Below are 57,671 nucleotides of genomic sequence, written 5' to 3'. Positions count from 1 at the left end.
CCGATCGCTTCATCCAGATGTGTGGCGGCCTCGCCGAGCGCGAAATGGAAGCCCAGGTCCTGGACTCCATGGACCTTGAGCGTGAGCGCGGGATCACCATCAAGGCGCACAGCGTTACCCTGTATTACAAGGCTCGCGACGGTATCAACTACCAGCTGAACTTCATTGATACCCCCGGCCACGTTGACTTCACCTATGAGGTGAGCCGTTCGCTGGCTGCCTGTGAAGGTGCGTTGCTGGTGGTCGATGCCGGTCAGGGCGTTGAAGCACAGTCGGTTGCCAACTGCTACACGGCGATCGAGCAGGGCCTGGAAGTGATGCCGGTGCTGAACAAGATCGACCTGCCACAKGCCGATCCGGACCGTGTTAAAGAAGAAATCGAAAAAATCATCGGCATCGACGCTACCGATGCAGTCGAGTGCTCTGCCAAGACCGGTCTGGGCGTCGACGAAGTACTCGAACGCCTGGTCGCCACCATTCCTGCGCCAACCGGTAACTACGAAGATCCGCTGCAAGCGTTGATCATCGACTCCTGGTTCGACAACTACCTGGGCGTTGTTTCCCTGGTACGCGTGCGCCACGGTCGTGTGAAGAAGGGCGACAAGATCCTGGTCAAATCCACCGGCAAGATCCACCTGGTGGACAGCGTCGGTGTATTCAACCCGAAACACACCCCTACCGTTGACCTGAAGGCCGGTGAAGTGGGCTTCATCATCGCCAGCATCAAGGACATTCACGGTGCACCGGTCGGTGACACCCTGACCTTGAGCTCGACGCCGGACGTTGATGTACTACCAGGCTTCAAACGCATTCAGCCGCAGGTTTACGCCGGTCTGTTCCCGGTCAGCTCCGACGACTTCGAAGATTTCCGTGAGGCCCTGCAAAAGCTCACGCTCAACGACTCGTCCCTGCAGTACACCCCGGAAAGCTCCGACGCCCTGGGCTTCGGCTTCCGTTGCGGGTTCCTCGGCATGCTGCACATGGAAATCATCCAGGAGCGCCTGGAGCGCGAGTACAACCTGGACCTGATCACCACGGCGCCGACGGTAATCTTCGAGCTGCTGCTCAAGACCGGCGAGACGATCTACGTCGATAACCCGTCGAAGCTGCCGGATCTGTCTTCCATCGAAGACATGCGCGAGCCGATCGTGCGCGCCAATATCCTTGTGCCACAAGAGCACCTGGGCAACGTCATTACCCTGTGCATCGAAAAACGCGGTGTGCAGGTCGACATGCTGTTCCTCGGCTCCCAGGTACAAGTGACCTACGACCTGCCGATGAACGAAGTGGTGCTGGACTTCTTCGATCGCCTGAAATCCACCAGTCGCGGCTATGCTTCGCTGGACTACCATTTCGATCGTTACCAATCGGCTAGTCTGGTGAAACTGGACGTGCTGATCAACGGTGACAAGGTCGACGCCCTGGCGCTGATCGTGCACCGCGACAATTCGCACTACAAAGGTCGCCAGTTGACCGAGAAAATGAAGGAACTGATTCCGCGGCAGATGTTCGACGTGGCAATCCAGGCCGCCATTGGCGGGCAGATTGTGGCGCGGACAACCGTCAAGGCGCTCAGAAAGAACGTATTGGCCAAATGCTACGGTGGTGACGTCAGCCGTAAGAAGAAGCTGCTGGAAAAGCAAAAGGCCGGTAAAAAACGCATGAAGCAAGTCGGCAACGTGGAAATTCCACAGGAAGCCTTCCTTGCAGTGCTCAGGTTGGATAGTTAGGTCCTATGTCACTAAATTTCCCGCTGTTGCTGGTCATCGCCGTATTCGTCTGCGGTCTTTTGGCGTTGCTCGATCTGTTGTTCCTGGCGCCACGGCGCCGGTCTGCCATCAATGCCTATCAGGGCAGTGTGAGCCAGCTTGATGGGGCAGTGGTCGAGAAACTGAGCAAGGAACCGCTGCTGGTTGAATACGGCAAGTCGTTCTTCCCGGTGTTGTTCATCGTGCTGGTGCTGCGTTCGTTCCTGGTGGAACCGTTCCAGATTCCTTCAGGTTCGATGAAGCCAACCCTGGATGTCGGCRACTTCATCCTGGTGAGCAAGTTTTCCTACGGGATCCGCTTGCCGGTGATCGACAAGAAAGTCATCGAAGTCGGTGATCCGCAGCGCGGCGATGTGATGGTGTTCCGCTACCCGAGCGACCCGAACGTCAACTACATCAAGCGTGTAGTTGGTTTGCCGGGCGACACGGTTCGCTACACCGCCGACAAGCGCCTGTTCGTCAACGGTCAATCGATTGCCGAGCAACTGGTCGGCGCCGAGCCGGGCACGCTGGGCAGCGCTGAGCTCTACAAGGAAAAACTCGGTGCGGCCGAGCACATGATCCGCAAGGAAATGAGCCGCTACCGCGCCATGCCGGACCATTCGTGGACCGTGCCGGCCGGGCACTACTTCATGATGGGCGATAACCGCGACAACTCGAACGACAGTCGCTACTGGGATGATCCAAGCATTCCCAAGGATCTGCTGGGCATGGTTCCCGACAAGAATATCGTCGGCAAGGCCTTCGCGGTCTGGATGAGCTGGCCGGAACCCAAACTCAGCCACCTGCCGAATTTCTCGCGGGTTGGCCTGATCAAGTAATCAGACACGGCGCTGTTGAACACAGCGCCGAATGCATTTCTGGAACCGGCACAATGGGCGCCAGACGCATGAAAACAATGATATTCAGGATGTTATTTTTGAACACAGCGTTAATTGTCCCAAGCCTGCGCCGCCTCACGGCGATGGCGGTGGAATCCAGCCACGAACTCAGCGTGGGTAAACCGTGAGCGTCTCCTTAAGCCGTCTAGAGCGTCAGCTCGGCTACACCTTCAAGGATCAGGAGCTGATGGTCCTGGCCCTGACTCACCGCAGCTTTGCCGGGCGTAACAACGAACGCCTGGAATTCCTCGGTGACGCCATCCTCAACTTCGTCGCTGGCGAGGCGCTGTTCGAGCGCTTCCCGCTGGCCCGCGAAGGCCAGTTGTCGCGTTTGCGCGCGCGCCTGGTCAAAGGTGAGACCCTGGCCGTTCTGGCCCGTGGTTTCGATTTGGGCGAATACCTGCGCCTGGGTTCGGGCGAGCTGAAAAGCGGCGGTTTCCGTCGCGAGTCGATTCTGGCCGATGCACTGGAAGCGCTGATCGGTGCGATCTACCTCGATGCCGGTATGGAAATGGCCCGTGAGCGTGTGCTCGCCTGGCTGGCCGGCGAGTTCGAAGGTTTGACGCTGGTCGACACCAACAAAGATCCAAAGACCCGCCTGCAAGAGTTCCTGCAGTCCCGGGGTTGTGAGCTGCCGCGTTACGAAGTGGTGGATATCCAGGGTGAGCCGCATTGCCGGACGTTCTTCGTCGAATGCGAAATCATCTTACTGAATGAAAAAAGCCGAGGTCAGGGTGTGAGTCGTCGTATTGCCGAACAGGTAGCGGCCGCCGCAGCACTGATTGCCCTGGGTGTGGAGAATGGCAATGACTGATACAAATGCAACTCGCTGTGGCTATGTTGCCATCGTCGGCCGTCCGAACGTGGGCAAGTCCACGCTGCTGAACCACATCCTGGGTCAGAAGCTGGCGATCACCTCGCGCAAACCGCAAACCACTCGTCACAACATGCTCGGCATCAAGACCGAGGGCGACGTGCAGGCGATCTACGTCGATACCCCTGGCATGCACAAGGGCGGCGAAAAGGCTCTGAACCGCTACATGAACAAGACCGCTTCGGCGGCGTTGAAAGACGTCGACGTGGTGATCTTCGTGGTCGACCGCACCAAATGGACCGAAGAGGACCAGATGGTTCTCGAGCGCGTCCAGTACGTGACCGGCCCGCTGATCGTAGCGCTGAACAAGACCGATCGCATCGAAGACAAAGCCGAGCTGATGCCGCACCTGAGCTGGTTGCAGGAACAGTTGCCGAATGCGCAGATCATCCCGATTTCCGCGCAGCACGGGCACAACCTCGATGCACTGGAACGCGTGATTGCCGAGCACCTGCCGGAAAACGATCACTTCTTCCCGGAAGACCAGATCACCGACCGCAGCAGCCGCTTCCTCGCCGCCGAGCTGGTGCGCGAGAAAATCATGCGCCAGATGGGCGCCGAGCTGCCGTACCAGATCACCGTCGAAATCGAAGAGTTCAAGCAGCAGGGCAAGACCCTGCATATCCATGCCTTGATCCTCGTCGAGCGTGACGGCCAGAAGAAAATCATCATTGGCGACAAGGGCGAGCGCATCAAGCGTATCGGCACCGAAGCGCGCAAGGACATGGAGCTGCTGTTCGACTCCAAGATCATGCTCAACCTGTGGGTCAAGGTTAAGGGCGGCTGGTCCGATGACGAGCGTGCGTTGCGTTCGTTGGGTTATGGCGACTTGTAATACGTTTTCCGGATCAACAAAGATCCCCTGTGGGAGCGAGCTTGCTCGCGATAGCGGTCTGTCAGTCAACATTGATGTTGAATATCAGGCCCTCATCGCGAGCAAGCTCGCTCCCACATTGGTTTCAGGTTGTATGTAAAACTGCGCTCCTTCATTGAGACCTGCGATTTCCATGTCCCAACCCCTCGCCCAACCCGCCTACGTCCTCCACTCCCGCGCCTACCGCGAAACCAGCGCGTTGGTGGATTTCCTGACGCCGCAAGGCCGGCTGCGGGCGGTGTTGCGCAGTGCGCGGGGCAAGGCCGGGACCTTGGCGCGGCCATTCGTGCCGCTGGAAGTGGAGTTCCGGGGCAAGGGTGAGCTGAAGAATGTCGGGCGCATGGAAAGTGCCGGCGTTTCCACCTGGCTCAATGGCGAGGCGCTGTTCAGCGGTCTTTACCTCAATGAACTGCTGATTCGTCTGCTGCCCGCCGAAGATCCGCACCCCGCCGTGTTCGATCATTACGCCGCCACTTTGCTCGCCTTGGCCGAGGGCCGCGCGCTAGAGCCGTTGCTGCGTTCCTTCGAGTGGCGCCTGCTCGATGACCTCGGATACGGATTCTCACTGACCACGGATATCCACAGTGATGCCATCGCCCCCGACGGCCTCTATCGTTTGCAAGTGGATGCGGGGCTTGAACGTGTCTACCTGCTGCAACCCGGTCTGTTCAATGGCACTGAACTGCTGGCCATGGCCGAAGCCGACTGGAGCGCACCGGGTGCTTTATCGGCAGCCAAGCGCCTGATGCGCCAAGCGCTGGCCGTTCACTTGGGCGGTCGACCGTTGGTTTCCCGAGAGTTGTTTCGAAAGCCGTAAATTCCCCGTGTATGCTGTGCACCGAACTTTCTCTTCTTCTGGAGCGCTTTCCGTGACCACCAGCACCCGTATTCTTCTTGGCGTGAACATCGACCACGTTGCCACCCTGCGTCAGGCCCGGGGCACCCGTTACCCGGACCCGGTCAAGGCAGCACTGGACGCGGAAGAGGCGGGCGCTGACGGCATCACCGTGCACCTGCGCGAAGACCGTCGGCACATTCAGGAGCGCGACGTTCTGCTGCTCAAGGACGTGCTGCAAACCCGCATGAACTTCGAAATGGGCGTCACCGAAGAAATGATGCAGTTCGCCGAACGCATCCGCCCAGCGCACATTTGCCTGGTGCCGGAAACCCGTCAGGAACTGACCACCGAAGGTGGCCTGGACGTGGCAGGTCAGGAAGCGCGGATCAAGGCGGCGGTCGAGCGCCTGTCGAAGCTCGGCTCCGAGGTGTCGCTGTTCATCGATGCCGATGAGCGCCAGATCGAAGCCTCCCGCCGTGTCGGCGCGCCTGCCATCGAACTGCACACCGGGCGTTATGCCGATGCCGAGACGCCGACTGAAGTCGCCGAAGAACTCAAACGTGTGGCCGATGGCGTGGCCTTCGGCCTGGCCCAGGGCCTGATCGTCAATGCCGGCCATGGCCTGCACTATCACAACGTTGAAGCCGTGGCGGCGATCAAGGGTATCAACGAGCTGAACATCGGCCATGCGCTGGTGGCCCATGCGCTGTTCGTTGGCTTCAAGTCGGCTGTTTCGGAGATGAAGGCGCTGATTCTGGCGGCGGCTGCCAAGGCCTGAAGAACGACACGAAATCCTGTGGGAGCGAGCTTGCTCGCGATGAGGCCCTTTCAGCCACATAAATGGTGGCTGTCAGACCGCTATCGCGAGCAAGCTCGCTCCCACATTGGTATTTGGGCGGCCTTAAAGCGGTGCAGGCTCCTGCGCCGGCTTGGTCTTGTCGATCCCCGGAACAAGCAGTTTGCCCTCGGCGACCTGGTCGCCTTCAAGCTGCGGCTGCGTGACCCAGGTCAGGATGTCGTAGTAGCGACGGATGTTCGCCACGAAATGCACCGGTTCGCCGCCACGGGCGTAGCCGTAACGGGTTTTGCTGTACCACTTCTTTTCCGACAGGCGCGGCAGGATCTTCTTCACATCCAGCCATTTGTCCGGGTTCAGCCCTTCCTTGGCCGCCAGTTTGCGTGCGTCATCCAGGTGGCCGCTGCCGATGTTGTAGGCCGCCAGAGCAAACCAGGTACGGTCCGGTTCCTGAATCGAACCGTCGAGCTGGTCTTTCATGTAGGCCAGGTACTTGGCGCCGCCCATGATGCTCTGCCTGGGGTCCAGGCGGTTGGACACGCCCATGGCCTGCGCGGTGTTCTGGGTCAGCATCATCAGGCCGCGCACGCCGGTCTTGGACGTGACGGCCGGTTGCCACAACGACTCCTGGTATCCGATGGCCGCCAGCAGGCGCCAGTCGACTTTCTCTTTCTTGGCGTACGACTTGAAGTGCTGTTCGTACTTGGGCAGGCGTTGCTGCAAGTGTTGGGCAAACGTGGTGGCGCCCATGTAGCCGAGGACGTCGACATGCCCGTAGTAACGATCCTTGAGGCGTTGCAGGGTGCCGTTTTTCTTGACCTCGTCGAGGTACTCGTTGATTTCGTTGAGCAGGCTGTTGTCGTCGCCCGGCGCGACGGCCCAGCTCTGGTTGCTGGCGTCACCAAGGTCGAAGGCGACACGGATGTTGGTGAAGTACACCTGGTTCATCGCTACTTCGTTGGAGTCGACCAGGGTCAGGTCGATCTGTCCTTCGTCCACCATGCGCAGGAGATCGACGACCTCGACTGCGTCAGACTCTTCGTATTCGATGCCGGGAAATTTCTGTTTCAGCTGTGCCAGTTGTTCGGCATGGGTGCTGCCCTTGAGCACCATGATCTTCTTGCCCACCAGATCCTTTGCGTCGGTCGGCCGTGACTGGCCGTTGCGGTAGATGATCTGCGGGGTGACTTCCAGATAGGAGTGCGAGAAGCGCACCTGCTTCTTGCGCTCTTCGCTGCTGACCAGGCCGGCAGCCGCCAGTACCGGTCCATTGGGCTTGCCGACCTGGTTGAACAGGTCATCGAGGTTGTCGGCGGTCTCGATCTTGAGCTCGACCCCCAGATCGTCGGCGAAGCGCTTCACCAGCTCGTATTCGAAGCCGGTTTCACCGTTGCGATCCTGAAAGTAGGTGGCGGGGCTGTTTCGGGTAACCACCCGCAGCACACCATCCTCCTTTACGCGCTCGAGCGTGTTGGGTTTATCAACACAGCCACCGAGCATCAGGAAGAGTCCGGTTGCGATCAGCCATTTGGCGTACCGCGGACGCAAAGCCGTTGGGAAAAACATCTGCGCAGTATACGCAAAGGACCACGGGCGCCATATCTCGACAGTGAGGGGGTTGTCTGCTAGAGATCACAAAAACGGCTGAAACCCCCAAGAAATGGGCCTTGCCTGCATTTTTTCGCAGTAAAAATAAGCTGTTGTCACACACCCGGTTAACCTGACTTTAGAGGCAGAAACACAGATCGAGACCCGAGTGCAACCGTGCGTAGCGTTTCGGGTGCTGTCGCGGGCTGTTTAGGCTAGAATGCACGGCCTCAAAGCACACCCCTTCCCGAGGCTGTCCCGAAGATGTTGATCCTGCGCGGCGCTCCTGCCCTTTCTGCCTTTCGCCACAGCAAACTCCTTGAGCAACTGAGCCAGAAGGTTCCGGCTGTCAGTGGCCTGTATGCTGAATTCGCTCACTTCGCCGAAGTTACCGGCGTCCTGACCGGCGACGAACAGCAGGTGCTTGCGCGCCTTCTGAAGTACGGTCCAAGCGTTCCGGTACAAGAACCGACCGGTCGTCTGTTTCTGGTGCTGCCGCGTTTTGGCACCATCTCGCCATGGTCGAGCAAGGCCAGCGACATCGCTCGCAACTGTGGCCTGGCGAAAATCCAGCGCCTGGAGCGCGGCATCGCGTTCTATGTGGCCGGCCAGTTCAGCGACGCTGAAGCTCGGTTGATCGCCGACGGTCTGCACGACCGCATGACCCAGATCGTCCTGGGCAACCTCGAACAGGCCGCCGGTCTGTTCAGCCACGCCGAACCGAAACCCCTGACCGCCATCGACGTGCTGGGTGGCGGCCGCGCCGCGCTGGAAAAAGCCAACACCGAGCTGGGCCTGGCCCTGGCCGAAGACGAGATCGACTATCTGGTCAATGCCTTCGTCGGCTTGAAGCGCAACCCGCACGACATCGAACTGATGATGTTCGCCCAGGCGAACTCCGAGCACTGCCGTCACAAGATCTTCAACGCCAGTTGGGACATCGACGGCCAGAGCCAGGAAAAAAGCCTGTTCGGCATGATCAAGAACACCTACGTGATGCACAGCGAAGGTGTCCTGTCTGCTTATAAGGACAACGCTTCGGTGATCGTCGGCTCCGTGGCCGGTCGTTTCTTCCCGGACCCTGAGACCCGCCAGTACGGCGCGGTGCAGGAGCCGGTGCACATCCTGATGAAGGTTGAAACCCACAACCACCCGACCGCGATTGCCCCGTTCCCGGGCGCATCCACCGGTTCCGGCGGCGAGATCCGCGACGAAGGCGCGACCGGCCGTGGCGCCAAGCCAAAGGCTGGCCTGACCGGTTTCACCGTGTCCAACCTGCAGATCCCGGGCTTCGAACAGCCGTGGGAAGTGCCGTACGGCAAGCCTGAGCGCATCGTTACCGCGCTGGACATCATGATCGAAGGCCCGCTGGGCGGCGCTGCGTTCAACAACGAATTCGGTCGTCCGGCCCTGACCGGCTACTTCCGTACCTTCGAACAGTCGATCACCACCCCGCACGGTGACGAAGTTCGTGGTTACCACAAGCCGATCATGCTGGCTGGCGGTATGGGCAACATCCGTGAAGAACACGTCAAGAAAGGCGAGATCCTGGTCGGCTCCAAGCTGATCGTGCTCGGCGGCCCGGCGATGCTGATCGGCCTGGGCGGCGGCGCGGCTTCCTCCATGGCCACCGGCACCAGCTCGGCAGACCTGGACTTCGCTTCGGTACAGCGCGAAAACCCTGAGATGGAACGTCGCTGCCAGGAAGTCATCGACCGTTGCTGGCAACTGGGCGACAAGAACCCGATCAGCTTCATCCACGACGTGGGTGCGGGCGGTCTGTCCAACGCCTTCCCGGAGCTGGTCAACGACGGCGACCGTGGTGGCCGTTTCGAACTGCGCAACATTCCAAACGACGAGCCGGGCATGGCCCCGCACGAAATCTGGTCCAACGAATCCCAGGAACGTTACGTCCTGGCCGTCGGCCCGGCGGATTTCGAACGCTTCAAGGCGATCTGCGAACGTGAGCGTTGCCCGTTTGCCGTAGTCGGCGAAGCCACTGCCGAACCGCAGCTGACCGTCACCGACAGCCACTTCGGCAACAGCCCGGTGGACATGCCGCTGGAAGTGTTGCTGGGCAAAGCCCCGCGCATGCACCGTTCGGTGGTTCGTGAAAACGAACTGGGCGATGATTTCGATCCGTCGACCCTCGACATCGCCAACTGCGTCGAGCGCGTCCTGCATCACCCGGCCGTGGCGAGCAAGAGCTTCCTGATCACCATCGGCGACCGCACCATCACCGGCCTCGTGGCCCGTGACCAGATGGTCGGCCCGTGGCAGGTGCCGGTGGCCGACGTTGCCGTCACCGCCACCAGCTTCGACGTCTACACCGGTGAAGCCATGGCCATGGGCGAGCGTACTCCGCTGGCACTGCTGGACGCTCCGGCGTCGGGCCGCATGGCCATCGGCGAAACCCTGACCAACATCGCCGCTTCGCGCATCGGCAAGATCTCCGACATCAAGTTGTCGGCGAACTGGATGTCCGCTGCCGGTCACCCGGGTGAAGATGCACGCCTGTACGACACCGTGAAAGCGGTCGGCATGGAGCTGTGCCCTGAGCTGGGCATCACCATTCCGGTGGGCAAGGACTCGATGTCCATGGCCACGCGCTGGAACGATGAAGGCGTGGACAAGTCCGTGACTTCGCCGATGTCCCTGATCGTGACCGGTTTCGCGCCAGTGACTGACATCCGTCAGACCCTGACCCCGCAACTGCGCATGGACAAGGGCACCACCGACCTGATCCTGATCGACCTGGGCCGCGGCCAGAACCGCATGGGCGCCTCGATCCTCGCGCAGGTTCACGGCAAGCTCGGCAAGCAGGCTCCGGACGTCGATGACGCCGAAGACCTGAAAGCCTTCTTCGCCGTGATCCAGGGCCTCAACGCCGACGGCCACCTGCTCGCTTACCACGACCGTTCCGACGGTGGTCTGTTGACCAGCGTTGTCGAGATGGCGTTCGCCGGTCACTGCGGCCTGAGCCTGAACCTCGACGGTCTGGCGGAAACCTCCGCCGACATCGCCGCGATCCTGTTCAACGAAGAACTGGGCGCCGTGATCCAGGTTCGTCAGGACGCTACCCCGGACATCCTTGCGCAGTTCAGCGCTGCCGGCCTGGGTGACTGCGTGTCGGTGGTCGGTCAGCCGATGAACAACGGCGAGATCAGCATCACCTTCAACGGCGAAACCGTATTCGAAGGCCAGCGTCGTCTGCTACAGCGTCAGTGGGCCGAGACCAGCTACCAGATCCAGCGTCTGCGTGACAACGCCGACTGCGCCGAGCAAGAGTTCGACGTGCTGCTGGAAGAAGACAACCCGGGCCTGAGCGTCAAGCTGAGCTACGACATCAACCAGGACATCGCCGCGCCTTACATCAAGAAAGGCATTCGCCCACAGGTTGCCGTACTGCGTGAGCAGGGCGTCAACGGTCAGGTGGAAATGGCGGCTGCGTTCGACCGCGCCGGTTTCAACGCGATCGACGTGCACATGAGCGATATTCTGGCCGGCCGTGTCGACCTGAACGAGTTCAAGGGCATGGTCGCTTGCGGTGGCTTCTCGTACGGCGACGTACTGGGTGCCGGTGAAGGCTGGGCGAAATCCGCGCTGTTCAACAGCCGTGCCCGCGATGCGTTCCAGGGCTTCTTCGAACGCAACGACAGCTTCACCCTCGGCGTGTGCAACGGTTGCCAGATGATGTCCAACCTGCACGAGCTGATCCCGGGCAGCGAGTTCTGGCCGCACTTTGTGCGCAACCGTTCCGAGCAGTTCGAAGCCCGTGTTGCCATGGTGCAGATCCAGGAATCGAACTCGATCTTCCTGCAAGGCATGGCCGGTTCGCGCATGCCGATCGCCATCGCCCACGGCGAAGGTCATGCCGAGTTCGCCAGCGAAGAAGCACTGCTGGAAGCCGATCTGTCCGGTTGTGTGGCGATGCGTTTCGTCGACAACCACGGCAAGGTCACCGAAAGCTACCCGGCCAACCCGAACGGCTCGCCGCGCGGGATCACCGGTTTGACCAGCCGCGACGGTCGCGTAACGATCATGATGCCGCACCCGGAGCGTGTGTTCCGCGCCGTGCAGAACTCGTGGCGTTCGGATGACTGGAACGAAGATGCACCGCTGATGCGTATGTTCCGTAATGCTCGCGTGTGGGTTAACTGATAGCCGTGTACAAGCTCAGCTTTTTTGTTCCAGCCAGTCACGTCGAAGACGCGAAGAGTGCCGTATTCGCCGCCGGTGGCGGACGGATCGGTGCTTACGATCACTGCGCATGGCAGGTGTTGGGCCTGGGTCAGTTTCGCCCACTGGACGGCAGTCAGCCGTTCATTGGCGAGGCAGGGCAGGTCGAACAGGTCGAGGAATGGAAAGTCGAGCTGGTGGTGGCGGATGAGTTGATTCGCTCGGTGGTGGCGGCTTTGAAACAGAGTCATCCCTACGAGACGCCGGCTTATGAAGTGTGGCGGTTGGAGGATTTCTGATCTTCCTGGCTGCTGAAATGAGAAACCCGCTGAAAGAGATTTCAGCGGGTTTTTTGTTGGACGTGATAATAGGTGACTGGCGCCGATTACGGCGCTGGCGTCAGGGGAACGTCTGCCTTGAGTGCTTCGATCAGCATGTTTTGGTACTCGAAGTGTCGTGTCGACATGTCCCAGCGGTCGATAAAGAACAATCCGTTATCGTCCACCTGAATCGGTGTGGAAACAATTTCACCGCTGCGGGAACGGTGCAACAGGTTGGTCTCGGCAGCCGAGGGGCGTTCGATCAGGAAGTGCCCCGCCTGGCGTAATCTTGACCTGTCGACAGGTGCAAAGGGCGCGGGAACTCGTTGCCGGGCGTTGCTGACTTCCAGTTTGAAGTCACTGCGTATCGCCCTCCAGCCAGGCCCCGTGAGATCGGTTTCCCAGTACCCGAGGTGAATGCCTCTGGACAGTGACGGCGCGCAATCCCTGACATGCAGGCTGACCGTGCCCAGGATTTCGGCCAGTCCCGATGCGCCTTGGTAGTTATTAGTGTGGGCGCTGCCGATGAAGGCAATCCACTTATGGGGGCCGTGTGCCGCCTGGTCGGCCAGGATGACCCGGGAAGCGAAGTAGTTGAACATCTGGTTGCGGGCTTTTTCCGGATCAGGCAAGCCCTTGAGGTGATAGCTGGCGGTACAGTCCAGCGCCCTGATGCGGATGCCATATTTGTTGGCGGCCTGGATGACTTCCGAGTAGTTGTCAGAGCCATTGTAGAACGGCATATGTCCCCGATCCTGGGCTTTCAGGTAGGCCTTGAGGTTGTCGGGAAACCGCTGGGTTTGATGGAATACCTCCAGTTCAGCCTGGTGCAGGTCGGTGAGCAGGTGTTCGACGTAGAGCGTCTTGTAGCCCTGCTGCTTCAACTGCTTCATCTGCTTTATCAGAAATGCCTTGCCCGACTCTGCCGAGTGAGTCTCGCCAATCACCAACCCCGGCAGGCGGCTTTCGCTGATTTGTTTCAGGAACGACTCGGGCGTGGTGCTGGTGCTGATCGTTGGCAACGTTGGCCTGGCAGGCGGAACATAGTCGGCAAAGAAGCTCTTGGCATTGGTATTCAAGTTTCTGCGTAGCTTGATGAATTCAGAGAACGCTTCAGCTCGCGTTGGCTGGGACKGTGCGTAGCGAGAGTCCAGGCCGCGCGGTTGGTCGCTCATGCGGGCGATCTCATCTCTTAGCGACGGTGCAATATCGAAGTCGTTGAAATGGCCAGTGCTGACGACGGATGTAGAGGCAGCTGCCGAGATGGGTTCGGGTGTCTTGTACGGTGTTTGCAGGGTCATGTGGTAGTCACCTTTGGCGAGTGCATCACCTGGTATCTTGCCGGGGGTGTCTGACCAGATGCCCACCGGTTGATTCAAGCCGACGTCTTCGATGCGCAGCGCAACCGCATTGGTCAAGTCAGCCAGGCCAGGTGTCCCGTTGTATGTGGTCATGCGCGAGCGATCGACCAGGGCGATCCAGCGTTCGTGCGGTGCATCGGCCATGTCGGCTTCAATGACTTTGTGCGAGTAGTAGTTTCTCAGGCTGTTGGGCTGGGGCGTGGTCGGCGAGCTATCGCCCATGAGCAGGACATCGTCCAGTCGATAGGAGGTCGAGGCGTCCAGCGCCTTGATTTGCACGCCTTTTTCCCTGGCCTTGCGTACGAGGGCCAAGTAAGAGTACTCGGCGTCTTCTGCGATGCCGAAGGACCGGTCTATGGCCTTCAAATGTTCTTTGATGTGCCGCCATGATTTCCCTTGGTTGGACTTTTCAAGCTTGAACTTGAAAACATCCCCTGGCAGGAACTCCACATACAGGCGCTTGAAACCTTGCTCGACCAGGGCATTCATGTTGGTAATCAGTGCCTGCTTGCTGGCGATGGAGCCTGGCACGGCACCGATGACCAGGTTCCTGTTGCCGGCAAAGGCATCGTTGACGATCAGTCGGGCCAGCGGGGTACTGGCCTCTACGGCAGGCACGGTGGCGCGAGCGGGCAGCGTGTCGAGGTAGAGGAAGAAGTTGTCCGCGTCCTTGGTCAGGCGTTCGACCTGTTGCAGGTAAACCGTGCGTAACGAACGCAGTTCATTGGCGGCACTGCCCAGCACGGTGTCGACTAGACCTTGGTCAATATCGGCTGCCTGGCTGATCATGAGCGCCCGCATCTGCGGGTTCATGACCGGCTCAAGCCTGCTCCAGTACTTCTGTTGCATCCCATAGTCTTTTGACGGCCCGGGGGTTTCAGGCACTGCTTGGTATTTCGGCGCGCCGCCGGAAACCCCGGTGCGGGTCCAGATGCCCTCGGCGTTCGGTGCGGCCAGGCGCGTGGTCGAGACCCATTTGCCGCTGACCGGGTCGTGGCGATACAGCAAGTAGCGGCCGATCACATCCGGGGTCTTCGGCGCCCAGAGCACCTCGCCGTTGAACAACACCGGTTGCATGCCTGCAGGTGCCAAGGGGGCGGTTTCCAGCTGGCTGATCAGCTTCATCGCCCGGCCTTGCTCGGTGCTGGCAACTGCCAGGCGTGATGATTTGCCGATGGGTTTGAACAAGCGCAGGGCCGGACGCAGGTCGGTGAAGAGGGCGCCGGCGCTGTTGAACAGATACCCGGCGAAGTGCTCAAGGGCGGCCGAGGTTTCGCCCTGGTTGTACGCGTGCAGGGCGAGCATGCCGTCCTTGAAAGCCAGAAGCAGGCCAACACTCAGGCTCAGAACCGGGAAAGGCGCAGTGGCGATGGCGGCCACGAACTCCACRCACGTCCAGAGCATGCTGGTGATCATCTGAGTGCGGTTAGTGGTGGTGGCGGTCACTTCGTCGATCTTGCGTTGCAGCTTCATGTTGTACAGCAAACGGCGCAGGTCAAGCACCGGAGGCAGTGCCCGGGTCGAGTCGTAACGTGGGGGGCTGGGGGTGGTTTTATCCAGGTCCTCAGGCAGCCCTTGTTTGGCCGCCTCCAGAAATGCCTGGATCCGGCCCCGGGATTGAACATCGACACGCAGGGTGAGGTAGCGGATGAAGTCGGGGAGTTTTTTCAGCAGGTAATTGAACTGCCTGGCTTCGCGAAAGGCGATGCCGTCGGGGGCATGGGGCGTATAGAGCAGCACCGGGTTGTCAGCGTGGCTGAACAGGTAGGTGTCGATGACCCATTCGCCGTCGACCAGCAGGCGATGGATGGCGTAGTTGCCGCGAGTCTCCAGCGACGTGTCGCCCATACTGGCGATGCAGCGCTCAAGCCATTGCAGGTCAACTCCGGCGATGTGTCCTTGCAGGCGACACTCCAATGCGGCACTGAGCATCTGTCGTTGAGTAATGGCCAGCACCGCATTGCGCCTGAAAGTAAACGCCGGGCTGCCCGGGTCCAGCAACTCGGCCTTGACCTTGTCGACGTAGCGCTGGCCAATCCAGGCGCCGGTGACCGAGCGCGCGACGGCTTCTGGATTGGCGTTCAGGGTGCTCAGGTCAACGCCTTGCGGGCCCCTGTACCTTGCCGAGCGGGAGAATTTTTCGTCGAGAAAACCGACGCCATCGGCGTAGCCATCACGGTAGAGCTGGGTATACGTCATGGGCGCCGGTGTCCGGGTGCCGAGTGCGGAGGGTGAATAGGCCCATACGGTGTCCGGGTCGACATCGTTCTGACGGCGACCCAGCAGTTGGTTCAAGCGCTCCCTGGCCTTTTCATGCAGGTAGGCATCGAAGCTTTGGAAGCGGGCTTCGGACTGTGGAGGGTCGTTGTAGGTCTGCAAGCTGCCTTCTGCATCCCCGGCCAGGGTCGAGAGCCTTCGCCTGACATCAATGGTGGCTGAGCGATACCAACTCGGCGTATTGAATTCGTAGTTATCGATACGTGTGGCGAGTACATGATCAGCCATCGATTTCAGGCTCTGGCGATAGTTGCCAGCGTTGAACGTGATCTTGTTGTAATCCTGGGCGTGAAACTTCAGGCTCAGACCGCTCAAGAGGTGCTTCATCGAGTTGCGAAGGCGCAGTGGTACCTGGCGGATCAAGTAGTCGGTCATGGTGCCGGGTGGGGCCTTGAGGCCGTTGTCCAGGGTCCAGCCGAGGATGTGCTGCTGGCACGCAAGCTCGCTGTCGAATGCCTGGAACTGGTGCTCTTGTGGTGCCTCGGGGGTGCAGAGCAGCACGCGGTTGACCGTCCCCTTGGCATCGGTCTGGCGCATCATCCAGAGGTCCTGAAGTTGCGCACCGTGCAGCGACAGGACGCTGGCGCCCAGGGTGGCCGCGCTCAGTCGCGCATCGGTACCCTGGCGCAGGCGCTGGATCGCCTGGTAGTCGTCTTCGCGAATGTGGCCTTGCAGGAAGGCGGTGTAGGCCAGGGCGTTGATCCGCTGGTCGAGCATCTGCTCGATGGCGCTGCTGAACTCGGGCCGGGCGTGCAGTTCTCGTTGCACCTGTGCAAAGTCGAACCGAGGTTGCAGGGTCATCAACTGTTGCACGATCCACGCTGGGGTCAGGTCTTGGTACGCATCGGGCAAGGGCGCTCCGTTATACGTAAAGGTGGTCTTCGTCAGAAAGTCGCAGCCAGGCAGTTCGTCGCCGGTATGCAGGCCCCGCAAGGCCAGGTCGATCAGGTTGCGATTGTGTTCATAGTGGCCGACGCTGGGCACAAGCCGTTGGGTTTTGACCTGTAGGTGCTCCGGGTTCAGGTCGTGAATCTCCAGGTCATCGCTCAACCGCTCCAGCCATTGAAAACGGGCCAGGGCTTGGGGGTTCGCGGCGGGGCCCAACAGATCGAGCAGGTGTTGGCGTGCCCGGTTGTAACTGGCCAGATGTTCAGCCAGCGTGGCCCGGTGTGCCTCGCTGGCGCTGCGATACCAATCGGGTGCGCTGTAGCGCAGCAACCGTTCGAGCAGGCGTTGGGCGCGCAGTTCCAGACGGGCACCGAGGTCGGGCAGGGCGCTGCGGATCGCGCGGTCGAGGGCCGCGATCAATTGGGCAGGGTCGTGCTGCGGGTTGTCCACCAGGCTCAGGGCCCGGTCGATATCCTGGGTGCGCTTGGCGATCAGTGCACCGACGGTGTGTTCGAACAACGGCTGGTCGTCGATGGGTGATAGTTCCAGGGGCCAGATTCCGGCGGGGCTCAAGGCGTGGTAGCGCGTGGGCAACCTGTCGATGAACTCACTGCGCCCGCTGGCGTGCTCCATGTTTTGCCGCAAGTGGGTGTTGAGTTCGGCCAGGGTGTTGAACGATTCGATCCCTCGCGCAGGTGTGAACAGCAAGACTTGGCCGACGTCCTGCGCGCTCATCAGGTCGTTGACCACAACGCTGTTTTTTTCTGTGGCGACAAAGGCACCGGCCAGCTCGACCTGTTGCGCCTGGTAACTGAACTGCAAGGCGTACAGGCCTGGACGCAAGCTTGGGGGCAGCGCCACGCTTTCGAGCATCGTGCCTTCTTGTGGGTGCAGCAGGCGATCCTGGACGCCGAGCCTGGCCTCATGCTCCAGGGCGGTGAACCCGGCTTCGAAGGTCATGTAGGATTTGAGTGACCTGCCATCGATCTGCCCACGCAGGTCCATGTCCATCAGATGCGTGTTCAAGGTGCTCTTGAGAGTGGTGAGCAGAGTCTGGCCTTCCGAGGTTTTCAGGTCGTTGTTGGCTAATCCTTGATAGTTGGTTTTTGCCTTGCTCAGGAACTGTTCCCGGTAGCGCTTGAGGATGCCGTCCAGGCGTTCCAGGTAGCGTTGTTCGGCTGTGGGTTTATGGTCGGGCAGCAGTGGGGTTTGGGCGTTGAGCAGGTGATGGCCGATTTGGTTGAGGTAGCCTTTGATTTCCTCAAAAGACGGTGGGGGGGTGGGTGTGCTCATGGAAACGGTCTCAGTCGGTAGAAAGAGCCGGCAGCATGGCGAGGAAGAGGGAGGAGGTGGTGGTACATATGTATGCCACGATTTGGCGGGAGTATCGCGATACATGCTGGGAGCCTGCTCGCGATAACGGCCTGTCAATCACAGACTCGGGGTTGGTTTGAAGTGGTATTAGAGGTGGGGATTTTGAAGGCAAGGATCGCAGCCTGCGGCAGCTCCTACGGGATTGGTATCAACTCCGTAGGAGCTGCCGCAGGCTGCGATCTTTTTAATTTATTTTTTTCGGGCGACCAACGGTCGTGGGGGATTACGGGCGGATTTCGATCATCGTGCCGTCGGGCACCAGGTTCCAGACTTCGCGCATGTCCATGTTGCGCATGGCGATGCAGCCGTCAGTCCAGTCCAGGGTGTGGAACAGGTCTTCCGGGGTGTCTTCGCTGTCCGGGGTGCCGTGGATCATGATCATGCCGCCGGGCTCGACGCCTTCACGACGGGCGCGGGCCGAGTCGCTGATGTTCGGGTAGGAAACGTGCATCGCCAGGTTGAAGCGGTCGCTGACCTTGCGCCAGTCGACCCAGTAGAAACCTTCCGGGGTGCGCTTGTCGCCTTCCATCAGCTTGGGCCCCTTGGGACGCTTGCCCAGGGAAATGCGATAGGTCTTGAGCGGCTTGCCGTCATTGATCAATTGCAATTGATGGGAAGACTTGAGAATCAGGATCTTCTCGATGACCTTGCCGTCCAGGGTTTCCACGGCAGAAGCCTGGGACACCGTGACAAACGACAAACAGAACAGGGCAAGCAACCAGCGCATTGAAACGATTCCCCAGGAGGTGTCGCGACTATTTATGTATAGAAGTTTTTGCAGGAGCTGCCGCAGGCTCGTGCCGCGTTCGGGCGATCTTTCGGCGCCTTTGTGTGATGCCGAGATGACATCAGATAATGGCAGGCTGAGCAAGTGGCGGGATCGATTCAGACCGAACGGGATAGACCTCGGTCCGCCGGTCAGCGAAGAAGCATTCTAAGGTACGACCCACCGTGCGGAAAGCCAGCTCATCCCATGGAATGTCCGCTTCGTCGAATAGTTGCACTTCCAGGCTCTCGGGGCCGGCAGAGAAGTCCAGGTCCGCCAGTTCGGCCCGGAAGAACACATGCACCTGGCTGATGTGTGGCACGTCGATCAGGGTATAGATGCTCAGGTTGCGCACCCGGGCGCAGGCTTCCTCGGCGGTTTCGCGAATGGCTGCCTGCTCGATGGTTTCGCCGTTCTCCATGAAACCGGCGGGCAGGGTCCAGTAGCCGCGACGTGGCTCGATGGCCCGTCGGCACAGCAACACCCGGGTGCCCCAAGTCGCCACGCAGCCGGCGACGATGTTGGGGTTCTGGTAGTGAATGGCCTGACAGCTGTCGCAGACAAAACGCAGGCGCGAATCGCCTTCGGGAATGCGCTGGGTCACCGGGTTACCGCACTGGCTGCAAAATTTCATGCTGGGGTTCCTGAATGCTGCGCCTATCTTGGCGTGCGGCAGTGTCTGTCGGCAAGTTGTCGTTTCGCGACATGGGGCTGCTGCGGGGGTTGGGCGACCGCAGCGATTGGTGCATGATGCCGGGTAGGGCACAGATCGAGAACACTCATGCTGGACGAGCTACTGCATCGGGTTAGTAACCACACACCACGCACACTGGAGACCGACCGTCGTTTTCCCGAGGCCGCGGTGCTGGTGCCCATCACCCGCAGTGACGAGCCTGAGCTGGTGTTGACCCTGCGTGCCAGCGGCCTGTCGACCCATGGCGGCGAAGTTGCCTTTCCCGGCGGGCGTCGTGACCCTGAAGACCCGGACCTGATTTTCACCGCCCTGCGTGAAGCCGAAGAAGAGATCGGCCTGCCGCCGGGGCTGGTCGAGGTGATCGGCCCGCTCAGCCCGCTGATCAGCCTGCATGGCATCCAGGTCACGCCCTACGTCGGGGTGATCCCGGATTTTGTCGAATACCGGGCCAACGATGCCGAGATTGCCGCGGTGTTCAGCGTGCCCCTGGAGTTCTTCCGCAAAGACCCCCGCGAACATACCCATCGCATCGATTATCAGGGCCACAGCTGGTACGTGCCGAGCTATCGCTATGGTGAATACAAGATCTGGGGGCTGACGGCGATCATGATCGTCGAGTTGATCAACCTGCTGTATGACGCAAAAATCAGCCTGCATCAGCCTCCTAAAAGCTTTATCAATACCTGAAGCCATCGTTCGAATGGCCAAAAAGCCCGCCTGAGCCTTGAGGAAACACAGATGAAATACCGCCTGGGCGACGCCCGCGTCGAAACCCATCCACAGAGCTGGGTCGCACCCAATGCCGTGCTGGTGGGCAAGGTCAAGCTGGAAGAGGGCGCCAACGTCTGGTTCAACGCCGTRYTGCGTGGCGACAACGAGTTGATCCTGATCGGCAAGGACAGCAACGTCCAGGACGGCACCGTGATGCACACCGACATGGGCTACCCGCTGACCATCGGCACTGGCGTGACCATCGGCCATAACGCCATGCTCCACGGCTGCACCGTCGGCGACTACAGCCTGATCGGGATCAACGCGGTGATTCTCAATGGCGCGAAGATCGGCAAGAACTGCATCATCGGCGCCAACTCGCTGATCGGCGAAGGCAAGGAGATCCCCGATGGGTCGCTGGTCATGGGCTCACCGGGAAAGGTGGTGCGCGAACTGACCGAGCCGCAAATCAGGATGCTGGAGGCCAGCGCTGCTCACTACGTGCACAACTCGCAGCGTTATGCCCGCGATCTGGCCGAGCAGGAACAATGACCGCCACCGAACGCCCGGTGGCATCGCCCTGCGTGAGCATTTGTGCGCTGGACGACGATGATATCTGCACCGGTTGCCAACGCACGGTGGAGGAGATTACCCGCTGGAGCCGCATGGACAACGACGAGCGGCGCAAGGTGCTGGGGTTGTGTCATGAGCGGGCCAAGGCCAGTGGGTTGATCTGGATGCTCCCTTCCAAATCCGATAGCTGAATTCGCCCCGGAACAAGCTCGCTCCTACATGGGAATGCGGTCGACTGTGGGGGCGAGCCTGCTCGCGATGGACTCAAGAACACCGCGGGGAACCAGACTCCCCGCGTTATCGTTCACGCCCATCGCGAGCTGGCTCGCTCCTACAGTATCCTGTGCGTCAAATTGCCAGGTATTTCCCGCCCATGTTCTTCCTGATCGCCTACATCAGCAGCGTCGTGCTGATCAACTATGCCTTTTCCACCGCACCGGACCTGGACATCATCTGGTCGGCCTGGGGCGGGCTGGTGTTTGTGTTGCGCGACATGGTGCAAGCCCGTTTCGGGCATGGCACCCTCGTGGCGATGCTGGCGGCACTGGTGTTGTCCTATGTCACCTCTGATCCGTCCATCGCTCTGGCCAGCGCCACGGCCTTCGCGGTTTCCGAGTGCATCGACTGGCTGGTGTTCAGCATCACCAAACGTGCGCTGCATGATCGCCTGTGGATAAGTTCGGCCCTGAGTATTCCCCTCGATACCTTTATCTTTTTCGGCATGATCGATGCCCTGACGCCGGGGGTGATCCTCACCGCCCTGGGTTCGAAGTTCGCCGGGGTCACCGCCGTGTGGCTGATCATGGCCTGGCGCCTGCGCAAACAGGCTGTCGTCAGCTGAAGTTCATGTAAAATGCCGCGCTTTCTCCCCATGGGAAGCGCGCTTCCCTCGATGATCCGCTCCTTGAGGACCTTCAGATGACCCGTATCGGAACTCCATTGTCGCCCACCGCGACCCGCGTATTGATGTGTGGCTGTGGCGAGTTGGGCAAGGAAGTGGTGATCGAGCTGCAACGCCTGGGCGTTGAAGTGATTGCCGTGGACCGCTACGCCAATGCGCCGGCCATGCAGGTGGCGCACCGCAGCCACGTGATCAACATGCTCGATGGTGCTGCCTTGCGCGCCGTGATCGAAGCCGAGAAGCCGCACTTCATCGTGCCGGAAATCGAAGCCATCGCCACCGCTACCCTGGTGGAACTGGAGGCCGAAGGTTTCAACGTGATCCCGACTGCCCGCGCCGCGCAATTGACCATGAACCGCGAAGGCATCCGTCGCCTGGCCGCTGAAGAACTGGACCTGCCAACCTCGCCGTACCATTTCGCCGACACCTTCGAGGACTACAGCAAAGCCGTCGAAGACCTCGGTTTCCCGTGTGTGGTCAAGCCGGTCATGAGTTCCTCGGGCAAGGGCCAGAGCCTGTTGCGCAGCGTCGATGACGTGCAGAAAGCCTGGGACTACGCCCAGGAAGGTGGCCGTGCCGGTAAAGGTCGGGTGATCATCGAAGGCTTCATCGATTTCGACTACGAAATCACCCTGCTGACCGTGCGCCACGTCGGCGGCACCACCTTCTGCGCGCCGGTCGGCCACCGTCAGGAGAAGGGCGACTATCAGGAGTCCTGGCAGCCGCAAGCCATGAGCCCGATTGCCCTGGCTGAATCCGAACGTGTCGCCAAAGCCGTGACCGAAGCCCTGGGTGGCCGTGGTCTGTTCGGTGTCGAGCTGTTCATAAAAGGTGATCAGGTGTGGTTCAGCGAAGTCTCGCCGCGCCCGCACGACACCGGCCTGGTCACCCTGATCTCCCAGGACCTGTCGCAGTTCGCCCTGCACGCTCGGGCCATTCTCGGTCTGCCGATTCCGTTGATCCGTCAGTTCGGGCCTTCGGCCTCGGCGGTGATCCTGGTGGAAGGGCAGTCGACCCAGACCGCTTTCGCCAACCTGGGCGCTGCCCTGAGCGAACCGGATACCGCGCTGCGCCTGTTCGGCAAGCCTGAAGTCAACGGTCAACGCCGCATGGGCGTAGCCCTGGCCCGCGACGAATCGATCGAAACCGCCCGCGCCAAGGCGACCCGTGCTTCGCAGGCGGTTGTCGTAGAACTGTAAAAAACTCTCCGGCGGGCCTATACCTTTTATGGGCTCGCCGCAATTCACTGTAGGAGCGAGCCTGCTCGCGAAAGCGAATTCATAGTCGACATTGATGTTGACAGGCTTTGCGCTATCGCGAGCAGGCTCGCTCCTACAGGGGTTGTTGATCGACCGGCATCAGATTTACCCGCAAGACCCTTCATTAAAGCTCCAGGCCTGTACCCATGAACTCCCAAAGCATCATCGTCCCGAAAATCTCCACCCTGCCGGTCCACGAACCCCGGGCCCGGGCCGTCGTGCGCTGGCTGGTGCGCAAGAACATCATCGAGGAGGAGCTGACCACTTGCGGCCGCACCGGCAATCGCATGGCCCACGCCATCGCCGACGGTGCCCGCGCAGTGGTCCTGCACCCCGAAGCCCTGCCGTTCGGCGAGCCGATCAATGGCCTGGAGATCATCACCAAGCGCTGCATCTATACGCCAGCCAAGGGTTTCCTTGAAGAAGCGGGCTGCGCCGAGTGCCGCAAGGAAGTCGGTGAAGCCCTGTTCGAAAGCCTGGAAGACTGGATGCCGGGGCGCACCGACAACTTCACCTGCCCCGAATGCGGGCATGAAGACGACATCAACGGCTTCCTGTTCCTGCAGGAATGCGGCTTCTCCAACCTCGGTTTCATCTTCAATAACTGGGCCGAAGCCGGGTTCAAGCAGAGCTTTATCGATGAATTCGCCGATTGGCTCGATCAGCCGGTCAGCTGGGTGAAAGTCGAACTCTAAACGCCGTATGCCGATCAAAAGATCGCAGCCTGCGGCAGCTCCTACAGGGGCGATATGTTCCGTATATCTATAAGGTCGATAATAGATAGAGTTTTACATTGAACCCGAGGGGGTGTCTGACTATAATGGCGCGCTTCCATTTTCCCGCTCGGGAGCCCCCGCGATGCTGCGTATCAGCCAAGAAGCTCTGACATTCGACGACATTCTCCTAGTGCCCGGTTATTCCGAGGTGCTTCCTAACGAAGTCAGTCTCAAGACCCGCCTTACCCGTGGCATCGAGCTGAATATTCCACTGGTTTCCGCTGCCATGGACACCGTCACTGAAGCCCGTCTGGCAATCGCCATGGCTCAGGAAGGTGGTATCGGTATCATCCACAAGAACATGACCATCGAGCAGCAAGCGGCCGAAGTCCGCAAGGTCAAGCGTTACGAAGCCGGTGTGGTCAAGGACCCGATCACCATCGTCGCCGACGCCACCGTGCGCGAGTTGTTCGAACTGACCCGCATGCACAACATCTCCGGCGTTCCGGTGCTGCACAATGGCGACCTGGTCGGCATTGTCACCTCCCGTGACGTGCGTTTCGAGAACCGTCTGGAAGCCACTGTCCGTGAAGTGATGACGCCTAAAGAGCGTCTGGTCACGGTCAAGGAAGGCGCCGACAAGAACGATGTGCGTGAACTGCTGCACAAGCACCGCATCGAGCGCGTGCTGATCGTCGACGACAAGTTCGCCCTCAAGGGCATGATGACCGTCAACGACATCGAAAAAGCCAAGGCTTACCCGCTGGCCAGCAAGGACGATCAAGGTCGTCTGCGTGTTGGCGCAGCAGTCGGCACCGGTAAAGACACCGGTGACCGCGTTGCCGCGCTGGTCGCTGCTGGCGTTGACGTGGTGGTAGTCGACACCGCTCACGGTCACTCCAAGGGCGTGATCGACCGCGTTCGCTGGGTCAAGCAGAATTTCCCTGAAGTGCAGGTCATCGGCGGCAACATCGCCACCGGCGCTGCCGCCAAGGCCCTGGCCGAAGCTGGCGCTGACGCAGTCAAGGTCGGTATCGGCCCTGGCTCGATCTGCACCACCCGTATCGTCGCCGGTGTCGGCGTGCCGCAAATCAGTGCCATCGCCAACGTTGCTGCTGCCCTTGAAGGCACTGGCGTACCGTTGATCGCCGACGGCGGCATCCGTTTCTCCGGTGACCTGTCCAAGGCCATCGTAGCCGGTGCTTCCTGCGTGATGATGGGCTCGATGTTCGCCGGTACCGAAGAAGCGCCGGGCGAGATCGAACTGTTCCAGGGTCGCTCGTACAAGGCTTACCGCGGCATGGGTTCGCTGGGCGCCATGTCCCAGGCCCAGGGTTCCTCCGACCGCTACTTCCAGGACTCCTCGGCAGGCGCCGAGAAGCTGGTTCCGGAAGGTATCGAAGGGCGTGTTCCGTACAAGGGCACCCTGAGCGCCATCATCCATCAGCTGATGGGCGGCCTGCGTTCATCGATGGGCTACACCGGTAGCGCCGACATCGAAGAGATGCGCACCAAGCCTGAGTTCGTGCGGATCACCGGCGCCGGCATGGCCGAATCCCACGTTCACGACGTGCAGATCACCAAGGAAGCGCCAAACTACCGCGTAGGTTGAGCCTTCAAGCAACAAGCTAAGCAACCGGGGCTGTTTTATTCAGCCCCGAGTTGTTTCTGAATCACGACTGTTTCTGAATGACTTAGACGAGACTGAATCATGGCCCTCGATATTCACGCTCACCGCATCCTGATCCTCGACTTCGGTTCCCAGTACACCCAACTGATCGCCCGCCGCGTGCGTGAAATCGGCGTGTACTGCGAACTGCACCCGTTCGACATGGACGAAGATGCGATCCGCGAATTCGCTCCTAAAGGCGTCATCCTCGCCGGCGGCCCAGAGTCGGTTCACGAAGCCAACAGCCCGCGCTGCCCGCAAGCCGTTTTCGATCTGGGCGTGCCGGTCTTCGGTATCTGCTACGGCATGCAGACCATGGCCGAGCAACTGGGTGGCAAGGTTGAAGGTTCCGAGCTGCGTGAGTTCGGTTATGCCCGCGTAGACGTGGTCGGCAAGAGCCGCCTGCTCGATGGCATCGAAGACCACATCGACGCCGACGGCCTGTTCGGCCTCGACGTATGGATGAGCCACGGTGACAAGGTCACCCGCATGCCGGAAGACTTCCATATCCTGGCCAGCACCCCGAGCTGCCCGATCGCCGGCATGTTCAGCGACGAGCGTCGCTATTACGGCGTGCAGTTCCACCCGGAAGTGACCCACACCAAGCAGGGCGGTCGCATCCTGTCGCGCTTCATCCTCGACATCTGCGAGTGTGAAGCCCTGTGGACGCCGTCGAAGATCGCTGAAGACGCCATCGCCCAGGTTCGCGCCCAGGTCGGCACTGACAACGTCCTGCTTGGCCTGTCCGGCGGTGTGGACTCGTCCGTGGTTGCCGCGCTGCTGCACAAGGCCATTGGCGACCAGCTGACCTGCGTGTTCGTCGACAACGGCCTGCTGCGCCTGCACGAAGGCGAGCAAGTGATGGCCATGTTCGCCGAGAACATGGGCGTCAAGGTGATCCGCGCCAACGCTGAAGATCAGTTCCTCGACAACCTGGCCGGCGAAGCCGACCCGGAAAAGAAGCGCAAGATCATCGGTCGCACCTTCATCGACGTATTCGATGCCCAGTCGAACAAACTGGAAAACATCAAGTACCTCGCTCAGGGCACCATCTACCCGGACGTGATCGAGTCGGCTGGCGCGAAAAGCGGCAAGGCCCACGTGATCAAGTCGCACCACAACGTGGGCGGCCTGCCGGAAGAAATGAACCTCAAACTGGTTGAACCGCTGCGCGAGCTGTTCAAGGACGAAGTCCGTCGTCTGGGCCTGGAACTGGGCCTGCCGTACGACATGGTCTACCGTCACCCGTTCCCGGGCCCGGGCCTGGGCGTGCGGATCCTTGGTGAAGTGAAGAAGGAATACGCCGACCTGCTGCGTCGCGCCGACCACATCTTCATCGAAGAACTGCGCAAGGCCGACTGGTACCACAAGGTCAGCCAGGCGTTCGTGGTGTTTCAGCCGGTGAAATCGGTTGGCGTGGTTGGCGATGGCCGTCGTTACGCCTGGGTCGTGGCCCTGCGTGCCGTGGAAACCATCGACTTCATGACCGCGCGTTGGGCGCACCTGCCTTACGAACTGCTGGAAACCGTCAGCGGCCGCATCATCAACGAAATCGAAGGCATCTCCCGCGTCACTTATGACGTGTCGAGCAAGCCGCCGGCGACGATTGAGTGGGAGTGATCGTGATTGAGCTTGTGAACCCAGGCTCAAAACGATAGTGGCAAATGAAGCCCCCGATCGAGAGATCGGGGGCTTTTTGCATTTCAGAGAGCGGGTGCCGGGTTAGGCAGGCGACCTATGAAAACCATGCCGGTTCGTGTGAGCGCACGGGACAGTTCTACGATGTTTGCGTAAGGCACCCGATGGACGGCGGTCCATGACGGACGGACGATCAGATACTCACCGTCAACCGTACGCCCGACCGGCGTTCGGGCAATCTGGCCGTCTCTGCCGCGATGAACCAGCGTCCAGTCGTCATTCGACTTCTCAAAGGTGAACATGCCTTGGCGCAGCAACAGTCGGTTGAGTTCCTCGGACGTTCTTTCGAGCAGCGGCAGTGGCATCTGCAAACTCAGATCGGCGGATAAGGTATCGGAATCTCCGTTGAAGGGGGCATTTTGCGCAAGAGTAACGCGGTTCACTTCGATTCCTCGATCCAGCTCGATCAGCAAGTTGTTTTCAGGCAGCACTTCTTCGATGCGCAGACCGATACCACCGTGGATTTCGCTGATGCCCGGCATGCTCCGAAAGGTATTGGTGTTTTCCTGATCGGTCAGCACAACCCAATTGCCGGTCCCGTTGAGCGATTCGTTTGCCTCCATGATGGTATGGGTGAGATAGCTCTTGATGGCTTGCTCCTGGGTGTCAGGAAGTGCAAGGCCGGGGTAGCGGTAGCTCGCCAGACAATCCGTTGCCTGAACCCGAATCCCGTTGAGTCGGGCAGTCTTGACCACCTCAAGTGGTGTGTACTGCCCGGATGGATCGCTTTTCAGTTGTTGCAGGTACTTTTCGAGGTCATCGGACATCTCTCCGGTCCTGGCGAATTCATTCAAGTCCAGTTGACTGAAGTCGTTGAGCAAACGATGAAAATAGAGCGTTTTAACTCCTTGTCGGGAAAGGGCTGGCATGTTCTCGATGAGAAAACGCATGCTGGCAATGCGATCCTGACTCTCACCGATGACCAGGCCCGGTGCAGCGTTGAACACTTTCTCGATCAGTTCCGGGGCAGTGGTCGATGGCGTGACGACGGGGACGACCGGGCGTGCCGGTAAGGAAGCGAACAATCGGGTGCGGGAAAAGTAGTTGCGGGCGTCCAGTGACAGCTTGATCCGACGGGCATCGATGTATTCTTGATAGGGGGTTAGAAGCATCACACGCCCATTACCCTGCGGGATCATTTTGATATGGATTTCCGGTTTGCCCAGCGCCAGTCTCCTGACGCTGTATAGGTTCGGGGCATCGTACTGTGTGACGGGTTTACGCACGCTGACTGGCGGCGTGTTCTGTACCACCGCTTGCGACGTTCCCCTGAGGGTATTGCCGCCTCCTTTGAGGCCATATCGCTGCATCGTTTCCCACTCGCCTTCGGCATTCAAACGAACAGGAATCGAGCCAGCGAACGTTGATGGACGCTCCGGATCAATGATTGCCCAGTGCCCGGATCCGGTACCATCGCTTTGAAAGCGAACGTAATAGGGCATCTCGTCCAGCATGATGGCGGTCGAGGGTTCCGAGTCGAGTCGATAGATGCCCTGGAATTTTCCAGAACTTGATTCGGGTGTTAACCCTTCCAGCACTTCGTTGGCTTGCCAGTGCTGAGGGATGGTCGACCGCTGAAGTTCAGGCGCTACCTGGGCAAGTTCCTCGACCACCGAGGCAGCACCCTCTGCCTCGCCGGTTACCTCAGGCCATCCCATTGGCTGCATGCCTTTTTTGATCAATGCCTGTTTCAGTTCATCAAGGCTATTTACCGTCATGGTGTCGTAGGACGGCCTGAGCGGGGTATCCAGATTCATCCTGCCTTCAGATGTCATTCTGATCACACTGTCTGCCATTCGATTTTCGGCATCGCGGTAAACCACCAGCAGGCTACTTCTGTAACGCTGGAAGGTGAACATCCCGGGATCCGGCAGCAGCGCTCGCAAGTCCCGTGAACTGCGGTAGGCCCACGGCGTTTGCATTTGTACACGCCAGTCGGCTTTGATTCGCGCTACGACCCCGCCGAAATCACTGAGGCCGTCCACCACTTCAGAAACAGGGGAATCCGGATAGTCGTCATACTCCACCGCTAATCCTGGATCGAGATCGATGGGTTGAGCCTGGCCCGGTATTACATCGTCGACCCGAATACTCAGGGCGTCGGTCTGCTCGCTGATGCCCTGGTAGTCTCTGAAGCTCGTCATATGCTCCTGATTGACCAAGGCAATCCACTTGGCGGGCCCGTTTAATTCTTCATTGGTTTTAATGACCTCGCTGGCAAAAAAGCTCCTTGCCATTCGAGTGTTCGGATCACGCAGAAGAAAGCGTTCATTGATATGGAAGGTCGTCGACATGTCGACGGCTTGAACCCGGATGCGCTGGGCATTGGCCGCTTTCACCAGTTCCATCAGGTTGAATTTACCCTCGGGATCGTTGCCGGCATGGATATCGAGTTTTCTCAGGTAGCTCTCCAGCTCCTCGGGCATTTCGCCGGTTCTTGCAAAGGTATCCAGATCGAGCTGGTTGACGTTGGCCAGCAGTTCCTGCAAGTACAGTGTCTTCACGCCACGCTGTGCCAGGGTGGGCATGTTTTCGATCAGCAATTGTTTGCTGCCGATGCTGCCGCGGCTCTCGCCCACGACGAGTCCCGGTTTTTCGGCAAATGCGCTATCGAACAGCTCGGTCGATGTGTTTAATCGTTCAGACAATACCGGTGGACGAAGCGTTGGGGGATTGAGCTCGTAGTAGGCTTTTGCATCGCTGATGAGATTGCTGCGAGATTCTTCCTGAGCCAACTCGAATTCGCTCTCGGTCGTAAGAGCTTCGTCATCGACAGACATGAAATTACTACGGGCTCCCCCGGCATCAGCATCGATCCCGAGCACGCTGCGCACGTCGATCGAGCCGACAGTCCATACCCTCCTGAACACACAGAGCACGTCGGGTCCGCCGAGTGCCCAGGCTCTCATTTCGGGATCTGTGAGGCCGGGGACATGAATGCCGGGCGTTCGCGCCCACTCTTCGACGACAGGCTCATTTGACGCGCCAGCGAGTGGAGGTACGTCCATGCCTCCTCTTAGTCCTAATCGGGGGAGGATTTCCCATTTGCCTGCGGCATTCAGACGTACAGGGATAGACCCCGAGGAGGCCAGGGGATTGGTCGGGTCGATAATTGCCCAATGGTTGCCTCCATTGAGATTATCGATATAGCGCACGTAGTAAGCGTTGTCGTTGATCTTGATGGCCGATGAAGGGTTGGAGGTCAGTGGGTAAGTGCCTTGTAGCTTGCCCGGTTCACGAATCAGTGTGTCGTCATTCAATGACACATCGATTTTGAAGGAGTCCGGGACCTTCACGGCCGACTCGACATCGACCAGCTGTTGCACCGGTGTGCCGGCTGGTGTTTGCTCGGGGGCTTTGGACGATTGCATTCCCTCCTTCAGCTCCGCCATTTCCTGAGCTTCGGCCGCATCGATCTCGGGGCCGACTTCTTGTAGCGAACCCGGCCCTTTGAGGACGAGCAGATTAAACAGCACATCGATGCCCGAGAGTACTGCACCAAGGACGCCAGCCTTGCGTTCTGCGGCAGTTTTGGCATTGACCGCTTGATCGATGTTCAACCCCATGTTGGCGATGCTGGCGCCCACAACCGGTAGTGCGACCGGCCATCCCACAACCGCCATCGGGCCAAAGACTTTCACACTCGCAGTGAGGTAACCGATCCAGAGCTTCTTGCGCAGATCGCCATTGGAGGTCAGCGAAAGCACGGCTTCGGCGAGCATGGCGTCTTTTGTCGAGTCGCGTAGCCAACTGAACGCGTCACCGCTGATGGCCTGGTTTTTCTGGTTGATCAGGTGATGGTCATATTTACCCCACGTGGCGACCAGTCGATTCATCAGGTCGGTGATGTTTGTGTCGATATCCTGACGATCTGCCAGGGAAAAATGCGCCATGTACGACTCGTGCGCGTCTCCCTTGTCCATCCACAGCAGCACCCAGTGATGCATGTCGATTGCCGTTTCCAGAACCTGGAAGGGATCGTTGTTGCCGGGCAGGTAAACGACCTGCCGACCTTTGGGCGCCACAAAACGCAGAACAGTGGTCGCGACATATCCCGCGACATCCAGGGTTCGAATGCTGTCGGTGCCGTGGTGTTGTGATTGTAAAAATTGCAGGCTGACAGGCCAGGTAATCGGACCTAACGCAGCATTTGTCACGAACTGGAAATCCTCATCGCTCAACTGGCGTTTATCCCGTGCCTGCACGGCATTTAGCAGGAAGTTGCACTTGGCAAGCGTGCGGAAATCGCTGCCGGAATCACTCCAGAATGCCGTCAGGTGCTTGTTGTAGAGCGAACTGAAATCGATGCTCCAGAAGTCTTTCAACACGTCCTTGCCATGCAGGCGTACTTCGTTGGTTTCATTGAAGTTACCCGCGCCCGGGCCGGCGCTATAGAAGCCGGCATACAGGTCGAGCAGATCGGCGTTGTCCTGGTCAGTGGCGCGAAAGCGGTGGATCACCAATTGCGTGAGGGTCATGGATGACGTCGGCGTCGCGTTGACATGCTCCCAGCCGGTGAAGGCTTTCGAGCTGCTTTGGGCTGCGTCGAAGCGATGGAAATACACGTTGTCCGGATCGAGGCCGGTGATGCCGTATTTTTTCAGCAGGTTGCCGGCGACCTCATGCGCCGTGTCTTGCAGGCTGGGACAGGTCTTGATAACGCGAGTGGCGATCGCCTTGAGCGCTGCCTTGTCGGCGGCATTGGGCAGTGGGCGTGTTTCTGTTGGGTTCATGCTCTCTATCCTTGAGTAACGGGCGCCGAGGATGACCCGTTCGTTCAAGGAATGTGCACTACATAGTTATGCCCATTGGTGATTCAGTACCGTGTAGTCTCAGCGCCGCGCCACATCCGAAAAGTAGAACTTATCCAGCGTATGCCGCGATTCGGTGTACTCGAACTGCCTCCCATCCTGCAAAAACGTCTGGTTGCTGACCACGATCACATGGCTCTGGCCGTCGAGGTCCAGGTGTTGCTGGTCGTCCTTGCTGAGGGGCACCGCTTCGATGGTGCGCTGGGCGTAGGCGATTTGCAGTTGCAGGGTCTGCTCGATGAAGGCGTAGATCGATTGTTCGGCGATGTCGCGGGACAGGCCGGGAATCACGTCGCTGACGAAATGGTTGATGTCGAGGATCACCCGTTTGCCGTCGATTCGCCGCACGCGCTTGATCCGCGTGATCAGGCTGCCTTCTTCAGCCTTGATGTGTTCGAGCAGTGGGCCTTCGAGGGGAATCTGGGTGAATTCGACCACCTCGGTGCTGACGTCGTTGCCCAGTCGCGGRTAGGTTTCCTGGAAGCTGACGATACCGCCGAGCTGAAATTCGATCGGGTTGGTCGACAGCACGAAGGTGCCTTTGCCATGGACTTTCTGCGCAAAACCGCGCTCCTGCAATTGCTCGATGGCCTTGCGCACGGTGCCGCGGCTGGCTTGATAGCTGTCCATCAGTTCGGTTTCGGAGGGCAATCGGGCGCCGCGTTCCAGACGTTCGGTCGTGATGCTGGCAAGCAGATCGCTGTAGATCTGGTTGTATTTACTCATGGGGATGGCTCTATGCCGCGCTGTGCTCAAGGTTTCGAACCTTAAGGGCAGGGTAGGGGTTTGTCCATGCGGCTTTGGGTTTCTTTGACTTCGGATGTAGGAAATATCGCTGCCTGTCAGGTTCAGGATAAACAAGATCAAACTCGTCTGTACGAGTTGTTGCAATAACTCGTACAGACGAGTACTTTTCGTTTCGGCGTGCTGCCAATAACAAAAAACTACAGTGGAAGAACAAGCATGAGCCACGACTATCCGAATATCGTCACTGAGCTGCTGCACAACCTCGGTGGCAGCGACAACCTCGAGCAGGCCGCGCATTGCGTCACACGGCTACGCCTGGCCCTCAAGGACCCGAGCCTGGTCAACAGCGCCACGCTGAACCAGATCGATCTGGTCAAAGGCTCGTTCTTTACCGGCGGCCTGTTCCAGGTGGTCATCGGCCCCGGCGAAGTGGAAAAGGTCTACGCCGAGCTGCGCCGGCAAACCGGTCTCGCCGCCTCGACCATCGCCGACGTTAAACAAAAAAGCGCCGACAAGATCCACCCGATGCAGCGATTGGTGCGGGTATTTTCCGACGTGTTCATGCCGATCCTCCCGGCGCTGATCATTGCCGGCCTGCTGATGGGCATCAACAACCTGATCGGCGCCAAGGGCATGTTCATCGAGGGCAAGACCCTGCTCGATGCCTACCCTAAGCTTGACGGGATCTGGAGCCTGATCAACCTGATGGCCAACACCTCGTTCGTGTTTCTCCCGGCGCTGGTGGGCTGGTCGGCGGCCAAACGCTTTGGCGGCAGCGAAATCCTCGGCATTGTGCTCGGCCTGATGCTGGTGCACCCGGATCTGCTCAATGCCTGGAACTACGGCAAAGCAGTGGCGGGGCTGGAGGGGCAAAGCCTGCCGTACTTCGACATCCTCGGTATGTTTCAGATCGAGAAAGTCGGTTATCAGGGACAAATCCTGCCGATCCTGCTGGCGGCCTACGTGATGAGCGTGATTGAAAAGTGGCTGCGGGCGCGGGTGCCTAACGCGGTGCAATTGCTGGTGGTGCCGATCACTACCATCGTCGTCACCGGTGTGCTGGCGCTGGCGGTGATTGGCCCGGTAACCCGTCATCTGGGGATTCTCATCACCGAAGGCGTGGTCACCCTGTTCGACCTGGCGCCCATGGTCGGCGGCGCGATTTTCGGGCTGCTCTACGCACCGCTGGTGATCACCGGCATGCACCACATGTTTCTCGCGGTCGACCTGCAACTGATCTCCACTCAGGGCGGCACATTCATCTGGCCGATGATCGTCATGTCCAACCTCGCCCAGGGCAGCGCGGCACTGGCGGTGTTCTACATGACCCGCAGTGTGCGGGACAAGAGCATGGCCTCGACCTCAGCGATTTCTGCCTACTTCGGCATCACCGAACCGGCCATGTTCGGGGTCAACCTGCGCTACAAGTTTCCGTTCTATGCGGCCCTGATCGGCTCGGCGCTGGGCAGCATTTTCCTGTCGCTGAACAAGGTCCAGGCCTCGGCGATCGGCGTCGGCGGATTGCCCGGTTTCATCTCGATCATTCCGCAGTTCATTCCGATGTTCGTGATCGGGATGGTGATTGCCATGGTCGTGCCGTTTGTTCTGACCTGCGGGTTGAGCATGAAGATTGTCCGGCCCGGGTATCGGGTCGCCTGATAGATCGCATTCGCCCTACGGGGCCGGCACAAATTTAAGAGGAAGTCCCGCCATGCAAGACTGGCAACGTTCGGTGATCTACCAGATCTACCCGAAGAGTTTTCACAGCCACGCCGGCAACCCCACGGGGGATTTGCTCGGCGTCGTGGCCAAGCTCGATTACCTGCACTGGCTGGGTGTCGATTGCCTGTGGATCACGCCGTTCCTGCGTTCGCCCCAGCGCGACAATGGTTATGACATCAGCGATTACTACGCCATCGACCCGAGCTACGGGACCATGGCCGACTGCGAGTTGCTGATCGCCGAGGCCGGTAAGCGCGGGATCAAATTGATGCTCGACATCGTGGTCAATCACACCTCGATCGAACACACCTGGTTCCAGCTGGCCCGCAGCAGCCTCGATAACCCCTACCGCGATTTCTACATCTGGCGCGACCAGCCGAACAACTGGGAATCCAAGTTCGGCGGTTCGGCCTGGGAGTACGAGGCCCAGACCGGTCAGTACTACCTGCACTTGTTCGACCACACGCAGGCCGACCTGAACTGGGACAACCCCCAGGTGCGTGCCGAAGTCTTCAAGATGATGCGTTTCTGGCGCGACAAAGGCGTGGGTGGTTTCCGTCTGGACGTGATCAACCTGATTTCCAAACCAGCGGATTTCCCCGAGGACAACACCGACGGTCGACGTTTCTACACCGACGGCCCGAACGTCCACGACTACTTGCAGCAAATGCACCGTGAAGTGTTCGAAGGCCATGACCTGATCAACGTCGGCGAGATGTCATCCACCAGCCTGGAACACTGCATCCGCTATTCGCGGCCAGAGTCGAAAGAGCTCTCGATGACCTTCAACTTTCATCACTTGAAGGTTGATTACCCGAACCTGCAAAAGTGGATTCGCGCCGATTTCGACTTCCTCGCACTCAAGCGCATCCTCTCCGACTGGCAAACCGGCATGCAGGCCGGCGGCGGCTGGAACGCACTGTTCTGGTGTAACCACGATCAGCCACGGGTGGTCTCGCGTTTTGGTCATGACGGTGAGCATCGGGTGGTGTCGGCGAAGATGCTCGGTACGGCGCTGCATTTCCTGCAGGGCACGCCGTTTGTGTATCAAGGTGAAGAACTGGGCATGACCAATCCGGGGTTCGATCACATCGATCAGTACCGCGATGTCGAAACCCTGAACATTCACCGGCTCAAGCGCGAGGCAGGTAGCAGCGACGCCGACAACATGGCGGCGATCATGCAGAAGTCCCGGGACAACGGTCGCACGCCCATGCACTGGAACGCCGAGCCTAACGCCGGTTTCAGCGCTGCCGAACCATGGATCGGGGTGCCGGCCAACGCGGCGCAGATCAACGTCGCCCACCAACTCGACGACCCGGATTCTGTGTTGCATTACTACCGTCAGCTGATCGCCCTGCGCCGCCGTGAAACGCTGATGTCCGACGGTGTGTATCGGCAGTTATTGCCTGAGCACACGCAAATCTGGGCGTACGTGCGTGAAGGCCATGGCGAGCGTTTGCTGGTGCTGAACAACTTCTACGGCACGCCGTGCGAAGTCGAACTGCCGGATGAGGTGATCAGTGAAGCGATGGCGCAACGGCTGGTGATCAGCAACTACCCGGACTGTCCGCTGCGCAATCAGCAGGTGTTTTTACGGCCGTTTGAGTCATTCGTGCTGCACCTGACTGACCACTAGCCCTTAACCAATAAAAGCACCGTTTCAAAAAACACGCAGAACGCTGCGCGGGGGAGTTTTGCGCGCCGATTTTGCTGCATCACACAATAAGAATAATGAGGTGGTTCTTGAAAACAACAATAAATCGCAGCCTTGTAGCGGCGGGCGTGTGCCTGGCATTACCACTGTCGGCCCAGGCGCTGGAGTTCTCCGGTTACTTGCGTAGCGGCGTCGGGACCTCGGTTAACAGCGGTAAGCAGCAGTGTTTCCAGTTGCAGGGAGCGCAGACCAAATACCGCTTGGGTAACGAATGTGAGCAGTACGCTGAACTTGAACTGCGCCAGGATCTGTACACCCYGGACGATGGTTCGGTGCTCAGCGTCGACGGCATGGCATCGCTGTATAACCAGTACGACAAGGACCTGACGTTCAACGGTGACAACGGCTCGGTGCGCATGCCCCAGATGTACGCGCAATGGTCGAACATGCCCAGCCTCAACGGCGGTTCGCTGTGGGCCGGTCGGCGTTACTACAAACGGAACGATATCCACATTTCCGACTTCTATTACTGGAACCAGAGCGCTACCGGCGGCGGTATCGAAGATGTGCTGATCGGCGATCTGAAGTACAGCTACGCCTTTTCGCGCAAGGACAACCTGTACCAGAAGGATTATGTCACCCGGCAGGATTTCAACGTCGCAGGTTTTCAGACCAACCCCGGCGGTGAGCTGGAGTTTGGCCTCAGTTACATCGAAAAACCTGGCCGCAGCGATGCGCACGCAGGTTGGGCAATCACCGCCCAGCATGTGCAGAAAGACTTCCTCGGCGGTAAGAACAAACTGGCGCTGCAATACGGCAAAGGGCCTGGCACCGGGTTGGGTTACACCGGCGATGTGGGCCTGGACGACAGCAACAAGAGCTACCGGCTGGTGGAATTCTTCGACTGGCAAGTGACACCGCGTTTTGGTGGTCAGGTCGAAGCGGTCTATCAGAAGGATATCCGCCCGGACGGTAACGGCCAGAACTGGATTTCCCTGGGTGTTCGCCCGGCTTACGCAATCACCGACCAATTCAAGTTGGTGACTGAGCTGGGACACGATCAGGTCAAGGCCCCAGGAGGTACGCGCAAGTTGAGTAAATTCTCCTTTGTCCCAACCTGGTCGCCAAAAGGCCCGGGGTTCTGGGAACGTCCCGAGGTGCGTTTGTACTACACCTATGCCAGCTGGAACGAGGCGGCCAAACGGGCGGCCAACGAGCTGGCGGCGGGTTCGGCGTTGTCCGACACCGGTTCCTTCGGCACGGCGCGACACGGTGCGAACGTCGGATTGCAGGTCGAGTATTGGTGGAAATAAACGCATACCCCTGTAGGAGCTGCCGAAGGCTGCGATCTTTTGGCGTCCTTGAGGACACCAAGATCAAAAGATCGTCCGAACGCGGCCCGAACCTTCGGCAGCTCCTACCCGGTACCGCAATATCCCAGCGTCTTTTATAAAGAACAAAACAGCAGGTGACGTCATGGCTACACCCCAACAATTGCAACTGCTGGCACCCTTGTCCGGCGTGCTGATGCCGCTGGACATGGTGCCCGATCAGGTGTTTTCCAGTCGCGTGATCGGCGACGGTCTGTGCATTGATCCGACTTCGCAAACCTTGTGCGCACCGCTGGCCGGGGTGATCAGCAATGTGCAGGTCAGTGGGCATGCCGTCAGCATCACCGACGACAATGGCGTGCAGGTGCTGATGCACATCGGCCTCGATACCGTGAACCTGGCCGGCAAAGGTTTCACCCGGTTGGTGGAGGAAGGTCAGCGGGTAGTAGTGGGGCAGGCGCTGATCGAGTTCGAGGCCGATTACATCGCCTTGAACGCCCGCAGTTTGTTGACCTTGATGCTGGTGGTCAGCGGTGAGCCGTTCACCTGGCTGACACCCGAAACGGGTGTGGTGGAAAGCGGTCAGCCGCTGCTGAGTCTGAATCCATCCGCAGAGGCGGCCGATGAGCCGATGCCGGAGGAGGGCGAAGCGCTGTTCTCCAAACCGGTGACGCTCCCCAATACCAACGGTTTGCATGCTCGACCTGCGGCAGTGTTTGCCCAAGCGGCGAAAGGCTTTTCGGCGAGTATTTGCCTGCATAAACAGCAGAACAGCGCGAACGCCAAATCCTTGGTGGCGATCATGGCTTTGCAGACCGGCCATGGTGACATCCTGCAGGTCAGCGCAGAGGGCGCGGATGCCGAAATGGCGATCAAGACGCTGGCCGAGTTGCTGGCCGCCGGTTGCGGGGAAGTCGTGACGGTGATGGCAGAGGTTGAGACGGTTGCTGCTGAGGCCTCATCGCTGAAGGTGCTGCGCGGCGTCTGTGCATCGCCGGGGTCGGCGTTTGGCCAGGTGGTGCAAATTGCGGAGCAGACCCTCGAGGTGAGTGAGTCCGGCGTCAGCCCTCAGGTTGAGCGCGAACACCTGTCCCGGGCGTTGGCGGCAGCGGTTCTGGCCCTGCAGCAGTTGCGTGACAACGCCACGGGCGACGCTCAGGCAGACATCTTCAAGGCGCATCAGGAACTGCTCGAAGACCCTGGCCTGCTGGATCAGGCACTGGCACTGATCGATGCAGGCAAAAGCGCCGCTTTCGCCTGGCGTGCGGCCACCGAGTCGACGGCAGCCTTGTTCAAAAGCCTGGGCAATGCCTTGCTGGCCGAACGGGCTGCCGACCTGGCCGACGTCGGTCAACGGGTACTGAAGTTGATTCTCGGTGTAGAAGATCGTGCGATGGAGTTGCCGGACGGGGCGATTCTGATTGCCGAGCAACTGACGCCCTCCCAAACGGCTGGTCTGGACACGCGCAAGGTGCTGGGGTTCGCCACGGTCGGCGGTGGAGCTACCAGCCATGTGGCGATTCTCGCGCGGGCCTTCGGCTTGCCGGCGATCTGCGGCTTGCCGGTTCAGGTGCTGGCACTGGCCAACGGCACGCGGGTGTTGCTCGATGCCGACAAGGGCGAGTTGCAGCTGGATCCTGAACTGACCGCCATCGAGCAGTTGCAAACCCATCGTCAGCAGCAAAAGAAACGCCAGCAATACGAGCTGGCCAATGCAGGGCTGGCTGCCTGTACCCGTGATGGGCATCACGTTGAAATCACCGCCAATATCGCTTCGCTAGCCGAAGCCGAACAGGCGATGGCGCTGGGTGGCGAGGGCGTCGGTCTGTTGCGTTCGGAGTTTCTTTATCTGGATCGCAATCATGCGCCAAGCCATGACGAGCAGGCTTCCACCTACAGCGCCATCGCCCGCGCCCTGGGGCCCGCGCGCAATCTGGTGGTGCGCACCCTGGATGTCGGCGGTGACAAACCGCTGGCCTACGTGCCGATGGACCACGAAACCAATCCGTTTTTGGGTATGCGCGGGATTCGTTTGTGCCTGGAGCGTCCGCAGCTGTTGCGCGATCAGTTCAAGGCAATTCTGAGCAGCGCCGGGCTGGCTCGCCTGCACATCATGCTGCCGATGGTCGCGCAGCTGTCGGAGTTGCGGTTGGCCCGTCAGCTGCTTGAAGAAGAGGCGCTGACATCAGGGCTCACGGAACTGCCGAAACTGGGGATCATGATCGAAGTACCGGCGGCGGCGTTGATGGCTGACCTGTTTGCACCCGAGGTGGATTTCTTCTCCATCGGCACCAACGACCTGACCCAATACACCCTGGCCATGGACCGCGATCACCCACGGCTGGCCAGTCAGGCCGACAGTTTTCATCCCTCGGTGCTGCGCTTGATTGCCAGCACCGTGAAAGCCGCTCATGTCCATGGCAAATGGGTCGGGGTGTGCGGCGCCCTGGCTTCGGAAAAACTGGCGGTACCGCTGTTACTGGGGCTTGGCGTGGATGAGCTGTCGGTGAGCGTACCGTTGATTCCGGCGATCAAAGCGGCGGTTCGCGAAGTGGACCTGCTGGATTGTCAGGCCATCGCCCAGCAGGTGCTGGGGCTGGAAAGTGCCGAGCAGGTACGCGAGGCATTGCGGCAGCACCACGAGGCAACGGTCAATACTTCACTGGTTCTGGAGAACTGAGCATGTTCGAGAAAATGCAGCGGGCGTTCTGGAAAGCTTTGACGCCGGACCTGGTGGTGGATGAGCCGAAAGTGGTGGCTCAGCCTGTTTGCGGTTTGGCCCCGAATGTCGTGGCCGCGCTGGGCGGTGTGGATAACCTCAAGTCGCAACAGCCGATGGCGCTGACCCGGGTGCGGGTGGAGTTGCGGGATGTGGTGCAAATGGATCGGCAGGCGCTAACGGCTGCGGGGGTGCCGGGCGTGATGCTACTGGAGGATGGGGTTGTGCATTTGATTACCGGACTTCAGCCATAACCGGACCTTTGTGATGAGGGGGCTTGTCGGACCGGCGCATCGCCCTGCTGGGTCGCGAGGCGGCCCCTAACTCTGCAATCGCATGGCCTGTGACCATCCGCTGCGCTGCCCTTACTGTTTCTCAACCGCAGGTGTATCGTATTCGCCTTTTGCAGGCCCCTCGCCTGTGGTTGATATGTGAGGTAGTTGAGTTCATGTCCTTTACCCGTCGCCAAATCCTCGGTGGCCTGGCCGGTCTTGTTGTCGTTGGTGTCGGAGCCGGTGGCGCGTCGCGTTACTGGCTGGGCAAGATGGCCGATGCTGACGCCGGTCATGACTACGAGTTGATCGCTGCGCCGCTGGACGTTGAGCTGGTGGCCGGGCACAAGACTCAGGCCTGGGCGTTCGGCCCGTCCGCACCGGGGACCGAGTTACGGGTGCGCCAGGGTGAATGGTTGCGGGTACGCTTCATCAACCACCTGCCAGTCGCCACCACCATTCATTGGCACGGCATTCGTCTGCCGCTGGAAATGGATGGCGTGCCGTACGTCTCGCAACTGCCGGTGCTGCCGGGTGAATACTTCGATTACAAATTCCGCGTGCCGGATGCCGGCAGCTACTGGTATCACCCGCATGTGAACAGCAGCGAAGAGCTCGGCCGTGGCCTGGTGGGGCCGTTGATCATCGAAGAGCGTGAGCCGACCGGTTTCAAGTATGAAAAGACCTTGAGTCTCAAGAGCTGGCATGTCGATGACGTCGGCAATTTCGTCGAGTTCAGCATTCCCCGTGAAGCGGCCCGTGGCGGTACGGCGGGGCGCCTGGCAACCATCAACGGCGTGCCGCAAGCGGTGATCGACTTGCCGGCCGGGCAGATCACCCGTGTACGCCTGCTCAACCTCGATAACACCCTGACTTATCGCCTGAACATTCCCGGCGTCGAAGCGCAGATCTATGCACTGGACGGCAACCCGGTCGAGCCACGACCGCTCGGCAAGGAGTACTGGCTCGGTCCGGGCATGCGTATTTGCCTGGCGATCAAGGCCCCGCCGGCCGGTGAGGAGTTGTCGCTGCGCAACGGCCCGGTACGCCTGGGTACGTTCCGTTCGGTGGCCAATGCCGATGCGCCGACCGAGTGGCCGCCGGCACTGCCGGCCAACCCGATCGCCGAGCCGGACCTGGCCAATGCCGAGAAACTCAACTTCAATTTCGAATGGGTCGGCTCGGTATCGGTCAACGTTGATAACGGCAAGCCGCCGAGCCTGTGGCAGATCAACGGCAAGGCCTGGGACATCACCGACAAGACCTGCGCCGACCGCCCGATTGCCAAGCTCGAGAAGGGCAAGAGCTACATTTTCGAATTGAAGAACATGACTCAATACCAGCACCCGATTCACCTGCACGGCATGAGTTTCAAGGTCATTGCCTCGAACCGGCACAAGGTCATTCCGTATTTCACCGACACCTACCTGCTGGGCAAGAACGAGCGCGCGCAGGTAGCGCTGGTGGCGGATAACCCGGGTGTATGGATGTTTCACTGCCATGTGATCGACCACATGGAAACCGGCCTGATGGCCGCCATCGAGGTGGCGTGATGCGTCAGATTCGTCCCGCCGCCATCATCGACCGCAGCCGTGATCGCGAGTTCATGCGTGAGGCCCTGGCACTGGCGGCCCAAGGCGCGGCCCTCGGCGAAGTGCCGGTGGGCGCGGTGCTGGTGCAGGACGGGGAAATCATCGGGCGCGGTTTCAATTGCCCGATCAGTGCCAGCGACCCGAGCGCTCACGCCGAGATGGTCGCCATCCGCGCCGCCGCCCAGGCCGTGAGCAACTACCGCCTGCCGGGCAGTACGCTGTATGTGACGCTGGAGCCGTGCAGCATGTGCGCAGGCCTGATCGTGCATTCGCGGATTGCGCGGGTGGTGTACGGCGCGCTGGAGCCGAAAGCCGGGATCGTGCAGAGCCAGGGGCAGTTCTTTACCCAGGGCTTTTTGAATCACCGGGTGTTGTATGAAGGCGGGGTGTTGGCGGAGGAATGTGGGGCGGTGCTCAGCGAGTTCTTCAAGGCCCGGCGCGCCAAACCATCAGACTAATCACGGACCCTGTGGGAGCGAGCTTGCTCGCGATAGCGGACTAACATTCAACATCTCTGTTGACTGACAGGGCCTCATCGCGAGCAAGCTCGCTCCCACAGGTTTATTCGGTGTTTGGGAGACTGGGGTTTACTTGCGGGCGACAATGACGGCGCGCATCGGCGCCGGCAGCCCTTCAACGGTCTTGCTGTGATCCTCGGGATCGAGGAAGTCACTGAGCGACTGATACTTCATCCACTGCGTCCCGCGCTGTTCCTCGACCGTGGTGGTGCTCACATCCACGCACTTCACGTCCGTGAACCCGGCACGACGCAGCCACAACTCCAGCGCCGGCACCGACGGCAGGAACCACACGTTGCGCATCTGCGCGTAGCGGTCTTCCGGCACCAGCACCTGATGCTTGTCGCCTTCGACCACCAGCGTTTCCAGCACCAGTTCACCACCTTTGACCAGGCAATCCTTCAGCGCCAGCAAATGTTCGATCGGCGAGCGGCGGTGGTAGAACACGCCCATGGAAAACACTGTGTCGAAACCTTCGAGGTTTGGCGGCAGGTCTTCGAACGGGAAGGGCAGGTGCCAGGCATTCGGCTCGGACAGGTAACGCTGCACCGCCTGGAACTGACAGAAGAACAGCCAGTTCGGATCGACACCGATCACACTGTCGGCACCGGCGCCGAGCATGCGCCACATGTAGTAGCCGTTGCCGCAGCCGACATCGAGGATGCGCTTGCCCGCAAGGTCCAGGTGCGGGGCGACCCGCGACCATTTCCAGTCCGAGCGCCATTCGGTGTCGACGTGCACGCCGAACAGGTCGAACGGCCCCTTGCGCCATGGCGACAGACCCATCAACGCAGTGCGCATTTGCGCGCGGGTTTCATCGTCGCAATCGGTGTCCAGCTTCAGGCCATTGAGCAAATCGACTTCACTCGGCTGGATCTTCGGCAGGGCGTCCAGTGCGCTTTGCCAGCGCTCCAGATCGCCATGACCCTTTTCCATTTTCTTGTCGAGTTGTGCCTGCAGGGTGTTGGCCCAGTCGGCCAGCGGGGTGCCGGCCAGACGGCGGGCGAGGGGGGACAGATCAATCATGGCAAGGCAATCAACGAGGCAAAGTTAAGACACTGGAACCACGGCACGACTTTCGAGAACCCGGCGGCCAGCAGGCGTTCGCGGTGTTCTTCGAGGCTGTCGGGCTTCATGACGTTTTCGATGGCGCTACGCTTCTGGGCGATTTCCAGCTCGCTGTAGCCGTTGGCGCGTTTGAAGGCGATGTGCAGATCGGTGAGCAGTGCGTGTTCCTGCTCGTCTTCGAAGCGCAGTTTTTCCGAGAGGATCAGGGCACCACCGGGCAACAGCGACTGACGGATGCGCGACAGCAACGCCGTGCGCTGGTCCGGGGCGATGAATTGCAGGGTGAAGTTCAGCGCCACCACCGAGGCCGGCTGAAACTCCAGCGCCAGGATGTCGCCTTCGATCACCTCGACCGGCAGCAACTCCTGGAACATCGAATCCTGCCCGTTGAGGTACTCGCGGCAGCGTTCGATCATGGCCGCGGAGTTATCCACAGCGATGACGCGGCAACCGTCGGTGCGCACGTGCCGGCGCAGGGCCTGGGTCACGGCACCCAGCGACGAGCCCAGGTCGTAAAGCACGCTGTCCCGCTGGGCGAACTGCGCGGCAAGCACGCCGAGGTTTTCGACGATGGTCGGATAGCCCGGCACTGAGCGCTTGATCATGTCCGGGAACACCCGCACCACGTCCTCGTTAAAGGCGAAGTCAGGCACCTGGGCCAAAGGCTGGGCGAAAAGGCGATCGGGTTCTTTGCTCACGGCGGTTCCAGCGGTGCAGGTGGAAAAGGCCGGCATTTTAGCCAAGTTGGCGCGGGGATGCGCGGGTTGTCTGATAAAGCGCCAAATCAAAAGATCGCAGCCTGCGGCAGCTCCTACCCTGCAAACGCGATCCCTGTAGGAGCTGCCGCAGGTTGCGATCTTTTTCTCATGCTGGTTGCGTTTTTTTGCTGAAAGCCGAGGCAGTGATACCCCATTGCCCCAGCCAATAGCTGAGGATGATCACATAAGGCGCGGCATCGAACGGCACCACAAACCGGCTGATGCCAATCACGCTGTCGGAGAACACGAACGCCACTGCGCCCGCTGCTGCCCACAGCGCCGAACGCTTGGGCACCTCGGTGCCGAGCCGGGCCAGTGCGCGCCAGAGCATGGCGCTGATGGCCAGACCGTAGACGATCACCGGAACCAGCAATGGCCCCAGTCCATGATTGATCAGGATCCCCAGCAGTACGGCACCAACACCGAGGGCGACAATCAGCGACAACAGCGCCAGACGCCGGCAGTCGCTCAAGTACGCTTTCAGATAGGCCAGATGAGCGACCAGAAACGCGCCCAGCCCAAATACAAACAAGTCCCCCGGCCACGCCAGCAACACGTCGCCGACCAGGGAGAAAATCAACCCCAGGCTGATCCAGCGCCGATATTCACCGGGCGGAGCGTCATGCAACCAGCCGAGCAAGGCCAGCACGGGCAGCGGTTTGACCAGCAGGCACAGCAGAGACGCATGCACGCTCAGGCCGTAAAGAAAGGTCACCGCACCCATCAGCGCCAGAATCAGCCAGCCCACGGTCAGTTAACCGAGATCGCGCAGTCGAACGAGTCCACCGGCAGCACTTCCGGCGCCCACGGCTGTTGCGAGGTCAGGCGCAAACGCCCGGTGCCGGTCGCAAAAGCCTGAAAGCGCCAGGTCGAGACCCCGGCCGCGCCGACGATGCCGGCATCTTCCGGGTTTCGATAAACCTCTGGCCCCAGGGCGTGCAACACGCCGCCGGCCGAATCCTGGATCGCCCAGCGATAGCCCGTGGTCGGATTGCTCGGCAAGGTCAGGATCAGGTTTTGCCCGTTGGTGAGTTTCACCGGACATTCGCTTTGGTTTTCCACTGTCACGTTGTGCGCAGGTTGCGTGGCACATCCGGCCAGCAGGGCGAGGGCGAAGGGGGCAAGCAGGCGAATGGAGGACATAGGCTTCAGGGGCTCCGGCGTTCACGACGAACGGCGAGCATAACTTAAGATGAGACAAAGTGTGATGGCCAGCCAAGGGCTGCAGTGCCAGGACTGACGCTTTCGCTGGCAAGCCAGCTCCTACAGGGTTTTGCAGTGAACACACATTGTGTGAACAGCGCCGACCACTGTAGGAGCTGGCTTGCCAGCGAAAGCGGTGGTACTGGCGCTACATGACTGTCAGAACAACACCTTCGCCACATCCGCAAACCGCTTGGCGAAATGCACGGTAATACCGTCCTTCAAATACTCCGGCAGCTCTTCGAAGCTCCCTCGGTTGGCCTCAGGCAAGATAAGCTCGAATATCTTCTGCCGCCGCGCCGCAATCACCTTTTCCCGCACCCCGCCAATCGGCAGGACATGCCCGGTCAACGTCAACTCACCGGTCATGGCCACGCCTTTTTTCGGTGGCTGGTTGCGCGCCAGCGACAGCAGGGCACTGGCCATGGTCACACCGGCGCTCGGGCCGTCCTTCGGCGTGGCGCCTTCCGGCACGTGCAGGTGGACGAAGGCTTCGTCGAAGAACTTCGGATCGCCGCCATAGGACTTCAGGTGCGAGCTGACGTAGCTGTAGGCGATTTCCGCCGATTCTTTCATCACGTCACCCAGTTGCCCGGTGAGCTTGAACCCACGGTTGAGGGTGTGGATGCGTGTGGCTTCGATTGGCAGGGTCGCACCGCCCATGCTGGTCCAGGCAAGGCCGGTGACCACGCCGACACCCGACAGCACCTGCTCGTTGCGGAACACCGGTTTGCCGAGCGAGGCCTCCAGGTCTTTCGGCCCGAGCTTGATCACCGCTTTCGGCTCGTCGAGCAGTTTCATCACCGCTTTGCGCACCAGTTTGCCGAGGTTTTTTTCCAGCTGACGCACGCCCGCTTCACGGGCATAACCGTCGACCAGTGCCTTGAGCGCGCTGTCGCTGATGCTCAGGCTGCCCTTGGACACGCCGGCTTTTTCAAGCTGCTTGGGCCACAGGTGACGCTTGGCGATGGCGACTTTTTCTTCGGTGATGTATCCCGACAGGCGAATCACTTCCATTCGGTCCAGCAACGGGCCGGGGATCGAATCGAGGGTGTTGGCGGTGCACACGAACAACACTTTCGACAGGTCCAGACGCAGGTCGAGATAGTGGTCGAGGAATTCGACGTTCTGCTCAGGATCCAGGGTTTCCAGCAGCGCCGAGGCCGGGTCGCCCTGATAGCTCTGACCCATCTTGTCGATCTCGTCGAGCATGATCACCGGGTTCATCACTTCGACGTCCTTCAACGCCTGCACCAGCTTGCCCGGCTGTGCGCCGATGTAGGTGCGACGATGGCCCTTGATCTCGGCTTCGTCACGCATGCCGCCAAGGCTGAAGCGATAGAACGGCCGGCCCAGGGACTCGGCGATGGATTTGCCGACGCTGGTCTTGCCCACGCCCGGCGGACCGACCAGCAATACGATGGAGCCGCTGATCTCGCCTTTGTAGGCACCGACCGCGAGAAACTCGAGGATGCGGTCCTTGATGTCGTCGAGACCGGCGTGATGTTTGTCCAGCACCTTGCGCGCGTGCTTGAGGTCGAGTTTGTCATCGCCGTAGACGCCCCACGGCACCGAGGTCGCCCAGTCGAGGTAATTGCGGGTGACCGCATACTCCGGTGAGCCGGTTTCGAGCACCGACAGCTTGTTCATTTCCTCTTCGATGCGTTTCTGCGCTTGTGGTGACAGCACTTTGCCGGTCAGCCGCTGTTCGAACTGTTCGAGATCGGCACTGCGGTCATCCTTGGTCAGTCCCAGCTCCTGCTGGATGACCTTGAGTTGCTCCTTGAGGAAGAACTCACGCTGATGTTCACCGATCTTGCGATTAACTTCGGCAGAAATCTCTTTTTGCAAGCGCGCGACTTCGACTTCCTTGCGCAGCATCGGCAGGACTTTTTCCATGCGCTTGAGCATGGGCACGCAGTCGAGGACTTCCTGCAGCTCACTGCCCGTCGCCGATGTGAGCGCGGCGGCGAAGTCGGTCAGCGGCGACGGGTCGTTGGGGCTGAAGCGGTTGAGGTAGTTCTTTAGCTCTTCGCTGTACAGCGGGTTGAGCGGCAGCAGTTCCTTGATCGCATTGATCAGCGCCATGCCGTAGGCCTTGACCTCGTCGGTCGGCTCGGTGGGCTGGTGCGGGTATTCGACTTCCACCAGGTACGGCGGGCGGTGATGCTTGAGCCAGGTCTTGAGGCGTACGCGGGTCAGGCCCTGGGCGACGAACTGCAGTTTGCCGTTTTCGCGGCTGGCGTGGTGCACCTTGACCAGCGTGCCGTAGAGCGGCAGGGCCGAGGTATCGAAGTGGCGCGGGTCATCCTGGGGCGTGTCCATGTAGAACAGAGCCAGGGAGTGGTGTTCGGACTTGGCCACCAGGTCGAGCGTCTCGGCCCACGGCTCTTCGTTGACGATGACCGGCAGGACCTGGGCCGGGAAGAACGGTCGGTTGTGGATCGGGATGACGTAGACCTTGTCCGGCAGGTTCTGGCCGGGCAAGGCCAGGCCTTTGCCGGGTTTGTGCTGTGGGGCGTTTTCCGGATCGGCGTATTCACTCGGGTCTTCGGGGAATTCCTGCTGGTCGCTCATGTGGGCACCTGCGCAATGGGTATGGGTCTTAGATGGGGCAGGTTGGCGGTGGTTTCAACGGTCATTTTCTGCAACGCGGTGTTTCAACGGCGTGTTCAGGAGAGAGACAGGTTAGCTGGATTGTGGCGCGATGCTCTGCGCTTTTGCTTTTGTAGGAGGATGGTGGTGATAATAAAAAAGGCGACTCCTTCGCAGGAGTCGCCTTTGTTTTGACTGCCGCTAAAACTTACTCGGACAGTTTGTACGCGATCACATAGTCACCCATTTTGGTGCCCAGTGAGCCGTGGCCACCGACGACCAGCAGCACGTACTGCTTGCCGTCCTTGCCGGTGTAGGTCATCGGCGTAGCCTGACCGCCAGCCGGCAGGCGCGATTTCCAAAGCTCGTTGCCGGTGTTGACGTCATAGGCGCGCAGGTATTGATCCAGCGTGCCGCTGAGGAAGCCGACGCCGCCGGCGGTGACCATCGAGCCGCCCATGCTTGGCACGCCGAGTGTCAGGCCGATAGGCAATGGCGAGCTGTCGCGGCTGGTGCCGTTCTTGCGTTTCCACACGACTTTGCTGGTGGTCAGGTCGATGCCGGCCACGTAGCCCCAGGCCGGAGCCTGGCACGGCACGCCGAACGGCGACATGAACGGGTGCATGATCACCGCGTACGGTGCGCCCGTGTTCGGTTGCACGCCCGCTGTTTCGCTCTCGCGCTTGCTGCCGGCCGCGACTTCGGCGCGAGGCACCATTTTCGAGACGAAGGCCATGTAGTTCGGGCTGGTGAACAGCATCTGGCGAACCGGGTCGACCGAAACACCGCCCCAGTTGAAGACGCCGACGTTACCCGGATAGATCAGGCTGCCCTGTTCCGACGGCGGGGTGTACTGACCGTCGTAACGCAGCTCCTTGAACTGGATGCGGCACAGCATCTGGTCGAACGGGCTGGCGCCCCACATGGCTTTTTCGGTCAGTTCCGGGGCCAGCAGGTTCAGGTCCGAACGGGCCTGGGTCGGTGCGGTGTGGTCGCCTTTCACGGCGCCTTGCGGAACCGGGATTTCCTTGATCGGGATGATCGGCGTGCCGTCGCGACGGTCGAGGACGTACAGGCTGCCTTGCTTGGTCGGCTGGATCACAGCCGGCTTGATGCCGTCGGCGGTTTTCATGTCCAGCAGGGTTGGCTGGCTGCCGACGTCCATGTCCCACAGGTCGTGGTGGGTGAACTGGTAGTTCCAGCGCACCTTGCCGGTGGCCAGGTCCAGCGCGACCAGGCCGGCACTGAACTTCTCGGCGCCCGGGGTGCGGTCTGCGCCCCACTGGTCAGGGGTCTGGTTGCCCAGTGGCAGGTAGACCATGCCGAGTTTTTCGTCGACGCTGGCCAGCGACCACATGTTGGCCGAGTTGCGGCTGTAGTGTTCGCCCTCTGGCAGCGGTTCGGTCGCGTCGGGATTGTTGCTGTCCCAGTTCCACACCAGATGACCGTCGTGTACGTCAAAGGCACGGATCACGCCGGATGGCTCGTTGGTCGACTCGTTGTCGGTGACGTGGCCGCCCATGATCACCAGGTCACGGGTGATCGCTGCTGGCGAGGTGGAGTAGTAGCCACCGGGGGTGAACGGCCCGATGCCTTGAGTCAGGTCAACCACACCGTTTTTACCGAAACCTTCGCAGACCTTGCCGGTGTCGGCGTTGAGTGCGATCAGGCGTGCATCGGCGGTTGGCAGGTACAGACGACGCGGGCAGGCCTGGGCGACGGCTTTGCCGGCCTCGGAAATCACTGCGGAAGCAGCGCTTTCAGACTTGGCGTAGGCCGCTTCGTCGTAGTACGACACGCCACGGCAGGTCATGTGGGCGAAGCCCTTGAAGCCCACCGGGCTCTTGATCTGCGGGTCGAAACGCCACAGTTCCTTGCCGGTGTCCGGGTCCAGCGCCAGCACCTTGCTGTGGGCGGTGCAGGCATAGAGCATGCCGTTGGCCTTGAGCGGGGTGTTTTCGTTGGTCAGTTCCACCGGATCACCGGCGGTTGGCAGATCGCCGGTCTGGATACGCCAGGCTTCTTGCAGCTTGCCGACGTTGGCCGGGGTGATCTGCTTGAGTGGCGAATAGCGGTCACCGAATTCGCTGCGGCCATAGGCCTGCCAGTCGCCTTCGGGCATCTGCGGCGCAGTGCTGGTCATGTCAGCCGAGTCACGACCCAACTCGCCCAAGGTCTCGCCCGGATGGGTGAACTGGCTGGCCACGGCGGTGGCACCGGCCAGGACCACGGCCACGCTCAAGGCGCCAGTGCCCATAGGGGCAGGGCCGTTGATCAGCAATGGACGACGGAACCACGGTAGCAGCATCACCACACCGAGGGCGAACCACAGCGCCAGGCGTGGCACCAGTTGCCACCAGTCCAGGCCAACTTCCCACAGCGCCCACAGGGTACTGGCGAACAGCACCAGCGCGTACAGGCCCAGCGCGGCGCGGCGGGCGGCGATCAGCAGGACGCCGCTCAGCGCGATGCCGATACCGGCCAGCAGGTAATACAGCGAGCCGCCGAGCATGCTCAGCTTGATCCCCCCGGCCAGCATGGCCAGGCCCATCAGTAGAAGCAGTATGCCGAGCAGGGTCGGCCATAGACGGCTTCGACCCAAGGCACTATCAGTGCTCATAGTGTGATTCTCCGTGACGTTTCAAGTAGTCCCGCGCCAGTTCACTGTAGATGACGATCCGGCGCGGGCAGGGTTCAGATAAAACTGGTTCAGCTAATGCAGTCCCTTGTGGGAGCGAGCTTGCTCGCGATTGCGGTTGAACATTCAGCATTGATGTCGACTGATACACCGTCATCGCGAGCAAGCTCGCTCCTACAAAGGTTTTGTGGTGTTGGTCAGAACGAGGACTGGACCTTGATCCCGCCAATCAGCGCGTCATCGACCTCGTTCACGCCACCAGGATGGCGGATGTATTGCAGGTTCGGGCGCACGGTCAGCCAGTTGGTCACATGCACGCCGTAATACAGTTCGGCGCTGTATTCGGTGTCCTGGGGCGGCAGGAAGGACGGATTGTCGAAGTCGAAAACGGCGTTGGCCTGGTTGGTCGCCTCGGCATTCTTGCGAAAGGCCGGGTTGACGTGGACGCGGGCCATGGCGAAACCGATGTCGTCCCTGGCGCGCGCGTCGAACGGGCCTTTGTAGACGAGGCCGGCCTGGACGTAGTTGTCGATGGCATTGGTCTTCTTGTCGTGCATCGTGCCGTTGGCGAACAGGCTCAGGCCGCGGGAGTGGTCGCTGGCGACGCTGGTGACTTGCTGCTGAAGGCCCAGCCACATGCCGTGTTTGCTCGAGGCGCTGCGGTAGGCTTCGCCAGTCAGGGCCGCAGGCTGGCCATTGCTGTCCTTGTAGACATCGGTGGCGCTGGCGCTGCTGTAGTAGTAACCGGCACGGTACTCGCCCGGCAGGCCGTTGAGCTTCGGCGTCCACACCAGTTCCACCGGCAGGACCGCACCTTGGGTGCCGCTGCCGCTGAGCTTGAAGCCATTGCCGCGATCCAGGTTCGACGAGTTCTGCTCAAACGCGCCGATCTGCGCGTACAACTGCGGCGTCAGGTGATATTTGACCCGCATCGCCCACTGGCTGACCGGCCAGTTGTACCAGATGTCACCCGCCCAGTTGCCGACCTGGGAGCCGCAGAACGCCAGGTTCTGGAAGTCGCAGGGGAAGCTGTTGAAATCTTCGCCCTCACCGAAACGGCCGACCTTGATGTCGAGTTTTTCATCGAGGAATTTCTGCTGATACCACATCTGCGTCAGGCGCCAGGTCTGGCCGCGGCCCCAGACTTCCTGGGCCGAGGTGAAGCCGCCGACACGCGGGTCGTTGATGCGGTCGTTGCTGATGTTGTTGCCGTTGCGTTCGGTGATGGTCAACTGGAACTCGGCGTCATTCCAGCCGAGGATCTTCTGCAAGTCCAGGTGGGTGCCCAGGCCGAACTGATCGCTGTAGCGCGCGGTGCGGTCGTGGTCGTAGCCGCCGTGCAGATTGCTGCCCATTTCACCGGTGTAATCGACTTTGAAGTCGTAGCCTTTTTCCGCGAGTTCTGTGCGAGTGCCGTTCCAGTCACCAAGCATCCATGGTGAATCGCTATCGAAGGCAGACGCCGCCTGAGCGCAGGAGGCAAGGCCCAGGGCGGTGAGGCCACCGATCAGGGGCAGGATGTTTCGATGGGTAGCAGCTGCAAAGACAGCGCTGTCTCGCAAAGATTTAAAGTCGGGCATAGAGACGGAGTTCTTGATCTTTTTCTGGGGGATAAACGGAAAGCGGCAGGCGTGAAGCGAAAGCAGAAGCGTTTCAGCAGGCAGCGGGGCGCAAGGATAATGTTCTGTTACAAATAGAGAAAGTGCTTTTGCTGACATGCATCGTTTCGGATTTGGTAACAGTGACAAAAGATCGCAGCCTGCGGCAGCTCCTACAGGATACGGATTCCAATGCAGGAGCTGCCGCAGGCTGCGATCTTTTCCGTTTCACCTACATTTAACGTAAGGTGCGCGGCTTCCAATTCCCACTCTGCTCGAAGGCCCGGCATGACCGAACACAACCCTGACCCGCTGCACGGCGTGACGCTGGAACAGATCCTCAACGCGCTGGTTGAACATTACGAGTGGTCGGGGCTGGCCGAACGCATCGATATCCGCTGCTTCAAGAGCGACCCGAGCATCAAGTCGAGCCTGACGTTCCTGCGTAAAACCCCATGGGCGCGAGAAAAGGTCGAACGCCTGTATGTGAAGTTGATGCGCACCAAACGACCGCTTTGAACAGGGTCAATCCGTTCGGGTTTCGCCGCCGTTTTGTGGCTGTGGCTGCCACGCTCGGCTGGGCGGGATTGAGCATCCAGATGTACCTGATTCTCCATTCTCGCTGGACGCTGGGTGCCAGCCTGATCGGCGGGCTGATGAGTTTTTTCAGCTATTTCACCGTGCTGAGCAACACCCTGGTGGCGACCGTGCTGACCTGTGAATGGACCACCCGCGAGTCAGCCGCGCGCCGCTGGTTCCTGCAGCCTTGGGTCAGCAGTGCGATTGCCGTGAGCATCGCCGTGGTGAGCCTGGCCTACAACCTGTTGCTGCGCCACTTGTGGCATCCCGAAGGCTGGCAATGGCTGGCCGATGAGCTGTTGCATGACATCATGCCAGTGCTGTTTCTGGGGTATTGGTGGCGTTATGTGCCCAAGGGCACATTGCGCGTGTGGCATATCGCGCTGTGGGTGATTTATCCGCTGGTTTATTTTGGCTATGCGCTGCTGCGCGGGCATTTGCTGGCGGTTTACCCATACCCGTTCATTGATGTCGAGAAGCTGGGTTATCCACAGGTGTTCATCAATGCCGGCGGGTTGTTGGCGGGGTTTGTGGTGATTGCGTTGTTGGTGATCGGGCTGGATCGTCGTCTTCATCATTAGTTGGAGTTCGTTGGATCAAGATCAAAAGATCGTCCGAACGCGGCCCGAGCCGCCAATAGCCGACGGCTTTGACGAATTGTTCGTTCAAACTGTGCTCATCGAGCAACACCCGACGAATCCGCCGCGACACTTTGCTCTCGGTCGCCACCCACGCGTACAGGCTGCCGGTTGGCACCTGGATCTGGCGCACGGTGCTCAACAAATGTTCTTTGCCACCTTCGCGCAGCACCCAGATCACATTGACCTCGGCTGCACTGTGCAGCACTTGCTGCTCCTTGCCGTTTTCCACCTCGACAATCACCAGTGCGCGCCGGTTCGCCGCCAGGCCTTCCAGGCGCCGGGAGATGGCGGGCAGGGCGGTTTCGTCGCCGATCAGTAAATAGCTGTCGAAGATGTCCGGCACGATCATCGAGCCACGCGGCCCGCCGATGTGCAGGAACTGCCCGGGCTGAGCTTGCGCCGCCCGGCACCAGGGTTTGCAGGGCCACAGCTTGCTCGGCGTTTTGCGGGAACAGCAGTTTGACGTGGTCGTCCGTACCCAGGCTAATGAATCGATTCTGGTCGGACCATGTAACACTTTTAAAATGAAACAACGGCGCGATTCAGTATCTGTCCTATTAGTCAGGGCTTGAATAGTCTGTTGTCGGCCTTTGTTTATCGGGTGTGTGCTACTCKTCCTACAGAAGTTGAAGAGTGTCAAAGGGCTGTATGGGATTTTAGGTTCTGTACGAAATCAGTCGAAACCAATTTGAATTCCACAGGCGTCGAGGTTCAGTAAAGTCCGCGTCCATCAAAGACAGGAGCCCACGATGGCCAAACGGTATGAACTCCCCGACGCAGCCTGGGATTTGGTTGCGGATGTATTCGATGAACCTCGTCGTAGCGGGCGCCCACGAGCAGATGACCGCTTGATGCTTAACGGCGTCCTTTGGGTACTCTGTTCTGGTGCTGCTTGGCGTGACATGCCTGAGCGTTTCGGCCCTTGGTCAACGGTTTATCAAGGTTTTCGTGACTGGCGCAATCGCGGAACGTTTGACCAGATGCTCAAGCGGCTTCACATCAAGCTGAACGGGCAAGGGGTAATTGATCTGGAGACGTGGATGATGGACTCACGGCAGTACGCGCAACCCGGGCCTCTTCTGGTGCTGGGAAAAAGGGGGCCTGAAGAACCGCAAGATCATGCGCTCGGCCGCAGCCGGGGCGGCCTGACCACCAAGATTCACATGCCGTTGCTGGATGAGGCGTACATACCAAGCTTGCGCGGCCGCCCTCGCAAACGCTGCCGATGGTTGTTGGCTGATAAAGGCTATGACGCCGAAGCTTTGCGTCGTTACTGCGACCGGTATCGGATGCAGCCGGTGATAGCTCTGCGCAGCATAAGGCGTAAACCTAAGCCGGATTTGCCGAGTCTGTTTGATCGTCCCAAGTACCGGCAGCGCAACATCATTGAGCGTATGTTCGGCTGGCTGAAAGATAACCGCCGCATCGTTACGAACTTCGACAAACTCGCGAAAAGTTATGCGGCGATGGTCTCGCTGGCCTGCGCCATGCGGTGTTTACGAGATTACTTTTCGTACAGAGCCTAAGTCAATCTGTTTGTAGGTGAGCTCTTACATGCGGCAGGTTAACTTGTTGGTTTTATTTATTTTTTTGCAATGTTTAGGCTTCATCTTTCCTACGTTGGTTGGTGAAAAATCCTACTTACTTTTCTTAGGAATTAGTCGAATATGCCCCGGCGTTGAAAGCTCAAACAAATAGCTATTTTGGCTTCAGCCAATAGTAATGACTTGTCAGCGTCTATTCGTTAATAGAAAGGGAAGTCTCGGCTTTGTTCGAACTTTTAATTGTCCAGCCCATTTGAAGTAACAGGTATTTACCCATGTTCAAAAAAATCGCGATCGCTACTCCTCTGGCCGTTCTGGCACTGAGTTCTTCCATGGCTTTTGCTGCAGGTGAAGCGCGTCATTCCATTAATCTGGTTGCGTCGGTTCCAACCAAGGAGTTCCACGTACTGCCGGTGGACCCGGATCTGGTCATCAAAGATCAAAAGTTGAGCTACAACCCGGTTTCCGGTGATCTGAGCACTCTGCGTGCGCAATTCGACACCAAAAACACTAATGGCTCGATTGCCGCCAGCCTTGAAAGTGAAGCGTTCCTGTCCAACGGTATAGACACGGATAAGGTTCCCTTGACGGTGACGTTCAATGGTAAAACGCTGAAACATACGGCGGCTGAGGAAGTCGTCGGCGAGGCCGAGTCCACTCCGGGCAAGCGTGTCGAACTGGTCATCGCTCCCACCAAGCCAGCCGCTGGCGGCTATAAGCCGGGTGAGTACACCGGTGCGGTCACCATGATCTTTGATGCAGTGCCAACGCTTTGATGTCTTGAATGCTTGTGAGCGCAAAGCTCACAAGACATCAAAAACCGGTCGGCAGTCTCCCCTGTCGGCCGGGTTTTTCACAGCATTAACCGTTCATTCTTAGAGAATTCCGTTCATGTTCCCGATGACTCCCATCGCGGCCGCGCTCGCACTTTTTTTTTGCGCAAGTGCACTGGCCGCGCCAACTGACAATGGCACGACACCCCGCAGTTTGCTCGCTCAGGCCAAAGGTTTGCCGTCCGAGTTCGAAGAGCACTTCTTCGATGTGCCTTTGGCGGTTCGGGTGGAACTTGATCAACAATTTCTGGGTGAGGCAATGATCGTATTGTCCCGCGATGATCGCATCACCCTGCTTGAGTTTGCCGATGTCAGCGACAGCAACATTCCCGCCAGTGAGCGTGAAACCTGGGCGGCTTACCTACAAAAAGGCGTGGCCCTCGGCGCCTGCGAAGGCAGTTGCCCGGCGCAGATGCTGGCCGTGCATTACAACCTTCAGAATTCATTGGTGTCGATTCTCACTCAAAATGCCGAGCGCGACACTGAAACCAAGCGTTATTACGAGCAGCCGGAAGGTGGCAGCACGGGGTTGATCCTGCGCAACCAACTGAACCTCAACGGTGGCCAGGATCAGGACCTGGGCGGGCGATATGGGCTGGAGGCCAGCAGCAGCCTGGGCAACTGGACCCAGAATCTGAATATGCAGCTAGCCCGTCTGGGCGGTCCGGATGACAAGCTCTATCACGCGATATACGAGCTCTACAGCCAGCGTGAGCTGGAGGGCAGTTTTATGCGCCTGGGTTATTTCACCCCCAACTCCGAAGGCTTGAGCCGCCAGCCACGTTCGTTCGGTGCCAGCCCCGACACGGCAGTGGGCCTCATGTACGGCAGCTCCGACAGCCTGGCGATCAACAGCCCCAAACCCAGCGTTTACCCGATCTATGTCACCGCCAATCGTCAGGCCTCGGTGGAGATTTTTCGCAATGGCTTGCTGATCAATACCCAACCGGTCGATGCCGGCTTGCAAACCCTGGATACCCGGCCCTTGCCCGGCGGGATCTACGAAGTGGAAGTGCGCTTGATCGAAGACGGTCAAATCACCTCCACCACCCAGGAGCTGGTGTACAAACCGAGCAACTGGCGCAACCACGATGAGCGCTGGCGCTACAACCTGTTCGCCGGGCAGGAAAGCAAGCTGTTGAGTAACTGGGATGAGCAGGCCTACGGCGACATGACCGCCGGCGCCGCCTTCAACTACCTGTTGCATCCGCGGATCATTCTCGGCGTTTCGGGGCGCCAGGTTCGGGACACACTGCAATATGGCTCGTCGATCGATTGGACCTTGGCTAACAACACCAGCCTCTTCGCCAACCTGTATCAGACCCAGGACCATGGCACCGGTCTTGATGTGCAAGCGATGTACAGCTATGGCACCGGAAGCGTATTCGCGACCCATAACCGCAGTTGGCTGGACACCACCAAAATCTTCGAAACCCTGCCCGATGGCACTCGGGTGCGACAGCGCAATGTGTTTGTCGGACAGACCAGCACTTCGTCGTTGTCGGTGAATCATCGGGTCAGCAGCAGAAGCTCGCTCAACGGCCGGATCTCTCACACCGACGGCAACAGTGAAGGCGTAGGCCTGGATCTGGGCTGGACCCAGCGCACCCAGCTGTTCGGCAGCGATGGCAACTGGCGGTTCTCGGTATTTGACCGGCCCGGCACCTTCAGCAGCGGTGACCAACGTAACCGTGGCTTCGACCTGACCGTCAGCCTCGCGCTGGGCGGGCCGGGTGAGCAATGGTCCGGCAGCATTGGTTCGCGCACTTCCCGTGATGGCGGCCGCGACAACAACGCTTCGCTCGGCTACCGAAAAGACCTGCAGGACCATGTGCTGCAA

At 59.8% G+C, this 57,671-nt stretch carries 41 protein-coding genes and 1 pseudogene (1 of these 42 running past the window's edge); 28 read left to right on the top strand and 14 right to left on the bottom strand.

Annotated features, from left to right (window positions below; genetic code table 11):
• From lepA to pdxJ, 6 genes are all read left to right on the top strand, one after another.
• On the top strand, positions 1-1,730 hold the 3' portion of the coding sequence (gene lepA, locus AC1DVH_RS09190) for a translation elongation factor 4 (RefSeq protein ID WP_477753519.1). It extends 70 nt beyond the left edge of the window; 1,730 of the gene's 1,800 nt are visible here — the last part of the coding sequence; the start codon falls outside the window, past its left edge; its stop codon occupies positions 1,728-1,730.
• 5 nt (positions 1,731-1,735) lie between these two features.
• The gene (gene lepB, locus AC1DVH_RS09185; RefSeq protein ID WP_477753518.1) at positions 1,736-2,590 is read left to right on the top strand and encodes a signal peptidase I; all 855 of its coding nucleotides are present in this window, start codon (positions 1,736-1,738) and stop codon (positions 2,588-2,590) included.
• A 184-nt stretch (positions 2,591-2,774) separates the two neighbouring features.
• Positions 2,775-3,464 (top strand): ribonuclease III, encoded by a 690-nt coding sequence (gene rnc, locus AC1DVH_RS09180; protein WP_008053221.1) that lies wholly within the window; start codon positions 2,775-2,777, stop codon positions 3,462-3,464.
• Positions 3,457-4,359, top strand: a complete 903-nt coding sequence (gene era, locus AC1DVH_RS09175) for a GTPase Era (RefSeq protein ID WP_007973959.1) — start codon at positions 3,457-3,459, stop codon at positions 4,357-4,359. The genes rnc and era overlap by 8 nt, the downstream gene beginning before the upstream one ends.
• 172 nt (positions 4,360-4,531) lie before the next feature.
• Positions 4,532-5,215 carry a DNA repair protein RecO gene (recO, locus tag AC1DVH_RS09170; RefSeq protein WP_477753517.1) on the top strand — a complete coding sequence of 228 codons (684 nt, stop codon included), beginning with the start codon at positions 4,532-4,534 and terminating at the stop codon, positions 5,213-5,215.
• Positions 5,216-5,267: 52 nt separating this feature from the next.
• Positions 5,268-6,014, top strand: a complete 747-nt coding sequence (gene pdxJ, locus AC1DVH_RS09165; protein ID WP_477753516.1) for a pyridoxine 5'-phosphate synthase — start codon at positions 5,268-5,270, stop codon at positions 6,012-6,014.
• 123 nt (positions 6,015-6,137) lie between these two features.
• On the opposite strand, the gene mltF is transcribed toward pdxJ, so the two are convergent.
• The gene (gene mltF / locus AC1DVH_RS09160) at positions 6,138-7,598 is read right to left on the bottom strand and encodes a membrane-bound lytic murein transglycosylase MltF (protein ID WP_477753515.1); all 1,461 of its coding nucleotides are present in this window, start codon (positions 7,596-7,598) and stop codon (positions 6,138-6,140) included.
• Positions 7,599-7,883: 285 nt separating this feature from the next.
• On the opposite strand from mltF, the gene purL reads away from it, so the two are divergent.
• Both purL and AC1DVH_RS09150 read left to right on the top strand, forming a co-directional pair.
• Positions 7,884-11,780 carry a phosphoribosylformylglycinamidine synthase gene (gene purL, locus AC1DVH_RS09155; RefSeq protein ID WP_477753514.1) on the top strand — a complete coding sequence of 1,299 codons (3,897 nt, stop codon included), beginning with the start codon at positions 7,884-7,886 and terminating at the stop codon, positions 11,778-11,780.
• 5 nt (positions 11,781-11,785) lie between these two features.
• The gene (locus tag AC1DVH_RS09150; protein WP_477753513.1) at positions 11,786-12,097 is read left to right on the top strand and encodes an NGG1p interacting factor NIF3; all 312 of its coding nucleotides are present in this window, start codon (positions 11,786-11,788) and stop codon (positions 12,095-12,097) included.
• A gap of 86 nt (positions 12,098-12,183) precedes the next feature.
• Here the strand turns inward: AC1DVH_RS09150 and AC1DVH_RS09145 are convergent, their stop codons facing one another.
• The 3 genes from AC1DVH_RS09145 to AC1DVH_RS09135 form a co-directional block, all read right to left on the bottom strand.
• Positions 12,184-17,937, bottom strand: a complete 5,754-nt coding sequence (locus AC1DVH_RS09145; RefSeq protein WP_477753512.1) for a membrane-targeted effector domain-containing toxin — start codon at positions 17,935-17,937, stop codon at positions 12,184-12,186.
• 304 nt (positions 17,938-18,241) lie between these two features.
• Positions 18,242-18,745: a L,D-transpeptidase family protein gene (locus tag AC1DVH_RS09140; protein ID WP_477753511.1), complete on the bottom strand. Its 504-nt coding sequence runs from the start codon at positions 18,743-18,745 to the stop codon at positions 18,242-18,244.
• A gap of 121 nt (positions 18,746-18,866) precedes the next feature.
• Entirely contained in the window at positions 18,867-19,418 is a 552-nt protein-coding gene (locus AC1DVH_RS09135; protein WP_477753510.1) for an NUDIX hydrolase, read from the bottom strand.
• Positions 19,419-19,565: 147 nt separating this feature from the next.
• On the opposite strand from AC1DVH_RS09135, the gene AC1DVH_RS09130 reads away from it, so the two are divergent.
• The 8 genes from AC1DVH_RS09130 (at position 19,566) to guaA (ending at position 26,927) form a co-directional block, all read left to right on the top strand.
• Positions 19,566-20,165 (top strand): CoA pyrophosphatase, encoded by a 600-nt coding sequence (locus AC1DVH_RS09130; RefSeq protein WP_477753509.1) that lies wholly within the window; start codon positions 19,566-19,568, stop codon positions 20,163-20,165.
• 51 nt (positions 20,166-20,216) lie between these two features.
• The gene (locus AC1DVH_RS09125; protein ID WP_477753508.1) at positions 20,217-20,741 is read left to right on the top strand and encodes a gamma carbonic anhydrase family protein; all 525 of its coding nucleotides are present in this window, start codon (positions 20,217-20,219) and stop codon (positions 20,739-20,741) included.
• On the top strand, positions 20,738-20,953 hold the full coding sequence (locus AC1DVH_RS09120) for a DUF1289 domain-containing protein (protein WP_477753507.1): 216 nt from the start codon (positions 20,738-20,740) through the stop codon (positions 20,951-20,953). Before AC1DVH_RS09125 ends, AC1DVH_RS09120 begins: the two co-directional genes overlap by 4 nt.
• Before the next feature lie 182 nt (positions 20,954-21,135).
• The gene (locus AC1DVH_RS09115; protein WP_477753506.1) at positions 21,136-21,603 is read left to right on the top strand and encodes a preQ0 transporter; all 468 of its coding nucleotides are present in this window, start codon (positions 21,136-21,138) and stop codon (positions 21,601-21,603) included.
• A 77-nt stretch (positions 21,604-21,680) separates the two neighbouring features.
• Positions 21,681-22,862, top strand: a complete 1,182-nt coding sequence (purT, locus tag AC1DVH_RS09110) for a formate-dependent phosphoribosylglycinamide formyltransferase (protein ID WP_477753505.1) — start codon at positions 21,681-21,683, stop codon at positions 22,860-22,862.
• Positions 22,863-23,068: 206 nt separating this feature from the next.
• Positions 23,069-23,617, top strand: a complete 549-nt coding sequence (locus AC1DVH_RS09105; RefSeq protein ID WP_046040989.1) for a hypothetical protein — start codon at positions 23,069-23,071, stop codon at positions 23,615-23,617.
• 163 nt (positions 23,618-23,780) lie between these two features.
• Positions 23,781-25,250 carry an IMP dehydrogenase gene (gene guaB / locus AC1DVH_RS09100; RefSeq protein ID WP_008053208.1) on the top strand — a complete coding sequence of 490 codons (1,470 nt, stop codon included), beginning with the start codon at positions 23,781-23,783 and terminating at the stop codon, positions 25,248-25,250.
• A 99-nt stretch (positions 25,251-25,349) separates the two neighbouring features.
• Positions 25,350-26,927 (top strand): glutamine-hydrolyzing GMP synthase, encoded by a 1,578-nt coding sequence (gene guaA / locus AC1DVH_RS09095; protein ID WP_477753504.1) that lies wholly within the window; start codon positions 25,350-25,352, stop codon positions 26,925-26,927.
• An 83-nt stretch (positions 26,928-27,010) separates the two neighbouring features.
• Here guaA and AC1DVH_RS09090 read toward each other — a convergent pair whose 3' ends face one another.
• Complete coding sequence (locus tag AC1DVH_RS09090) at positions 27,011-31,738, bottom strand: membrane-targeted effector domain-containing toxin (protein WP_477753503.1); 4,728 nt, start codon at positions 31,736-31,738, stop codon at positions 27,011-27,013.
• Positions 31,739-31,837: 99 nt separating this feature from the next.
• Positions 31,838-32,542 (bottom strand): trehalose operon repressor, encoded by a 705-nt coding sequence (gene treR / locus AC1DVH_RS09085; RefSeq protein WP_477753502.1) that lies wholly within the window; start codon positions 32,540-32,542, stop codon positions 31,838-31,840.
• Between the two features lie 237 nt (positions 32,543-32,779).
• Here treR and treP point away from each other — a divergent pair, with 237 nt between their 5' ends.
• From treP to tadA, 7 genes are all read left to right on the top strand, one after another.
• Positions 32,780-34,222, top strand: a complete 1,443-nt coding sequence (gene treP, locus AC1DVH_RS09080; protein WP_477753501.1) for a PTS system trehalose-specific EIIBC component — start codon at positions 32,780-32,782, stop codon at positions 34,220-34,222.
• A 52-nt stretch (positions 34,223-34,274) separates the two neighbouring features.
• Positions 34,275-35,924 carry an alpha,alpha-phosphotrehalase gene (gene treC / locus AC1DVH_RS09075; protein WP_477753500.1) on the top strand — a complete coding sequence of 550 codons (1,650 nt, stop codon included), beginning with the start codon at positions 34,275-34,277 and terminating at the stop codon, positions 35,922-35,924.
• A gap of 107 nt (positions 35,925-36,031) precedes the next feature.
• Positions 36,032-37,255 carry a carbohydrate porin gene (locus AC1DVH_RS09070; RefSeq protein WP_477753499.1) on the top strand — a complete coding sequence of 408 codons (1,224 nt, stop codon included), beginning with the start codon at positions 36,032-36,034 and terminating at the stop codon, positions 37,253-37,255.
• 163 nt (positions 37,256-37,418) lie between these two features.
• Positions 37,419-39,953, top strand: coding sequence for a phosphoenolpyruvate--protein phosphotransferase (ptsP, locus tag AC1DVH_RS09065; protein ID WP_477753498.1), 2,535 nt, complete (start codon positions 37,419-37,421; stop codon positions 39,951-39,953).
• A gap of 2 nt (positions 39,954-39,955) precedes the next feature.
• Positions 39,956-40,246, top strand: coding sequence for a PTS sugar transporter subunit IIB (locus AC1DVH_RS09060; protein WP_477753497.1), 291 nt, complete (start codon positions 39,956-39,958; stop codon positions 40,244-40,246).
• Positions 40,247-40,440: 194 nt separating this feature from the next.
• Positions 40,441-41,817 (top strand): multicopper oxidase family protein, encoded by a 1,377-nt coding sequence (locus AC1DVH_RS09055; RefSeq protein ID WP_477753496.1) that lies wholly within the window; start codon positions 40,441-40,443, stop codon positions 41,815-41,817.
• The gene (tadA, locus tag AC1DVH_RS09050) at positions 41,817-42,314 is read left to right on the top strand and encodes a tRNA adenosine(34) deaminase TadA (protein ID WP_223460321.1); all 498 of its coding nucleotides are present in this window, start codon (positions 41,817-41,819) and stop codon (positions 42,312-42,314) included. Before AC1DVH_RS09055 ends, tadA begins: the two co-directional genes overlap by 1 nt.
• Positions 42,315-42,443: 129 nt before the next feature.
• On the opposite strand, the gene cmoB is transcribed toward tadA, so the two are convergent.
• From cmoB to AC1DVH_RS09015, 7 genes are all read right to left on the bottom strand, one after another.
• A complete protein-coding gene (cmoB, locus tag AC1DVH_RS09045) occupies positions 42,444-43,400 on the bottom strand; it encodes a tRNA 5-methoxyuridine(34)/uridine 5-oxyacetic acid(34) synthase CmoB (RefSeq protein WP_477753495.1) in 957 nt (318 codons plus the stop codon).
• On the bottom strand, positions 43,397-44,176 hold the full coding sequence (gene cmoA, locus AC1DVH_RS09040; RefSeq protein WP_477753494.1) for a carboxy-S-adenosyl-L-methionine synthase CmoA: 780 nt from the start codon (positions 44,174-44,176) through the stop codon (positions 43,397-43,399). Before cmoA ends, cmoB begins: the two co-directional genes overlap by 4 nt.
• Positions 44,177-44,306: 130 nt before the next feature.
• A complete protein-coding gene (locus AC1DVH_RS09035; protein ID WP_477753493.1) occupies positions 44,307-44,948 on the bottom strand; it encodes a lysoplasmalogenase in 642 nt (213 codons plus the stop codon).
• A gap of 2 nt (positions 44,949-44,950) precedes the next feature.
• A complete protein-coding gene (locus tag AC1DVH_RS09030) occupies positions 44,951-45,343 on the bottom strand; it encodes a protease inhibitor I42 family protein (RefSeq protein WP_477753492.1) in 393 nt (130 codons plus the stop codon).
• Between the two features lie 219 nt (positions 45,344-45,562).
• Positions 45,563-47,980, bottom strand: a complete 2,418-nt coding sequence (lon, locus tag AC1DVH_RS09025) for an endopeptidase La (RefSeq protein WP_477753491.1) — start codon at positions 47,978-47,980, stop codon at positions 45,563-45,565.
• A gap of 226 nt (positions 47,981-48,206) precedes the next feature.
• Positions 48,207-50,618, bottom strand: a complete 2,412-nt coding sequence (locus tag AC1DVH_RS09020) for a glucose/quinate/shikimate family membrane-bound PQQ-dependent dehydrogenase (protein ID WP_477753490.1) — start codon at positions 50,616-50,618, stop codon at positions 48,207-48,209.
• A 215-nt stretch (positions 50,619-50,833) separates the two neighbouring features.
• Positions 50,834-52,216, bottom strand: a complete 1,383-nt coding sequence (locus AC1DVH_RS09015; RefSeq protein WP_477753489.1) for a carbohydrate porin — start codon at positions 52,214-52,216, stop codon at positions 50,834-50,836.
• Positions 52,217-52,522: 306 nt separating this feature from the next.
• Here AC1DVH_RS09015 and AC1DVH_RS09010 point away from each other — a divergent pair, with 306 nt between their 5' ends.
• Entirely contained in the window at positions 52,523-52,753 is a 231-nt protein-coding gene (locus AC1DVH_RS09010; protein ID WP_108216564.1) for a VF530 family protein, read from the top strand.
• 80 nt (positions 52,754-52,833) lie between these two features.
• On the top strand, positions 52,834-53,394 hold the full coding sequence (locus tag AC1DVH_RS09005; protein WP_477753488.1) for a Pr6Pr family membrane protein: 561 nt from the start codon (positions 52,834-52,836) through the stop codon (positions 53,392-53,394).
• 28 nt (positions 53,395-53,422) lie between these two features.
• Here AC1DVH_RS09005 and AC1DVH_RS09000 read toward each other — a convergent pair.
• Positions 53,423-53,945: pseudogene (locus AC1DVH_RS09000) on the bottom strand (siderophore-interacting protein); the annotation flags it as partial.
• A 258-nt stretch (positions 53,946-54,203) separates the two neighbouring features.
• On the opposite strand from AC1DVH_RS09000, the gene AC1DVH_RS08995 reads away from it, so the two are divergent.
• The 3 genes from AC1DVH_RS08995 to AC1DVH_RS08985 form a co-directional block, all read left to right on the top strand.
• Positions 54,204-54,980 (top strand): IS5 family transposase, encoded by a 777-nt coding sequence (locus tag AC1DVH_RS08995; RefSeq protein ID WP_477753487.1) that lies wholly within the window; start codon positions 54,204-54,206, stop codon positions 54,978-54,980.
• 293 nt (positions 54,981-55,273) lie between these two features.
• Positions 55,274-55,774, top strand: coding sequence for a CS1 type fimbrial major subunit (locus AC1DVH_RS08990; RefSeq protein ID WP_477753486.1), 501 nt, complete (start codon positions 55,274-55,276; stop codon positions 55,772-55,774).
• Between the two features lie 115 nt (positions 55,775-55,889).
• A partial coding sequence (locus AC1DVH_RS08985) for a TcfC E-set like domain-containing protein (protein WP_477753485.1) occupies positions 55,890-57,671 on the top strand: 1,782 nt, incomplete at its 3' end.

The sequence above is a fragment of the Pseudomonas sp. P4_C3 genome (genome assembly GCF_056402075.1).
This window is presented reverse-complemented; position numbering and strand designations above follow the sequence as displayed.

Excerpts from the sequence above, each read along its gene's own strand:
- AC1DVH_RS09090 (WP_477753503.1), bottom strand. The coding sequence starts at position 31,738 with ATGAACCCAACAGAAACACGCCCACTGCCCAATGCCGCCGACAAGGCA.
- lon (WP_477753491.1), bottom strand. The coding sequence starts at position 47,980 with ATGAGCGACCAGCAGGAATTCCCCGAAGACCCGAGTGAATACGCCGAT.
- guaB (WP_008053208.1), top strand. The coding sequence starts at position 23,781 with ATGCTGCGTATCAGCCAAGAAGCTCTGACATTCGACGACATTCTCCTA.
- AC1DVH_RS09055 (WP_477753496.1), top strand. The coding sequence starts at position 40,441 with ATGTCCTTTACCCGTCGCCAAATCCTCGGTGGCCTGGCCGGTCTTGTT.
- recO (WP_477753517.1), top strand. The coding sequence starts at position 4,532 with ATGTCCCAACCCCTCGCCCAACCCGCCTACGTCCTCCACTCCCGCGCC.
- treP (WP_477753501.1), top strand. The coding sequence starts at position 32,780 with ATGAGCCACGACTATCCGAATATCGTCACTGAGCTGCTGCACAACCTC.
- era (WP_007973959.1), top strand. The coding sequence starts at position 3,457 with ATGACTGATACAAATGCAACTCGCTGTGGCTATGTTGCCATCGTCGGC.
- AC1DVH_RS09140 (WP_477753511.1), bottom strand. The coding sequence starts at position 18,745 with ATGCGCTGGTTGCTTGCCCTGTTCTGTTTGTCGTTTGTCACGGTGTCC.
- tadA (WP_223460321.1), top strand. The coding sequence starts at position 41,817 with ATGCGTCAGATTCGTCCCGCCGCCATCATCGACCGCAGCCGTGATCGC.
- AC1DVH_RS09120 (WP_477753507.1), top strand. The coding sequence starts at position 20,738 with ATGACCGCCACCGAACGCCCGGTGGCATCGCCCTGCGTGAGCATTTGT.
- treC (WP_477753500.1), top strand. The coding sequence starts at position 34,275 with ATGCAAGACTGGCAACGTTCGGTGATCTACCAGATCTACCCGAAGAGT.
- purL (WP_477753514.1), top strand. The coding sequence starts at position 7,884 with ATGTTGATCCTGCGCGGCGCTCCTGCCCTTTCTGCCTTTCGCCACAGC.
- guaA (WP_477753504.1), top strand. The coding sequence starts at position 25,350 with ATGGCCCTCGATATTCACGCTCACCGCATCCTGATCCTCGACTTCGGT.
- AC1DVH_RS09020 (WP_477753490.1), bottom strand. The coding sequence starts at position 50,618 with ATGAGCACTGATAGTGCCTTGGGTCGAAGCCGTCTATGGCCGACCCTG.
- cmoB (WP_477753495.1), bottom strand. The coding sequence starts at position 43,400 with ATGATTGATCTGTCCCCCCTCGCCCGCCGTCTGGCCGGCACCCCGCTG.
- AC1DVH_RS09130 (WP_477753509.1), top strand. The coding sequence starts at position 19,566 with ATGCTGGACGAGCTACTGCATCGGGTTAGTAACCACACACCACGCACA.
- AC1DVH_RS08990 (WP_477753486.1), top strand. The coding sequence starts at position 55,274 with ATGTTCAAAAAAATCGCGATCGCTACTCCTCTGGCCGTTCTGGCACTG.
- mltF (WP_477753515.1), bottom strand. The coding sequence starts at position 7,598 with ATGTTTTTCCCAACGGCTTTGCGTCCGCGGTACGCCAAATGGCTGATC.
- AC1DVH_RS09060 (WP_477753497.1), top strand. The coding sequence starts at position 39,956 with ATGTTCGAGAAAATGCAGCGGGCGTTCTGGAAAGCTTTGACGCCGGAC.
- AC1DVH_RS09105 (WP_046040989.1), top strand. The coding sequence starts at position 23,069 with ATGAACTCCCAAAGCATCATCGTCCCGAAAATCTCCACCCTGCCGGTC.
- AC1DVH_RS09005 (WP_477753488.1), top strand. The coding sequence starts at position 52,834 with ATGTACCTGATTCTCCATTCTCGCTGGACGCTGGGTGCCAGCCTGATC.
- AC1DVH_RS09010 (WP_108216564.1), top strand. The coding sequence starts at position 52,523 with ATGACCGAACACAACCCTGACCCGCTGCACGGCGTGACGCTGGAACAG.
- cmoA (WP_477753494.1), bottom strand. The coding sequence starts at position 44,176 with ATGCCGGCCTTTTCCACCTGCACCGCTGGAACCGCCGTGAGCAAAGAA.
- AC1DVH_RS09015 (WP_477753489.1), bottom strand. The coding sequence starts at position 52,216 with ATGCCCGACTTTAAATCTTTGCGAGACAGCGCTGTCTTTGCAGCTGCT.
- AC1DVH_RS08995 (WP_477753487.1), top strand. The coding sequence starts at position 54,204 with ATGGCCAAACGGTATGAACTCCCCGACGCAGCCTGGGATTTGGTTGCG.
- AC1DVH_RS09030 (WP_477753492.1), bottom strand. The coding sequence starts at position 45,343 with ATGTCCTCCATTCGCCTGCTTGCCCCCTTCGCCCTCGCCCTGCTGGCC.
- AC1DVH_RS09115 (WP_477753506.1), top strand. The coding sequence starts at position 21,136 with ATGTTCTTCCTGATCGCCTACATCAGCAGCGTCGTGCTGATCAACTAT.
- AC1DVH_RS09135 (WP_477753510.1), bottom strand. The coding sequence starts at position 19,418 with ATGAAATTTTGCAGCCAGTGCGGTAACCCGGTGACCCAGCGCATTCCC.
- purT (WP_477753505.1), top strand. The coding sequence starts at position 21,681 with ATGACCCGTATCGGAACTCCATTGTCGCCCACCGCGACCCGCGTATTG.
- ptsP (WP_477753498.1), top strand. The coding sequence starts at position 37,419 with ATGGCTACACCCCAACAATTGCAACTGCTGGCACCCTTGTCCGGCGTG.